Raw genomic sequence first — 57,417 nt, forward strand, 5'->3', positions numbered from 1 at the left:
GCAGGAACGGGCCGACCGATCGGCGCGGCTCGAGGCGGCCAACGAGGCCGCAGAGGCTACCAAGGCGGCTGCCGAGGAGAAGGCGGCTGAGATCTTGGCGCAGGCACGCGCCGAGGCCGAGCAGCTCGAGCAACATGCCGACGACACCAATAGTCAATTGCACCAGAAGCGGCTCGACTTGGAGCAGCGTGAGGTCCGGCTGGGACAGCGCGAAGCGCGCCTGCACGTGGAAGCTCGCTCTCTGGAAAGCCGCGAACAGGAACTGACCAAGCAAGAGACCGCCATGGCGCAGCGGCTGGTCGAGATCGACGAGCTGGAGAGCGCGCGCAAAGCCGAACTGGCGCGGGTGGCCGGCCTGACACCCGAACAGGCGAAGAACGAACTGATCGAGGCGATCGAGAACCAGGCGAAGCGGGATGCGGCGATCAAGGCTCGCGACATCGAACGCGATGCCACGGAACAGGCACAGAGCCGGGCCCGGGAGATCATCACGCTGGCGATTCAGCGGCTGGCGTCGGAGCAGACCTCCGAGGCGGTCGTCTCGGTGCTGAACCTGCCGGGTGATGAGATGAAGGGCCGCATCATCGGCCGTGAGGGCCGGAACATCCGTGCATTCGAACAGATCACCGGCGTCAACGTGATCATCGATGACACGCCCGAGGCGGTGCTGCTGTCCTGCTTCGATCCAGTGCGCCGGGAGATCGCGCGGCTGACCCTCGAAGAGCTGGTGCTGGACGGCCGGATCCATCCGCACCGGATCGAGGAGCAGTACCACAAGAGCAGGGCCGAGGTGGAGAACCTCTGCGTGCGTGCGGGCGAGGACGCGCTGGTCGAGGTCGGCATCACCGATGTCCATCCGGACCTGGTCGCGCTGATCGGCCGGTTGCGCTACCGCACCTCGTATGGCCAGAACGTGTTGCAGCATCTGCTGGAGTCGGCTCACCTGGCCGGCATGATGGCGGCTGAGCTCGGACTGGATGTCACCCTCGCCAAGCGGTGCGCGCTGATGCATGACATCGGCAAGGCGCTGACCCACGAGGTGGAGGGCAGCCACGCCCTGATCGGGGCGGAGATCGCCCGCCGGTACGGCGAGAGCGAGGACGTGGTGCACGCGGTCGAGGCGCACCACAACGAGGTCGAGCTACGCACCGTCTACGCGGTGCTGACGCAGGCGGCTGACGCCATCTCCGGCAGCCGGCCCGGCGCCCGCCGGGAGTCGTTGGAGGCTTACGTCAAGCGGCTGGAGCGGCTGGAAGAGATCGCGATGGGCCAGGACGGTGTGGAGAAGGTCTTCGCGATGCAGGCCGGCCGCGAGATCCGGGTGATGGTGCTGCCGGACGTCGTCGACGACCTCCAAGCGCAGGTGCTCGCCCGGGACATCGCCAAGCAGGTCGAAGAGGAACTGACCTACCCCGGCCAGATCCGTATCACCGTGGTTCGCGAGTCCCGCGCCACCGAATTCGCTCGATAGTCCCTGTCCTTCGCGCGGCTATGAGCGCGCAATGTGCCATCCTCTCGGGCACAGCCGTGGAGCTGAACCCGAGACGGCGCGTCCCGTAGCGGGTACCGGCTCTGCCACACCATGGCATGGTGCTGGGTGGGCGTTTGGCTACGCGCCCGTGGAACGGTCGTCTGGGCCCTGTACCTGGCCGCCGACGGCCTCCTTCGCGGCGGCTACACCGCCGGCGGTCTTGGCGGAGCCACGGCGTTCCAGGTAGACGGCGAGCCGGGAGAGCGTCAGGTTGATGATGATGTAGATCGCGGCGCCGACGGCGAACAGCGGGACCACGTACCGGATGCCGAAGAAGTCGCGGAGGTTCTGTACCGATCGAAGCAGCTCGGCGTAGCCGATGATGAAACCGAGCGAGCTGTCCTTGAGCAACACGACGAGCTGGCTGACCAGCGACGGCAGCATGCGCCGGACGGCTTGCGGCAGCAGGATGGACAGCAATGTCTGGGTGCGTGTCAAGCCGACCGCGTATGCAGCCTCGGCCTGTCCCGCCGGCAGCGAGACGATACCGGCGCGCAGGATCTCGGCGAAGATCGCCATGTTGTAGACGACCAGGCCGAATACCACGGCTTCCAGGAACGACAGGTTGAGCGCCAAGACACCGAACAGCATCATCAGCACCACGGGAAGGCCCCGGAAGATCTCGATGACGAAGATCGACGGCCAGCTGATCCAGCGCTGTGGGGTGATCCGGCCGACGGCGAGGATCAGCCCGAGCGCCAGTGCGAGCGGCGCGGCGATCGCGGCGGCGCGCAGTGTGGCGCCGAGCCCTTCGACCAGAAGGAAGTTCCAGACGTCGGCCGCTTCCTGGTTCTTCGGCGGGTCGAAGTAGATCGACCAGCGTTCGGCCTCGAAGATGCCGTTCTTCTGCAGTTGCCACGCGCCGAAGCCGAGCAACGCGAGCAGCGCCAGGCCGCCGATGACGGAGCCGATGCGCTCTCGGCGCCGGGCTCGCGGACCAGGGGTGTCGTAAAGTACCGAGCTCATCGCGCGAACACGACCTTCCGTTCAACCCAACTCGCCAGGATTCCGGACGGTATCGTCAGAATGAGGTAACACACTCCGATGCCGATCAGCACCGGTATGACGTCCGCGGGGTTGGAGTTGGCAAGCCTGCGTCCGATGGCGAACAGCTCAGTCACGGCGAAACCGCCTGCCACCGATGTGTTCTTGGTCAGCGCGATGAAGATGTTGATCAGCGGCGGCACAACCGTCCGGAACGCCTGCGGCAGCACGATGAGCTGGAGCGTCTGGGTGAACGTCAGACCGATCGCACGCGCGGCCTCGGCCTGACCGACCCCGACACTGTTGATTCCGGACCGTACCGCCTCGCACACGAAGGCCGCAGTGTAGATCGACAACGCCACCCACGCCGAGACGAAGAAGCTCGGAGTTCTTATCCCGACCTGCGGCGCCACGAAGATGAAGAAGAAGAAGACAATGGTCAGTGGGGTGTTGCGAACCAGTTCAACGTAGACGGTGCCGAACCAGCGCAGGCTCGCCACCGGTGATACCCGGAACGCGGCGAGGATCGTTCCGAGAACCAGGGCGGTCGCGGCGGAGGCAAGGGTGAGCCACAGGGTCATCCTGAATCCTTGCCAGTACAGGTCCAGGTTGCTGAAGATGGCATCCACGCACGTTCACCTCCTTCTTCAACGCGTCGATCAGTTGGGGCCGGTCCGCCGGCCGGCGGACGCAGACGGGTATCCGCCGATCATGAGCATCGACGGCGAGGCCATCGGTCTTCGGCCACACGAGTTCGTGGTCGAAGACCGATGGCCGTCTGACGAGCGATCAGTAGCGGTCGACTTCCGGTGGCTCCGGCGTTTCGAGGACCTCTCCGGCGGTGGACTCCCACGCCTCGACCCAGCTGCCGTCGTCGTAGGACTCCTCCAAGACATCGTTGATGAAGTCGCGGAACTCGTCGTCGCCCTTGGCGAGCCCGATGCCGTACGGCTCCTCCGTGAACTGTTCACCGACGAGCTTGAAGTCGTCCGGGCTCTCCGACACGTATCCGGCGAGGATCACGTTGTCCGTGGTCAGCGCGTCGACCTGACCCTGCCGCAGCGGCTCGAGACAGTCAGAGTAGGCACCGAACAGCTCCAGGTTCGCATCCGGATAGTTGTCCCGCATGTTCTGCGCCGGGGTGGAACCCTCGACGGTGCAGACGCTCTTGCCGGCGAGATCGTCCGGGCTCTCGATCTCCTCCTCATCCGCACGGACCATGATCATCTGCCCGGCCTCGTAGTACGGACCCGCGAAATCGACGACTTCCTTGCGCTCGTCGTTGATGGTGTAGGTGGCGACGACGATGTCGACCCGGCCGTCTTCGATGTACGGCTCGCGGTTGGCCGACTGGGTCTCCACCCACTCGATGCCGTCCTCGTCGATACCGAGTTTGGACGCGATGATCTTGCCGATCTCGACGTCGAAACCTTCCGGGTCACCGCTGGGCCCGCGCAGCCCGAACAGAGGCTGGTCGAACTTGGTGCCGATGGTGATGGAGCCGGCGTCGGCCAGCTCGGCCATCGTGGTGCCTTCCTCGAAGTCGCCCGCTTCGACGTCCTCGGGCTCCGTCGTGGTGTCGTCATCGTCGTCGCCGCACGCGGCGAGGGCCAGCGCGGTCGAGGCAGCGACCGCGGCAAAAATGAAGCGTTTGGTGCGCATCGGGTTGAACTCCTTAGTGCGTCAGGATCTTGCTCAGGAAGTCTTTCGCCCGATCGCTCTTCGGTCGGGTGAAGAACTCCTCGGGGGCGGCCTCCTCGACGATTCGGCCGTCGTCCATGAATATCACGCGGTGGGCCGCCCGTCGGGCGAATCCCATCTCGTGCGTGACCACCACCATCGTCATGCCTTCCTTGGCGAGCGACGTCATCACGTCCAGGACCTCGTTGATCATCTCCGGGTCCAGTGCGGACGTCGGCTCGTCGAAGAGCATGACCTTCGGTTTCATCGCTAGCGCGCGGGCGATGGCAACCCGCTGCTGCTGACCGCCGGAGAGCTGAGCCGGCAACTTGTTCGCCTGGTTCGCCACCCCGACCCGTTCCAGCAGACGCATCGCTTCTTCCTGCGCGGCCGCTCTCTTCACCCCCTTCGCCTTCATCGGCCCGAGTGTCACGTTCTGTAGCACCGTCTTGTGTGCGAACAGATTGAACGCCTGGAAGACCATGCCGACGTCGGCGCGGAGCCGGGCCAGCGCCCGCCCCTCCGCGGGGAGCGGCTGGCCGTCGAGGGTGATGGTGCCGGAATCGATCGGTTCCAGGCGGTTGATGGTGCGGCATAACGTCGACTTGCCGGAGCCGGACGGGCCGATCACCACCACCACCTCGCCGCGCGCCACGGACATGTTGATGTCCTGCAGCACATGCAGCGAGCCGAAATACTTCTGGACGTCACGCAATTCGACAAGGGGCTGGCCGACCTCCGCCGTGGGCACGGAGGCGGAGCCGGTCATGTCGTCGCTGGCGGTCATGCAGGCAACCTACCTATCTTGACCAGGGATGTGCACGGATTTCACGGTTACGGTCAGGCTACGACTCGACTTCGGATGATGCAGGGTGTTTGGCGTAGCCTAGATCCCGACATGAATGCGCGCACATACCAGGTCCGCACCTACGGGTGCCAGATGAACGTCCACGACTCCGAGCGGCTCGCCGGTCTGCTCGACGACGCCGGCTACACCAAGGCGGGCGACGACGGCTCCGGTGCGGACGTCGTCGTGCTCAACACGTGTGCCGTCCGGGAGAACGCGGACAACAAGCTGTACGGCAACCTGGGGCATCTGGCCTCGGTGAAGGCCTCCCGTCCGGGCATGCAGATCGCGGTGGGGGGATGCCTGGCGCAGAAGGACCGGGACGAGATCGTGCGCCGTGCACCCTGGGTGGACGTGGTCTTCGGCACGCACAACGTCGGGTCGCTGCCGGTGCTGCTGGAGCGGGCCCGGGTGGAGCAGGAGGCCCAGGTCGAGATCGTCGAGGCGCTGGAGGTGTTCCCCTCGTCGCTGCCGTCCCGGCGGGAGAGCCCGTACTCGGCGTGGGTGGCGATCAGCGTCGGCTGCAACAACACCTGCACCTTCTGCATCGTGCCGGCTTTGCGCGGCCGGGAGAAGGACCGGCGGCCTGGAGACATCCTGGCGGAGGTGGAGGCGCTCGTCGCCGACGGTGTCATCGAGGTGACGCTGCTCGGGCAGAACGTCAATGCCTACGGCGTGGAGTTCGGCGACCGGTACGCCTTCGGCAAGCTGTTGCGCTCGGTGGGCGCGGTGGAAGGCCTGGAGCGGGTCCGCTTCACCAGCCCGCACCCGCGGGATTTCACCGACGACGTGATCGCCGCGATGGCCGAGACACCGACGGTGATGCCGCAGCTGCACATGCCGCTGCAGTCCGGTTCGGATCGGATACTCAAGGCGATGCGCCGCTCGTATCGGCAGCGCCGGTACCTGGACCTGGTGGAGCGGGTGCGTGCGGCGATGCCGGACGCCGCGATCACCACCGACATCATCGTGGGCTTCCCGGGCGAGACGGACGAGGACTTCGAGCAGACCCTGCACGTGGTGCGTGAGGCCCGGTTCGCTTCCGCGTTCACGTTCCAGTACTCCAAACGCCCGGGGACACCCGCGGCGGAGATGGCGGATCAGGTCCCGCCGGAGGTGGTCCGCGAGCGGTATCAGCGGCTGGCGGACCTGGTCGAAGAGGTGGCCTGGGACGAGGCCCGGGCACTGGTCGGCAGCGAGGTCGACGTGCTTGTTTCCGACGGCGAGGGCCGCAAGGACGAGCGCACGCAGCGCCTGTCCGGCCGAGCACGGGACAACCGGCTGGTGCACTTCGCAGTGCCCGCCACCACGACGGAGGACGGTGCTGAGGGCCCACAGCCGCCCCGTCCAGGTGACGTGGTGACCGTCGAGGTCACCAGGGCCGCTCCGCACTACCTGGTGGCCGACTCGGCGGCGGACGGCGGTCGCTACGAGATACGTCGTACCCGGGCCGGTGATGCGTACGAGCGGGCCACCGCGGCGGATGCGGGCGGCGGCAGCAGCGGCGTGCTGCTCGGCATGCCGTCGATCGGTGTGCCGCAGGAGGAGGCGGCGAGCGTGTCAGGCTGCGCTGTCTCAGGATGATTCGCCCGCTCATTGAGTGTCAGTGACGCATACAGGCTCCCAAACCGGCGTATGACGCAACGTGCACTCATGAACAAGCGCGAGGACCCCGGTGGGCACCCGGCCGCGGCCCTACTGTGTGGGGTGAGAAGCTCCTGGTGACCTTCACGGCGGGGGAGCGGCCGTGGGCGGCGGACGGAAATGCCGGCGCAGCGCGTCCCGGTAGGTCACACGAGCACGGTCGGCGATGGCCAGGGTGCCCAGCAGGCCCGTCCCAGCCGCGAACACGCTCGCGATGAGCCGTACCTCCTCGCTCATCGCGCCGAACACCCACCATCCGCGGATCACCGCGTACGTCAACGCGCCGAAGAACAGCGACGAGACGACGAAGCCGACTCGACGCGGGCGGGGGAGCTCGGGCTCGGGTTGACCTGACCACCACACGGCCAGACCCATGGCCGCGAGCACCAAGCCGATCACGCCCAGGCCGGCCGGCTCCCAGATGATGGCCACCAGTCCGACCGAGATGAAGACCCGGGACGGGAGGCCTCCCGGATATCGGCCGCGCGCCGGTATCCAGGCGATAGTGAGGCAGACAGTCACCAGGGCGACCACCCCAGCACCTACGATCTGTGCGGCGTCGTCGGCGGAGAGCATGGTGGTATTCGACCACGTTCCGTCGTTCACTTCCGCTATGCCCCCTACCCGGCGTGCCGAGCCGGCCTGTTCGACCTGCCCCGGCGAGGGCGTCGCGCGGGGCGCTCGGGGCAGCGAGCGTCGACGCGCCAGTGGACGCTAGCCGGACGAGCGTTCTGTAGCCGAACACCGCGCTGACCACCGGAGACGGTCGAATTGAGCGACCGATATTGCACCCGCCATTGGGTGGAAATCATGATCAGATTCGCTGTGAAATCACTCGCAGTACGCCATGAAAATGTTGCGCACTTCGGAACGGTTGCGCCCATGGGAACAAATCTGTCATCGTTTATGCAATGCGCGTGGAGGGTACATGAAGACGTACGGACCAGCGTTGACGTGGGAAGATCGGAATCGCTCCCGCCCACATGGTGAGATATTGGTGAAGTTACCGAACGGCACTACTTTACGCCATTGATTCACGGCTATGGCCAGGTGCCCTCGCAGGCGTCTGGATTGCATCGGGACCACGTATGAAATGGTCCGTGACCTCCCAGGTCAGCCCGGGTTTCGGTGGGTGAGAGTTGATATGTCTGTTCGGATCCTTTAGCGTGTTCAGTAATGCGCGACGGGGCCAGCCGCGGGTTCCGCCGCGACGCTGGGACCGGTCCAGTGAAATGCCGACGGGAAGTCAGGTGACAGGCGGGCGTGAGGCTGCCCGCGCGGCAGAGAGCGTCGCCTGAACGTGTTTCCTTGCCCGACGGGAGCGGTCAGCGGCTGACGCAACGGTGCTTCGGCTGCGGTGCTCCGCATGCCGCATGAACACTGGGAGTTGTGCATGGCCAGAGAAAATAGTGCAGCAGTCCGTGGAACCGACAGCGTCAATGCCGACCCGGAGTCATCTGGGACTTCCGACGTTCATCAGGACTTCGGCGAGAATCCGCTGGAGGTCAGGACGACCGATCACTACACCGAAGAATATGTGACCGGGTTCGTCGACAAGTGGGACGACCTCATCGATTGGAAGAAGCGGGCCGAGAGCGAGGGCAACTTCTTCGTCGACCAGCTCAAGGAGCGCGGGGTCCGCAAGGTACTCGACGTGGCGACCGGTACGGGGTTCCACTCGGTGCGGCTCATCGAAGAAGGTTTCGAGACGGTCAGTGCCGACGGCAGCCCGGAGATGCTTGCCAAGGCGTTCGAGAACGGCGTCAAGCACGGCGGGCACATCCTGCGGGTGGTCAACGCCGACTGGCGCTGGCTCAACCGGGACGTCCACGGTGAATATGACGCGATCGTGTGTCTGGGTAACTCATTCACCCACCTCTTCTCAGAGCGTGACCGCCGCAAGGCGCTGGCCGAGTTCTACGCGATGCTCAAACACGATGGTGTGCTGATTCTGGATCAGCGCAATTATGACGCGATTCTGGACGAGGGTTTCTCCAGTAAGCACACCTATTATTACGCCGGCGATGACGTGTCCGCCGTTCCAGAACACGTCGATGACGGGTTGGCTCGTTTTAAGTACACATTCCCTGACGGCTCCGAGTATTACCTCAATATGTATCCGTTGCGCAAGAATTATGTGCGCCGCCTCATGCGCGAGGTGGGTTTCCAGCGGATCGAGACGTACGGCGATTTCCAGGAAACGTACAAGGAAAACGAGCCGGACTTCTTCATTCACGTCGCGGAGAAGCGCTACCGCCCCGATGAAGAGCTGACCGAGATCTATTCGACGCCGGTCAACGTGGCGCGGGACTACTACAACTCCGAAGACGCCGACAACTTCTACGCCATCATCTGGGGCGGCGAAGACATCCACGTCGGAACCTACCTGACACCGGATGAGGAGATCGCCTCCGCGAGCCGTCGCACGGTCGAGAACATGGCCGCCGAACTGAAGATCGACGCGGACACCAAGATTCTGGATGTCGGCGCCGGCTACGGTGGCTCGGCGCGTTACCTCGCCAAGACCTACGGCTGCCGGGTGACCTGTCTCAACCTCAGTGAGGTCGAGAATGAGCGCAACCGGAAGATGAATTCCGAGCAGGGCATCGACGACCTGATCGACGTGGTCGACGGATCGTTCGAGGACCTACCGTTCGAGGACAACTCCTACGACATCGTCTGGTCGCAGGACGCCTTCCTGCACAGCGGTGATCGGGTCCGGGTGCTCGAAGAGGTGGTCCGGGTACTCCGCCCGTCCGGGACGCTGATCTTCACCGACCCGATGGCGGCCGACCACTGCCCGGCCGGCGCGCTCGAGCCCATTCTGGCTCGTCTGCAGCTGGACACGATGGGTTCGCCCGGCTTCTACCGCCGCGAGTTGTACCGGCTCGGCATGGGCAACGTCGAGTTCAGGGACCAGAGCGAGCAGCTGCCGCGTCACTACGGCCGGGTCCGGGACGAGCTGGAGCAGCGCGCGTCCGAGCTGACCGGGCGGGTGAGCGTCGAATATCAAGAGCGGATGAAGGCAGGGTTGAAGAACTGGGTCGAGGGCGGCCACGCCGGAAACCTGGCCTGGGGCATCATCATCGCACGTCAGTAAGTTAGGTAACGCCTTTCCAACGGAGATTATGAGGCGCCCGCGGAAGCCAAGGCGGCTTCGTTCAGTTCGGCGCGGCCCGTTTGTGACGAGAGAAGAGAGTGGAGAAGAATGGCATATCGGCGTTTGTTTACGAGTGAGTCGGTCACCGAGGGGCATCCGGACAAGATGGCGGATGCGATCAGCGACTCGATCCTGGATGCGCTGCTGGCGCAGGACCCGAAGTCGCGGGTGGCGTGTGAGACTCTGATCACCACCGGGCAGGTGCACATCGCCGGTGAGATCACCACTGAGGCGTATGTGGACATGCCGAGCATCGTCCGGGAGCGGATCCTGGAGATCGGCTATGACTCCTCGGCCAAGGGTTTCGACGGTGCGTCGTGCGGTGTGAACATCGCGATCGACGCGCAGTCCCCGGACATCGCCCAGGGTGTGGACACCGCGTTCGAGAAGCGGGTCGAGGGCAGCGACGACGAGATCGCCTCGCAGGGCGCGGGGGATCAGGGGCTGATGTTCGGCTTCGCCTGCACCGAGACCCCGGAGCTGATGCCGCTGCCGATCGCGCTGGCGCACCGGCTGTCCAAGCAGCTGACCGACGTGCGTAAGCAGGGCGCGCTGCCGTACCTGCGCCCGGACGGCAAGACGCAGGTCACGGTGGAGTACGAGGACGGTAAGCCGGTCCGCCTCGACACGGTTGTGGTGTCGTCGCAGCACGCTGCCGACATCGACCTGGAAGCGATGCTCACCCCGGACATCCGGGACCAGGTGATGCGCCCGCAGATCGAGGCGCTGGGTCTGGACACCTCGACCACGCGGCTGCTGGTGAACCCGACGGGTCGGTTCGTCACCGGTGGCCCGGTGGGCGACGCTGGTCTGACCGGGCGGAAGATCATCGTGGACACCTATGGCGGCTACGCCCGTCACGGTGGTGGCGCGTTCTCCGGTAAGGACCCGTCGAAGGTGGACCGCTCCGCGGCGTACGCGCTGCGCTGGGTGGCGAAGAACGCCGTCGCCGCCGGGCTGGCCGACAAGATCGAGGTGCAGTCCGCGTACGCGATCGGCAAGGCCGCGCCGGTGGGGCTGTTCATCGAGACCTTCGGCACCGAGAAGGTGGACCCGGCCAAGATCCAGCTGGCCATCGAGGAGGTCTTCGACCTGCGTCCCGGCGCGATCGTGCGCGATCTCGAGCTGCTGCAGCCGATCTACGCGCCGACCGCCGCGTACGGCCACTTCGGCCGGGACGACCTGGACGTGCCGTGGGAGCGGACCAACCGGGTCGAGGAGCTCAAGGCTGCGGCCCGCGTCTGAGGGGCCGGACAGGCGCCCCGAGAGTAGGTCACCCTCGCGCGCGTGGGCGTTCCGCGGCGACAATGAATATCGCCGCGCATGCTCGCCCACGCGCGCCGGGTGACAGACCGACGCCGTTGACGATGCACGCCGACGAGGGCACGGGCCGAAACCGACACGCGCCCGCCGCCGCCCAGCTCGATTGAACGAGGAGACCCCTTTGCGTATCGCAGTGACCGGATCGATCGCGACCGACCAGCTGATGGTCTTCCCGGGCAGGTTCACCGACCAGCTCGTGGCCGACCAGCTGGAACAGGTGTCGCTGTCGTTCCTGATCGACCATCTGGACATCCGCCGTGGCGGGACAGCCGGCAATATCGCTTTCGGCTTCGCGAAGGTGGGGTTGTCTCCCGTTCTGGTCGGCGCGGTCGGACAGGACTTCGCCGAGTACCGTGCCATTCTGGACAGCCACGGTGTGGACACCTCGTCGATCCACGTATCCGACGAGAAGCACACGGCCCGATTCATCTGCACCACCGACGAGATGCAGAACCAGATCGCCTCGTTCTACACGGGCGCGATGGAAGAGGCACGGGAGATCGAATTGAGCCCGATCGCCGACCGCGTCGGCGGGTTCGACCTGGTGCTGATCTGCCCGAACGACCCGGTGGCGATGATCAAACACACGAACGAATGCCGCGAGCGCGGCTACCGGTTCGTGGCCGATGTGGGGCAGCAGGTGGCCCGGATGACCGGCGACGAGCTGCGTCAGCTGGTGGATGGGGCGCACTACCTGTTCACCAACGAGTACGAGCGCAGCCTGCTGCTGGAGAAGACCGGCTTGAGCGAAGACGAGGTCCTCGGCCAGGTCGACTTCTGGATGACGACGCTCGGCGCGGCCGGCGCACGGCTCGAGTCGAGCGGCGGCGACGTCGTGACCGTGCCCAGCGTGCCGGCCAAGCAAGAGGTCGACCCGACAGGCATCGGCGACGCGTTCCGGGTGGGCTACTTCGCGGGTGTATCCTGGCAAGTCTCGGCTGAGCGCGCCATGCAGGTCGGCGGTGTGCTCGCCACGACCGTCCTGGAGACGCTCGGGGGACAGGACTATGAGGTCGAACCGGACTCGTTCGTCCGCCGGTTCGCGGACGCCTACGGTGAAGACGCTGCCGCCGAGATCAAGCCCTTCATCGGGCAGGCTGCCTAGAGGAGGTGGCAGACGTGGCTGAGAGTGCATTTCTGGACGCGGTGCGCCGGCGGGTGCTGGTCGCGGACGGGGCGATGGGCACTCAGCTGCAGGCACATGACCTCACGCTGGACGACTTCGCGGGCCTGGAAGGCTGCAACGAGATCCTCAACGTCACTCGGCCCGACGTGGTGCGTAGTGTGCATCGCGGGTTTCTCGAGGTCGGCTCCGACCTGATCGAGACCAACACGTTCGGGAGTAACTGGGCCAACCTCGCCGAGTACGACATCGCGGGCCGGATCCACGAGTTGGCCGAGGCCGGTGCCCGGCTGGCTCGGGAGACGGCCGATGAGTTCTCGACCCCGGACAAGCCGAGGTTCGTGCTCGGGTCCATCGGCCCGGGAACGAAGCTCCCCACGCTGGGACATGTCACCTACGCCAAGATCCGCGACGCGTATGTCGAGCAGGTCCGCGGCATGCTGGCCGGTGGCATCGACGTGGTGTTGGTGGAGACGAGCCAGGATCTGCTGCAGACGAAGGCGGCGATCCTGGCGGCGAAGCGGGCCATGGCCGCCGAGGGCCGGACCGTGCCGATCGTGGCTCAGGTGACCGTGGAGACGACGGGCACCATGCTGGTCGGCTCCGAGATCGGCGCCGCCGTGACGGCGCTGGAGCCGCTGGGCATCGACATGATCGGCATGAACTGCGCGACCGGTCCGGCGGAGATGGGAGAGCATCTGCGGTACCTGTCGCAGCATGCGCGGGTGCCGCTGTCGGTGATGCCGAACGCGGGGCTGCCGGAGATCGGTCCGAACGGCGCCGTCTACCCGCTGAGCCCGGACGAACTGGCCGAGGCGCTGGCCGGATTCGTCACCGAATATGGCACCCGGATGGTCGGCGGGTGCTGTGGAACCACCCCTGAGCACCTGGACCGCGTGGTCGAGGCGGTGGCGGATCTGCAGCCGCTCGAGCGGAGCCCGCAGTTCGAGCCGTCGGTGGCCTCGATCTATCAGCCGGTACCGTTCCGGCAGGACGCCAGCGTGCTGATGATCGGAGAACGCACCAACGCCAACGGCTCCAAGGCGTTCCGGGAGGCGATGGCTTCCGAACGGTGGGAGGACTGCGTCGAGATCGCTCGTGCGCAAACACGCGAGGGCGCGCACATGATCGACCTGTGCGTCGACTATGTCGGGCGGGACGGCGTCGCGGACATGGACGAGCTGGCCGCACGCCTGGCGACCGCGTCGACCCTGCCGATCATGGTCGACTCGACCGAACCGGAGGTGATCCGGGCCGGCCTGGAGCGGATCGGCGGCCGGTGCGTCATCAACTCGGTGAACTACGAGGACGGCGACGGCCCGGATTCGCGGTTCCAGCGGGCTATGCGGATCGCGTCCGAGCACGGGGCCGCCGTCGTCGCACTCTGTATCGACGAGGAGGGCCAGGCACGCACCGCGGAGTGGAAACTGCGGGTGGCCCGGCGGCTCATCGACGATCTGACGACCAACTGGGGGATGGCGGTCGAGGACATCATCGTCGACTGCCTGACCTTCCCGATCTCCACCGGTCAGGAGGAGGTCCGCCGGGACGCGATCGAGACCATCGAGGCCATCCGCCGATTGACCGCCGAGTTCCCGGGCGTGCAGACCACGCTGGGTGTCTCCAACGTGTCGTTCGGCTTGAACTCGGCGGCCCGGCAGGTGCTGAACTCGGTCTTTCTGCATGAGTGCGTCGAGGCCGGACTGAGCACGGCGATCGTGCACGCGTCGAAGATCCTGCCGATGGCTCGGATCCCGGACGAGCAGCGCGAGGTCGCCCTCGACCTGGTGTATGACAGGCGCCGCGAAGGCTACGACCCGCTGCAGAAGCTGATGCAGCTGTTCGAGGGGGCGACCGCGTCGTCCAGCCGGGAGTCGCGCGCGGAGGAGCTGGCCGCGCTGCCGCTGAACGAGCGGTTGGAGCGGCGGATCGTCGACGGCGAGCGGAACGGCCTGGAAGTCGACCTCGACGAGGCGATGAAGGAGCGCAAGCCGCTCGAGATCATCAATGACACGCTGCTGGCCGGGATGAAGACCGTCGGGGACCTGTTCGGGTCCGGGCAGATGCAGCTGCCGTTCGTGCTGCAGTCCGCCGAGGTGATGAAGGCGGCCGTCGCTCATCTCGAGCCGCACATGGAGAAGGACGACCCAGAGAGTAGTGGCGGCAAAGGCCGGATCGTGCTCGCGACGGTCAAGGGCGACGTGCACGACATCGGCAAGAACCTGGTCGACATCATCCTGTCGAACAACGGCTACGACGTGGTGAACATCGGCATCAAGCAGCCGATCAACGCCATCCTCGACGCGGCGAGCGAGCACCGGGCGGACGCGATCGGCATGTCCGGCCTGCTGGTCAAGTCCACCGTGATCATGAAGGAGAACCTCGAGGAGATGAACTCCCGAGGCGTCGCGGAGAACTGGCCGGTGGTGCTGGGCGGCGCCGCGCTGAACCGCTCGTACGTCGAGGACGATCTGGCCGAGATCTTCCACGGCGAGGTCTCCTACGCACGCGACGCGTTCGAGGGTCTGCGGCTGATGGACTCGATCATGGCCCGGAAGAAGGGTGACGTGACCGAGGCGGATGAGGAGGCCGAGCGGAAGCGTGCGGAGCGCAAGGCGCGCCGGGAACGGTCCAAGCGGATCGCCGCGGCCCGCGAGGCGCAGGCGGCCGCGTCCGGCGACGGAGCCGCCGAGGAGGTGCCGGCACGTTCCGACGTGGCGGCGGACGTCGCCGTACCGGAGCCTCCGTTCTGGGGCCACAAGGTCGTCAAGGGCGTGGCACTGGCGGACTACGCGGCGATGCTGGATGAGCGGGCCACGTTCTTCGGCCAGTGGGGGCTGCGCGGCGCGAAGGGCGGTGCCGGGCCGTCGTACGAGGAGTTGGTCGAGACCGAGGGCAGACCGCGGTTGCGGTACTGGCTGGACCGGTTGACGACGGAGAACATCCTCGCGCACGCGGCCGTGGTGTACGGGTACTTCCCGTGCGTCTCGGACGGTGACGACGTCGTCGTGCTGTCCACGCCGGAGCCGGACGCCCCCGAACGGACCCGGTTCACCTTCCCGCGGCAGCGGCGAGATCGTCGGCTCTGCCTAGCCGACTTCTTCCGTTCCCGGGAGCTGGCCGCAGCCCGCGGCCAGGTGGATGTGCTGCCATTGCAGCTGGTCACGATGGGACAGCCGATCGCGGACTTCGCCAACGAGCTGTTCGCCGCCAACTCCTACCGGGACTACCTGGAGGTGCACGGCCTCGGTGTGCAGCTCACCGAGGCGCTGGCGGAGTACTGGCACCGCCGGGTGCGGGAGGAGCTGTTGTTCGGTGACGGCACGCAGGTGGCCGCGGAGGACGCCGACGACATCACCGAGTTCTTCCGGCTCGGCTACCGCGGCGCGCGGTTCTCCCTCGGCTACGGCGCGTGTCCGGACCTGGAGGACCGGGACAAGATCGTCGAGTTGCTGGAGCCGGAACGGATCGGCGTGAAGCTCTCCGACGAGCACCAGCTGCATCCGGAGCAGTCCACCGATGCATTCGTCGTCCACCACCCGGAGGCCAAGTACTTCAACACCTAGAACACACCGCCGGGACATTGAAACGAACACGAAGAAGAGGAGTCATCTGATATGACCGCAGGGTTCACCACCCCGTCCGTGCCGAAGCAGACGATCAACGGCATCGATTTCGCCGTTGCCGACCTGTCGCTGGCCGAGTGGGGCCGTAACGAGATCCGGCTGGCAGAGCACGAGATGCCCGGGCTGATGGCGCTGCGTGAGGAGTACGGGGAGACCAAGCCGCTGAAGGGCGCGCGGATCTCCGGCTCGTTGCACATGACGATCCAGACGGCGGTGCTGATCGAGACGCTGGTCGCGCTGGGGGCCGAGGTCCGCTGGGCCAGCTGCAACATCTTCTCCACGCAGGACCACGCGGCGGCGGCCGTCGTCGTCGGGCCGAACGGCACCAAGGACGCCCCGGCCGGCACCCCGGTGTACGCCTGGAAGGGCGAGTCGCTGCAGGAGTACTGGTGGTGCACGGAGCAGATGCTGACCTGGCCGGGCGAGGGTCCGAACATGATCCTCGACGACGGCGGGGACGCGACGCTCCTGGTGCACAAGGGCGTCGAGTTCGAGAAGGCCGGTGCGGTGCCGGCGGCGGACGAGAACGACCCGGACGAGTGGAAGGTCTTCCTCGAGCTGCTGCGCGTGTCGCTGGCGGAGGAGCCGAAGAAGTGGACGAACCTGGCCTCGGACATCAAGGGTGTCACCGAGGAGACCACCACCGGCGTGCACCGGCTGTACCAGCTGGCCGAAGCCGGTGAGCTGCTCTTCCCGGCGATCAACGTCAACGACGCCGTCACCAAGTCGAAGTTCGACAACAAATATGGCTGCCGCCACTCCCTGATCGACGGCATCAACCGCGCCACGGACACGCTCATCGGTGGCAAGACCGCCGTCATCTGCGGCTACGGCGACGTCGGCAAGGGCAGCGCGGAGTCGCTTCGCGGCCAGGGCGCCCGGGTCATCGTCACCGAGATCGACCCGATCTGCGCGCTGCAGGCGGCGATGGACGGCTACCAGGTGGCCACGCTGGACGACGTCATCGACCAGGCCGACATCATCATCACCACGACCGGGAACAAGGATGTCATCACGATCGACCACATGGTGAAGATGAAGCACCAGGCGATCGTCGGGAACATCGGCCACTTCGACAACGAGATCCAGATCGCCGAGCTGGAACGGTACCCGGGCGTCAAGCGGGTCAACATCAAGCCGCAGGTCGACGAGTGGACGTTCCCGGACGGGCATTCGATCATCGTGCTCTCCGAGGGCCGTCTGCTGAACCTGGGCAACGCGACCGGCCACCCGTCGTTCGTGATGTCCAACTCGTTCTCCGACCAGACGATCGCCCAGATCGAGCTGTTCACCAAGCAGGGCCAGTACGGCACGGACACGGTCCACCTGCTGCCGAAGCACCTGGACGAGAAGGTCGCCCGGATCCACCTGGAGGCGCTGGGCGGCAAGCTGACGAAGCTGTCGAAGGACCAGGCGGAATACATCGGCGTCGACGTCGAGGGCCCGTACAAGCCCGAGCACTACCGCTACTAAAGAGCGCGTCGCCTCCGTCGTAGCGTCCCTGGCCGCGTGGCGGTCGGTGCACGCGCTGCGGGACGCGAGGGGTTGACCACCCCCACGATCACGGCCCGGCCGGGACTGCACAAGTCCCAGCCGGGCCGTCCTCATTTCATGCCGCGGAGCGGTAATGCTCGGGCGCGGCGGCGGAGCCGGGCGAATCGGTGGAACCGGGCGCCCCGCTCGTGCCGTCCGTGCCGTCCGTGCCGTCCGCGCCGTCCGGCCCGGCCGCTCGGTCGGGCCTGTCGGCTCCGTCGGCCTTCCGCGCGGTCACCGACATCGCGTGCCAGGTGAGGGCCAGTTCGTGCACGGTGGCGGCGTCGGCGATGCCGTCGCTGCGCAACTCCCGTTCGCGCTGGAACTCCGCCAGCGCGCGCAGCGTGTGCGGGTTGGTGGTGCCCGTGGCGTGCCGGGGCTCAAGCCGGCCGATCTCGACCAGGATGCGCTGGACGGACAGCGGATCCGCGGCCGGCGGACTGCTCAGCTGTCGCCATGCGTCGCCGACGGTGCGGTGGTAGCGGGACAGGACTCGCGCCGCGCGCCGTAGCCAGGTCGTGGCCGGCTGCTGCGTGGTGGGAGAGGCGGCCGTCGCGTAGGTGGCCATGGTGTCCTCCTGCTGGATTGTGCGGACACTATCCAGACTGCCCGGGATCGGCCCGTCCATGCGTCTGCCCGGGGGATGTTTCGGTGCCTGGGCAGATCCACCTGCGCGCTGACGTCATCCCGTGGTGCGTCATCCCGTGGGTGGACCTCAGACGGGTCAGCCGAGCCACTCCCATGATCATGAACAGTAACCGTGCTATGTGAACGGCTACTGTTCATGATCATGGGAGGCGGTCAGCCGAGAACCGGACACGACCTTTCCTCCGGGCCGGTGTCGGTGAGACTCACCACCACCTCGACTCGGTCGAGGTCCCGCCCCGAGGCCGCGATGACGCCCATGGCCGTGCACACGATCTGATCGATGCCCTCGGGACTGATATCGCCGCTCATGAACGGCAACCGAATGGTCACGTGTTCGCCTGCGTCGACGATGCTCGGGCTGACGGTGGTGTCGGGGATCTCGGTGTGCAGGCCGTCGCCGACCTCTGGCGGGGAGGTGCCGTACATCAGCAGCTGAACCGCTCCCAGGACGGTACCCAGGCGGCCGGTGTCGCGCTGGCTCGGCGTCGGCGTCCCGTCGTCGTCGAGGAAGAACACCGTGGTCCCTTCGGCGAGCCCGGTCGGCGCTTCACCGGCGTACTGGACCTCGCTCGGGCTCACCCCGCACCCGCCGAACAGGAGCGCGGCCGCCGTCAGGAGCAGCGCCGCCCGCCCTCGGATCGTTGGATGCCGTGCCTGCGACGGGCCGCTACCGTCTGCCATCGTCCCCTCCTGGATGTCCATCCGCCGCCGGATCCGGTGGGGGAGGTGCGGGCGGCGGATCGTCGTCGTCGAGCCGGCGCGGCAGACGCAGCGTGAACTGTGCGCCGGCTCCCTCGGTGTTACACGCCGTCAGGTCACCGCCGTGCAGCCGTGCGTTGGCCAGGGCGATCGACAGACCGAGGCCGCTGCCGTCGGATGTGGACCGGGATGCGTCCGACTTGTAGAACCGGGCGAACAGCGCGTCGGGACCCACGTCGTCGGGAATGCCGGGGCCGTGGTCGGTCACGATGACGACGATGTCGTCGCCATCCACCTGGACGTCGACGATCACCGGTGGACGGCCGTGCCGGAGCGCGTTCCCGACGATGTTGCCGACGGCGACGTCCAACCTGCGCACGTCCACCCGGGCGAGGACTGGGGCGTGCGTCCTCAGCTCGACGCCGTCGTCGAACGCGCGCAGCTGGAGGGAATCGGCGACGACGCGAGCGACGTCGACCATCTCCGGCCGGAGCTGGGCGGCCCCGGCGTCCAAACGGGAGATCTCCAGCAGGTCTTCGGCCAGGCGCGCCAGCTTCTGGGTCTGGCCGACGGCCATGGCCGCCATCTGTGCATCGTCCGGCGATCGGCTGCGCGCGTCCGCCTCCAGCATCTCCATCAGCGACGTCAACGCCATGATGGGCGTACGCAGCTCGTGGGACACGTCTCCGGCGAAGCGGCGTGCGTCGGCCTCGCGGCGCTGCAGTTCGCCGACCGAGCGTTCCAGCTCCGCCGCGGTGTGGTTGAACGTGGTCGCCAGATCTGCCAGCTCGTCCCGCCCGGTCGGCGACAGACGGGTGCTCAGGTCCCCGTGCGCGAGCTGGTTCGCGCTGTCCCGGAGCCCCCGTATCGGACGCAGAACGCTTCGGGAGATCAGCAGGGCCAGAGCGATGGCGAGGGGGAGCGCGCCGGCGATGGTCAATCCGACCACTCGCGTCCACTGGTCCAGCTGATCTTGCAGGCGCTGCAGGTCCTGGATGACGTAGACGTCGACGCCCGACTCGCTCCGCGTGCCGTCGAGCCCGGTCAGCGTCATGGACGTGCCCATCACCAGCTTGGGGCCGGAATCGTCGACGACGCGCTGGACGGCGAAACCGTCCCCGGTTGCGACCGCGGCACGCAGCTCGTCGCTCACGAGTCCGAGTGCGCTGCCGGCGGATGCGCTCATCCCGTCGAACGTGACCAGCGCGTCGTCGCCGATCGACCTGCGCAACCGGTCGAGAGCCTGCTGGTCCGGCGGGTACGTCACATCCGGGGCCAGTTGGGTGAGCTGGTCGCGGAGCGAGTCGGTCGCGCGCTGCTGCGACTCCTCGATCAGCGAGCCCCGTGCGACGACGTAGCCGGCGCCTGACGCGGCCGTGGCGGCCGCCATCGCGACCACGACGAACGCCACGATCACCCGGGTACGCAGGCCACCTGGCCAGCGCATGACATCTCCGAGGCGCATCTGCCGTTGGATGGCTAAACCGGCCCGAAGCGGTAGCCGAAGCCGCGGACCGTCTGGATGAAGACCGGCGCCGTGGTGTCGGTCTCGATCTTGGCGCGCAACCGTTGGACCCCGTTGTCCACCAGACGCGAGTCCCCGAGGTAGCTGTGATCCCAGACGGATTCCAGCAGCTGCTGCCGGGTCAGCACCCGGCCGGGGGATTCCGACAGCTCCAACAGCAGACGCAGCTCGGTAGGGGTCAGCGCGACCTCCCGGCCCGCCTTGGTGACCGTCATGGACGCGCGGTCGATGATCAGGTCGCGGAAGGAGGCGGTACTGGGCTGCTCGGTCGGGGCGGGGGTGCCACGCCGGAGCACCGCCTTGATGCGGGCATCCATGACGCGCGGCTCGACCGGCTTGACCACGTAGTCGTCGGCGCCTGCTTCCAGCCCGCCGACGATGTCGGTGTCGTCGCCCCGTGCCGTGAGCATGATGACCGGCACGTTTCCGGCCGCCCGAACCCGGCGGCATACCTCGAACCCGTCGATCTCGGGCAACATGAGGTCGAGCACGACGAGCTCGGGAGCACGTTCCCGGTACATCCGTAGGCCCTGCTCACCGGTCGGCGCCGCGTCGACCTCGTGGCCGTAGCGCCCCAGCGCCTTGGCCAGGCTGATCCGGACCGAGTCGTCGTCCTCGACAAGCAGGATGCGGGGCATGGCTCGAGTATCGGACATGAGGTGAGGGCCCGGCACGCGGTTCTCCGGCTCTGCGACACGGTTGCGACATTCCTGCGATAGGGCGGCCAAACCGCGGCAGGAATGTCGACGTCCGTGAGACGAACACGACGACTGCTGATCGCGGCTATCGCTGCGGTGACGCTCGGTATGGCCGCCTGCTCGACCGGCCTCCTCCCCGGGGGGCCTGCCGGTGACGGCGTGGTAGACGGAGACGGCGGGACGGGCGGTGGCGGCAGGGCTGGCGTGGGCAAGGTGATCTATCTGACCTTCGACGACGGGCCCTCCAGGGAGACCGTTCAGATCCTGGAGGTACTGAGCACATACGATGCCAAGGCCGTGTTCTTCGCGGTCGGGCAGAACCTCGCGCAGCAGGGGGATGTGGCCCGACGGATCGTCGCCGAGGGCCACGTGCTCGCCAACCACACCTGGAACCATGCGGATCTCACCGGTCTTGACGATGCTGGATTCGACCGCGAGCTCGACGAGACGGCCGCGCTGCTCGCCCGGCTCGGGTCCCACAGCACGTGTGTGCGACCTCCGTACGGTTCCACCGACGACGGTGTGGAACGCGAGCTGGTCGAGCGCGGGATGCACCAGGTGATGTGGAACGTCGACACCGAGGATTGGACGAAGCCCGGCGTCGACCACATCGTCGACCGGCTGCTCGGCGTGGACAGCGGGGACGTGATCCTGATGCACGACGGCGGGACAGGGCGCAAGCAGACCGCGGAGGCGCTACGAGAGGCCCTGCCCGAGCTCGCCGAACGCGGGTACGCATTCGAGGTCGTCCCGGGATGTTGAAATGTGCGCCGCCGCCACGTGCTCCAGGTGCGACGGATGTTGACCGACGACGAGCATCGTGAAGATATGGCTCGTCTACTGGTCGCCTGAGTGAACCGCTCGATGCCCACACGTCCCGCCGACATGATCAGGCCAGGACCGCACGCAGCGATCCTGGCCTGATCATCTCGAGCGTTCGAGAAGCCTTACAGGTCGTAGTAGAGCTCGAACTCGTGCGGGTGCGGACGCAGCCGGATCGGGTCGACCTCGTTGGTGCGCTTCCAGTCGACCCAGGTCTCGATGAGGTCCGGGGTGAACACGTCGCCCTCGGTGAGGTAGTCGTGGTCCTCTTCGAGCGCCTTCAGCGCGTCCGGCAGCGACGCCGGAACGGTGCCGATGTCGCCGAACTCCTCCGGCGGAAGTTCGTAGAGGTCCTTGTCCACCGGCTCCGGCGGCTCGATCTTGTTGCGGATGCCGTCGACGCCGGCCATCAGCATCGCGGAGAACGCGAGGTACGGGTTGCTGGACGGGTCCGGCACCCGGAACTCGATCCGCTTGGCCTTCGGCGAGGTCCCGGTGATCGGGATGCGCACGGCGGCGGAGCGGTTGCGCTGCGAGTACACCAGGTTGACCGGCGCCTCGAAGCCCGGCACCAGGCGGTGGTACGAGTTCACCGTCGGGTTGGTCAGCGCCAGCAGCGACGGGGCGTGCTTGAGCAGACCACCGATGTACCAGCGGGCGGTGTCGGAGAGGCCGGCGTAGCCGAGCTCGTCGTAGAAGAGCGGCGAGCCGTCCTTCCACAGCGACTGGTGGCAGTGCATGCCGGAGCCGTTGTCGTTGAAGACCGGCTTCGGCATGAACGTGGCGGTCTTGCCGGCGGCCCAGGCGACGTTCTTGATGATGTACTTGTACAGCATCAGCTGGTCACCGGCGTGCAGCAGGCTGTTGAACTTGTAGTTGATCTCGGCCTGGCCGGCGGCGCCGACCTCGTGGTGGGCGCGCTCGACCGGGATGTTGGACGCGATCAACGTCTTGACCATCGTGTCGCGCAGATCCGCGTAGTGGTCCGTCGGCGGGACGGGGAAGTAGCCGCCCTTGTACCGGGTCTTGTAGCCGCGGTTGCCGCCCTCTTCCTGACGACCGGTGTTCCAGGCCGCCTCGATCGAGTCGATGAAGTAGTAGCCGGACTTCTCGTTGGTCTCGAAGCGGACGTCGTCGAAGACGTAGAACTCGGCCTCCGGGCCGAAGAAGGCCGTGTCCGCCAGGCCGGTGCTCGCCAGGTAGGCCTCGGCCTTGGACGCGATGTTGCGCGGGTCGCGGCTGTACGGCTCGTCGGTGAAGGGGTCGACGATGGAGAAGTTCAGGGCAAGCGTCTTGGCCTGACGGAACGGGTCGACGAAAGACGTCGCCGGGTCGGCCATGAGCTTCATGTCGGACTCGTGGATGGCCTGGAAGCCGCGGATCGAGGAGCCGTCGAACATGACCCCGTTGGCGATCGCGTCCGCGTCGAAGACGTCAGCCGGGATGGTGAGGTGCTGCATGACCCCGGGGAGGTCGCAGAAACGGACGTCGATGAACTCGACGCCCTCGTCTCTGACGAACTTCAGGAGCTCGTCGGCGTTGGTGAACATGTTCTCTCCTTCGCACCTGGCGGGGTTGGCCGGGGGTGTCGACGGTCAGCATTGACCGACTCGCTCGATAGCCTGCGACGTTATGGGGGGAGGATTTCCCGCTTGTGTCTCTAGTGTTTCACGAGTGTTACGCCGCCGTCAGTAGGCGTCAGAGCGCACGCGGCTGAGCGCCGACATATGTCTGATGATCGCCGGTTCACGTTACAGACCCGATACGGCCATGCTTCGCGGTGATGTCCGCGGTGCGGTGGCGGCCGGGCGCCGAACCCGGCTCCGGCGTCGGTAGAGTCGTATGGTGAGCACCGATCAACCGTCTCCATCGCGTTCCGGGCTTCCGGCGACCGGGCCGGGCTCGCCGGCGACGTGGGGCCGCCGCTTCGCGGCCCTGATGATCGACTGGGTGTTGGCGAACATCGCGGCGCTGATCCTGGTCGGGGGAGAGGCGTGGGAGGTCGGCTCCAGCATGACCTGGGTCCCTCTCGTGTGCTGGTTCGGCATGGTGTGGCTGAGCACGGCCTTCACCGGGGCCAGCATGGGCCAGTGGATGCTGGGTGTTCGTATCGTCCGAGTCGCCGGTGGTCGGGTGGGCGTCTTGAACGCCGCGTTGCGCACCGCGCTGATCCTGCTGGTGATCCCGCCGATCGTCGCCGACAAGGACCGCCGCGGTCTGCACGATCTGGCCGCCAACACGGCCGCCGTCAACGGCCCACACCGAACGCCTAAATGATCATGTGAAGTAGGCTTTCTCGTGCCCTACCATGCCTGCAGACCTGTCAGGGCACGAGAAAACCTACTTCACATGATCATTTAGGGCGCGCGCGATTAACGGCGGGTGGTGGGGGGCGGGCCGCCGGTGGGCAGCTTCATGCCCTTGGGCAGCGGGCCCTTGGGCATCCCCACTGGCTGTGTGCCGAGGGCACGCAACCGCTGCCGGAGTTCGGTGACCTCGGCGGGGCGCAGATTCTTCGGAAGCTTCTGCAGGTGTTTGGTGAGCTTCGGCAGGGGCACCTCGTCCTGACCGCGGCCGACGACGATGTCGTAGACCGGCGTCTCCGGGGCCACTCGGGCGTGTCGCTTCTTCTCCTGCTGAAGGAGGTTGGCTACCCGCCCGTGCACCTCTCCCTCGCCGATCAGGACGATGCCGGGCCGTCCGACGGCGCGGTGCACCACATCCTGGTGACGGTTGGCGCCGATGCCGGGAGCGGAATCCCAACCCCGCCGGAGCGTACCGAGCGCGGCCGCGGCGGCGCCGGGCTGGCCTTCGATCTGCGAGTACGCCGCCCGCTCGGCCCGGCGGCCGAACACGATGGCACCGGCCAGCAGCGCCGACGGAAGGCCGAGGATCAGCCAGATCCAGATCGGACCGATCAACCAGCCGATCAGGATCGTCAGGCCCAGGACGCCGAGCATCCAGGCCAGCGTGACCCATCCGACCCACCGGTCCGACCGCCTGGCCATCCGGTAGGTCTGCTTGATCTGAGCGATCCGGCCCTTCTTCTCGCCGGTGTCTTCCTGATCCTTACGCGCCATATGACAAATCCTAGCTAAGGTGCGCCATCTTCAGCGCGACGGTGCGTGGCGTACTCAGTTGGTCTGACCCTGACGGGCCGCGACGGCCTGCCGGTACAGCCGGCCGGCCCGATACGACGAACGCACCAGCGGCCCGGACATGACGCCGGCGTAGCCGATCTCGGTCGCCTCGGCACCCAGCTCGTCGAACTCCTCCGGGGTGACCCAGCGTTCGACGGGATGATGCCGCGGAGTGGGGCGGAGGTACTGGGTGATGGTGATCAGGTCGCAGCCGGCGTCGTGCAGGTCGACCAGCGCCTGCGAGATCTCCTCACGGGTCTCACCCATGCCGAGGATCAGGTTGGACTTGGTGACCATCCCGGCCGCGCGCGACATGGACAGGACCTCGAGGGAGCGCTCGTAGGAGAATGCGGGGCGGATCCGCCGGAAGATACGCGGCACGGTCTCGACGTTGTGCGCGAAGACCTCGGGGTTCGAGTCGAACACCTGCTGGAGCAGATCCGGCTTGGCGGAGAAGTCGGGGGTGAGGATCTCGACGCCGGTGTTCGGGTTGAGCTGATGGATCTGCCGGACCGTCTCGGCGTACAGCCAGGCGCCCTCGTCCTCGAGGTCGTCCCGGGTGACACCGGTGACCGTGGCGTATCGCAGCCCCATCGCCTGCACCGACTCGGCCACCCGGCGCGGCTCGTCGACGTCGAGGGGGTCCGGCTTGCCGGTGTCGATCAGGCAGAAGTCACAGCGACGCGTGCAGTGGTCGCCGCCGATGAGGAACGTCGCCTCACGATCCTCCCAGCATTCGAAGATGTTCGGACAGCCCGCCTCCTGACAGACCGTGTGCAGGCCTTCGCGCTTCACCAGCGCCTGCAACTCCCGGTACTCCGGGCCCATGGTGGCCTTGGTCTTGATCCAGGACGGCTTCTTCTCGATGGGCGTCTCGCTGTTGCGGACCTCGAGGCGCAGCAGCCGACGTCCCTCCGGTGCGACAGTCACACCCTCACCCTACGAGGTCTAGACGGCAGCGGACCACGCGGTGTGCCCAGCGCCACAGGCCGGCGCCACGCTCAGCCCACCGGGTGCCTCAGGCGGGAGCCGCGCTCAGACGACCGCTTGCTGCGGCGGCGCCGGCGCCACCGCCGGCTGGCCGGTCTGCGCCGGTGCCGGCGTGGCCGTCTGCACCACGTGCAGGTGTGCCTCGACGCGGGGGAGGACCTCGGCGACCGTGACCGCGCGGCCGAGCTCCTGCGAGATCGAGGTGACGGCGGCGTCCGAGATCCCGCACGGCACAATCCGGTCGTACCAGCTCAGATCGCAGTCGCAGTTGAGCGCGAAGCCATGCATGGTGACCTTCTGCGCGACCCGGATCCCGACCGCGCCGACCTTGCGGGCCGGACCCCGCTCGTCGGCCGGCACCCATACGCCGCTGCGGCCCTTGATCCGTTCCGCGCTGAGCCCGAACTCCGCGCAGACGTCGATCATCAGCTGCTCGACGCGGCGCACATAGGCGACGACGTCGAGCCGCCCGGGCAGCTCGATGATCGGGTAGCCGACGATCTGGCCGGGACCGTGCCAGGTGATCTTCCCGCCGCGGTCGACGTCGATCACCGGGGCGCCGGCATCGATGAGCGGCCGCTCGTGCGGTTTGGTCAGCTTTCCCGCCGTGTAGACGGGCGGATGTTCCAGTAGGACGACGGTGTCTGAGATGTCGCCGGCCACCCGGGCCGCATGCAGCCGGCGCTGCTCCTCCCACGCGTCTACGTACGGCACGTGCGCGTCATGACGGATCACCCGCAACTCGCTCATGGGTGACGAGCTTATGACGCCGGGGTGGCCGTACTCTAGGGCGCATGTCACGTGCATCACTCCGACAGCCACAAAGTGGTTAAAACGGACAAAATGCGTCACAGTTGGCGGTTGGGTCCAGCGCAGAAGTCGTCCGAGGTCGCCAGGGACGCGGCTGAGTGAGATTATTCGATGGAAAATTGATCTCGGGCGGCGACGAACACCAAGATTTGGAAACATAGACGCTTATGGAGGGGTCGTTGCACGTCCCTGGTTACACCGTCATCCGGCGGTTGGGGTCAGCCGATTCGCCGATGTGGCTTGGCGCTGACAATGCCACCGGACAGGCTGTCACCCTGCGGCAGGTGCGCGGTGATGCCCAAGCTCTCCGCGATGGGCTCAGGTCGGCGACGCTGGTGCTGGGTGCGCTGAACCACCCGCACGTCATCCCCTTTCACGAGCTGGTCGAGACGCCGACCGGGCCGGTGCTGATCCTCGGCGCGGCCGACGGCGGTAGCTTGACCGACGTTCTGATCAACCGCCGTATCCTCCCGCCCGGCGAGATGGTCACCGCATGTGCGCCGGTGGCCGAGGCGTTGGCGGAGATCCACCAGCATGGCATCGTCCACGGGGCGATCACGCCGGACGAGATCGTCTTCGCCCGGGACGGCCGGCCGATGCTGGCCGGGATCGGTTTGGCCAACGTCGGCGCCCGGGTCAACCTGCACGGCGTGACGATCGCACCGGAGGCCGCGTCCGGCTCCGGGTCCGGATTCGCCCCGCCCGCCGACGTGTACAGCATCGCCGCGATCGGCGTCCTGTGCCTGACCGGGCCCGTCTCGGCGCAGCAGCTGTACGCGGCATCGGCGGAGCACTTGCTGGCCACCGGCATGCCGCCGGCCGCGCAGGCGGTGGTCACGCGCGCCATCGGCCGGAACATCAGCCGCCGGCCGGACGCGGAGACGCTGGTCAACGCGCTGTACGCGATCGCCGATCCGGAACCGGTCGAGCTTGTGGTGCCGGATCTCGACGTGCCGCCGGGCCCATCCGCACCAGCGGGCCCGTCGGCGCCAGCGGGCCTAGCGGCGCCGTCGGCACCGGTGACGCAGACGTACGGTCCCGGACCGCTGCCCCCGCTGTCCGCGTCCGCGCCACCCACCGGTGCGCCGGAACCCACCGCCTTCGACGACGGTGCGCACGACCCGGGTCAGGAGGACGTCACCGCGTTCATGCGTCAGGTGAGCAGCCCGGGACGGCGAGCTCGCCGCCGTGGTTCTGCGGAGGACGACGAGACGGGCGAGAGCCGCGCGGTGCCCTCCCGCAGAGCCGCGACGGAGGAACCCGCCGGCCGCGAGTCCCGTGCATCCGGGCGCGGCTCAGGTGGCGTGTCGACGGAGCCTTCGGGCGGGGGCCGGCGCGGACGGGATCGTACCGAGCGGCGCGGCGCGGCTGCCGGGGAATCGGCGCCTCCGCGCGGACGCTCGACGTCCAGACGGGGCCAGAAGACGCGCGACGACGACGCCCCCGCCACGAAGGACTCCTCCCGCGGCCCGCGTGGGCGCCCGAGCCGCGGTGACCTCACCAAGGTGGCTAGTGTGCTGGTGGTGCTGCTGCTCGCGGCCGGCGCGGTCCTCATCGTGATGAACCTGATGAACGACGAATCCGATCTGCCGAGCGCCGACCTCGGTACGCCCGATGCAGCCGACACCGCCGAGGTGAATCTGTGCGGTGGGCCTCGTCCGGCGCCGGAAGAGGAACCGCCGGAGGTGTCCGACTGGACGCAGGAGGTCCAGCGCCTGTATACGCTGCGCGCCCAGGCGTTCGAGGAACTCAACGCGGAACTGCTCTGCCAGGTCTATGCGCCCACGAGCGAGGGCCTGGTCAGAGACGTCGAGCTCATGCAGGAGTACGCGGATGCCGGCGTGCGTACGCAGAACCTCTCCTTCGAGGTGATCGACGCCGAACTGGTCGAGCAGGAGGGCGGCACCGTCGTCGTCGAGATCTCCGACCGCCTTCCTGCCTACCAGCTCATCGACGACGACGGCGAGGTCGTCCAGGAGAAGCCGGGCCAGGAGAACGACCCATGGATGGCGGAACTGGTGCCGATCGCGGACGAAGGCTCCACGACGCCGTCGTGGCGGTTCGGCTGACCGGCGTCGGCCGGGTGCGTCAGCGCGTCGCGGACGGTCGCCCGTGCAGCGCGGCGGTGACGACGTCGCGCGCCGTGTGATGCTCGAAGACGAAGCCGCTGTCGACCAGGCGGCGGGGGAGAACCCGTAGGCTACCCGCCAGATACTCAGCCGACTCGCCGAGCGCGATGCGCAGCGCGAAGCGCGGCACCGGCATGATCGCCGGCCGGTTCAGCGCATGCGCGAGCACGCGGGTGAACTCGGCGTTCGTCGCGGGCTCCGGTGCGGTGATGTTGAACGCCCCCACGCAACCCGGCTGTTCGATCAGAAACCGCAGCGCACGCACCGTGTCCGGAAGCGAGACGTGGCTCCAGTACTGTCCGCCGCCGGCCAGCGGACCGCCGAGCCCCGACCTGAACAGCGGGAGCATCCGGGCGAGCATGCCGCCGGACGAGTCCGCGACCAGCCCGAAGCGTGGATAGCACACCGCGACCCCCGCGCTCTTGGCCGGCTCGGCGGCGGCCTCCCACGCCTGGCATAGGTCGGCCAGGAAGCCGGCACCAGGGCCGGAGTCTTCATCGAGGACGTCGGCGCCGCGGTTCCTGCCGTAGGCCGAGGTTCCGGTGGCGGAGACGAATACACGCGGCGGTCGGTCCAGGTGTGTCAGGGCATTGGCGAGAATGGACGTGCTCCGGATCCGGCTACGGTACAGCTCTTCCTTGAAGCGCTTCGTCCATCGCCGCTCGCCCACATGTGCGCCGCAGAGATTCACCACGGCGTCGAGCCCTTCCAGCGGGGCCGGGTCGATGTCGCCGACCGCTGGATCCCAGGGCACCTCGCCGGCGTCGGCGACGGCCGGCCGGCGCACCAGCCGCAGTACGTTATGGCCGTCGGCGGTGAGCGACCTGACCAGCGCAGTGCCGATGAAGCCGCTGGATCCGGAGATCGCAACCCGCATGCACCCAACCTACCCAGCGCCGGATGATGCAGACGGTCGTGCGGGCGGGCGCGATCTCCTCACGAAACGACATGGCGGTCGTGATGAACGACATTACGGTCGTCCCCGCGACCGCAATGTCGTTCGTTGCTGCGTGGCGAGACCTACAGTCCGAGCTCTCCCTCGAACTGGCCCTCCTCCAAGCGCTGCTTCACCGCGCTGAGGTAACGGGCAGCATCCGCACCGTCGATGATCCGGTGGTCGTAGGAGAGCGCCAGGTAGACCATCGACCGGATCGCGATGTTGTCCGCGCCGGTGTCATCGGTGACGACGACGGGCCGCTTGACCACGGCACCGGTGCCGAGCATGCCGACCTGGGGCTGGTTCAGGATCGGCGTGTCGAACAGCGCACCGCGGCTGCCGGTGTTGGTGAGCGTGAAGGTGCCCCCGGCGATGTCGTCCGGCTTCAGTTTGTTGGTGCGCGTCCGCTCCGCCAGGTCGGCGATCTGCCGCGCCAGGCCACCGATGTTGAGATCGCCGGCGTTCTTCACCACCGGCACCATCAGCCCGCGCTCGGTGTCGACGGCGATGCCCAGGTTCTCCGTGTCGTGGTAGACGATCTCGTCGCCGTCGACGCTGGCGTTGACGATCGGGTACACCTTGAGCGCCTCGACGGCGGCCTTCGCGAAGAACGGCAGGAAGGAGAGCTTCACGCCCTCGCGCGCCTGGAAGTCCTTCTTCGCCCGGTCACGCAGCCGCGCGATGCGGGTGATGTCCACCTCGATGACCGTGGTCAGCTGCGCGGACGTGGCCAGGGAGTTGACCATGTGCTCGGCGATCGCCTTGCGGATCCGGCTCATCTTCTGCCGGGTGCCACGCAGCGGCGACGGCTCGACGGGCGAGGGTGCACCGGCCGATGGGGCCTCGGCGGCGGGCGCGGCCGGAGCCTGCTCAGCGGCCTTGGCAGCCTCGGCGGCGGCCAGCACGTCCTGCTTACGGATGCGGCCGCCAACGCCGGAGCCCGTGACGGTCGAGAGATCGACGCCGTGTTCGGCGGCGAGCTTGCGCACCAGCGGCGTGACGTACGGTGCTCCGTCTCCGGACGGTGCGGCTGCCGACGGCTGCTGGGCTGCCTGCGGCGGTTGCTGCTCCGACGCTGCGGGGGCGCGTTCAGGCTGGGGGGTCGGTGTCTGCTCCGCGGCGGGGGCCTGCGGCTGCGGGGCCTGCTGCTGGGGCTCCTGAGCCTGCTGCGGAGCTTCTTGCTGGGGCTCCTGGGCCTGTTGCGGGGCCTGCTGCTGGGGTTCGGGTTCGGCGGCGGGTGCGGCGCCTTCTTCGCCGATGATGGCCAGCTCTGCGCCGACCTCGACGGTCTCGTCCTCGCCGACCTTGATCTCTTGCAGGACGCCGGCGACGGGGGAGGGGATCTCGGTGTCGACCTTGTCGGTGGAGATCTCCAGCAGTGGCTCGTCGACGGCCACCTGGTCGCCGGGCTGCTTGAGCCAGCGGGTCACTGTGCCCTCGGTGACGCTTTCCCCGAGTGCGGGCAACGTGACCGGCGTGCCACCGCCCGCGGGCGCCTGCTGCGAGGCTTGTTCCTGCGGCTGCGACTCTTCGGCCGGCGGCGGCGCGGACTCCGGCTGCGGCGGCGCTTCCGGTTCCGGAGCTTCTTGCTGGGGCTCCTGGGCCTGTTGCGGGGCCTGCTGCTGGGGTTCGGGTTCGGCGGCGGGTGCGGCGCCTTCTTCGCCGATGATGGCCAGCTCTGCGCCGACCTCGACGGTCTCGTCCTCGCCGACCTTGATCTCTTGCAGGACGCCGGCGACGGGGGAGGGGATCTCGGTGTCGACCTTGTCGGTGGAGATCTCCAGCAGTGGCTCGTCGACGGCCACCTGGTCGCCGGGCTGCTTGAGCCAGCGGGTCACTGTGCCCTCGGTGACGCTTTCCCCGAGTGCGGGCAAGGTGACAGAGGTTGCCATCGTCAGTCCTCTCGAACGTCTCTTACGCCATTTGAGCCTATGCGAGGCGTGCCAGCAACATGAGCGTATATGGCGTCTGCTTGTGGTCTGTCACAGGCCTCCTGTGACCGCCGACACAGGCGATTCTGTGCGTCCATGATCTCGGATGTCAGCCGTGTACGTGCAGCGGCTTGCCGGCCAGGGCGAGATGCGCCTCGCCCAGTGCCTCGCTCTGGGTCGGATGCGGGTGGATGAGTGGGGCGACGTCGTCCGGCAGCGCTTCCCAGTTGTAGATGAGCTGGGCCTCGCCGATAAGCTCACCGACCCGGGCGCCCACCAGGTGGATGCCCAGCACCGGGCCGTCTTTCTCCCGCACGAGCTTGGCGAAGCCTTGGGTGCCCAAGATCTGGCTCTTGCCGTTGCCGGCCAGGTTGTAGTCGAGCGTCTCGACGGCGTCATCGCCAAGCCGTTCGCGTGCCTGGGCCTCGGTGAGCCCGACGGAGGCGACCTCGGGGTCGGAGTAGGTGACGCGCGGGATGCCCGCGTCGTCGACCGGCGCCGGGGTGAGCCCGGCGATCTCCTCGGCGACGAAGATTCCATGTGCGAATCCGCGATGCGCGAGTTGCAGGCCGCGCACCACATCGCCGACGGCGAACACGCCTGGTACGCCGGTGCGCAGGCGCTCGTCGGCGCCGACGAAGCCGTCGTCCAGGGTGATTCCCGCCTGTTCATAGCCGAGGTCTTCGGTGACGGGGCCACGACCGACGGCCACCAGAACCGTCTCCGCGTCGATCGTCTCGCCGCCCTCCAAGGTGACGGCGACGCCATCGTCTCGCCGCTGCACGTCGGCGACGCGAGCGCCGGTCTTGATGGTCATGCCACGCTTGCGGAAGGCCCGCTCGACAGCCTTCGAACAGGCCTCGTCCTCGCCGGGGAGCAGCCGCGGCAACATCTCGACGATCGTGACCTCCGCGCCGAACGACCGCCAGACGCTGGCGAACTCGGCACCGATGACGCCCCCGCCCAGCACCACCACCGACGTCGGCACCCGCTCCAGGGCCAGCGCCTCCGTGCTGCTCAGCACCCGAGTGCCGTCGATGTCCAGGCCAGGCAGGCTGCGGGCACGCGAGCCGGTGGCCAGCACCACATGGGCGCCGGTATACCGAGTGCCGCCGACGTCGACCGTATGCGCGTCGGCCAGCCGTCCGGCGCCTTCGAGCACGGTGACGCCGTTGGCCGCCACCAGACCCTGCAGACCCTTGTACAACCGGCCCACGATCTTGTCCTTGTAGGCGTTGACCGCGGTCATGTCCACCGACTCGAACGCGGCCTTGATCCCGAACGTCTCGCTGCCGCGGGTGACGTCGGCGACCTCGGCGGCGTGCAGCAGGGCCTTGGTCGGGATGCACCCGTAGTGCAGGCAGGTGCCGCCGACCTTGTCCTTCTCCACCAGAGCGACACGCTGTCCGAGCTCGGCGGCGCGGAACGCGGCCGCATAGCCGCCGCTACCGCCGCCAAGGACGATCACGTCGTAGTCGCGATCCTCAGCATTCATGCTCACTCCCATTCCCCGCGATCGCCAACCCATTGATCCGGCATGACGCGGCCGACCGTTGGTGACATCGGATAGACCTGTCAGGACGATCCTGTCACCCCGGACCGAGCGGTGCGACGGTCGCCCTGCCGCGCGCCGACACCGCCGCTCCAGCGGGCGACACGGCCGCTCCGAGGGACGACACAGCCGGTCGGGGGACCATGCGGATGATCCGGATGGAACACACGCGGTACTGTCAGGAGTTCAACAGACAGCTCAACGGAAGGTGTGATGATGCGGTGGTTCGGCCGGCGACGCAAGAGCGCTGAAGGCAGCTTGGACAGGGCCGCCGACGACGCCGACATCAAGCATCTCAAGGAATTCGCCAGCTCTCGGCACGGTGTCGAGGCGTTCGTCGAGCCGCCGACCACCATGACCGCCACCACCGTGGTGTTCGTCGCCCATGACGGCGAGTGGACCCGCCGACGGGTGAAGGACGCGGCCGCTGCCCACGATCTGGCCCGCAAGCTCGGCATACCGGCATACGACGCCCAGGTGGTCGGCTACCCGCAACGGATGCGGGAGTGGAACCGCAAGACCGGGGGGCGCGGGGTGTGACCACCAGCTCGCCCGCGCGGGCGAGCTGGCTGCGCTAGCGATCCGTCACAGGCGGCCTTCCGCGACGTCGTCGACGACCTGCACCAACGTGCGAACGGCGGCGCCGGTCCCGCCCTTCGGGGTGTAGCCGTACGGCTCCGCGTCGTTGAACGCCGGCCCGGCGATGTCCAGGTGCGCCCACGCGACGCCGTCCGGGACGAACTCCTGCAGGAACAGTCCTGCCTGCAACGCGCCACCGTTGCGGTCGCCCACGTTGGCGATGTCCGCGACCGCGGAGTCGAGCTTGCTCCGCAGCTCGGCGGGGAGCGGCAACGGCCACATCGCCTCACCCGCGCGCTCGGCGGCGTCGTGCACCTGGCCGGAGAGCTCGTCGTCGTTGGACATGATCCCGGAGACGCGAGGGCCGAGGGCGACGACGGCGGCGCCGGTCAGGGTGGCGACGTCGACGATCAGATCCGGCTCGTCGTCGGCCGACCGTACCAGCGCGTCGGCCAGCACGAGACGGCCTTCGGCATCGGTGTTGAGCACCTCGACCGTTTTGCCGCCGTAGATGGTGATGACATCGGAGGGGCGCTGCGCGTCACCGGACGGCATGTTCTCGGCCATGGCGGCGTACGCCGTGACCGCCACCCGCGGCGCGAGCTCCGCCACCGCCAGCACCGCGGCGACCACGGCGGCCGCACCGCCCATGTCGCACTTCATGGTCGCCATGCTGTCCGACGGCTTGAGCGAGAGCCCGCCGCTGTCGAAGGTGATGCCCTTGCCGACCAGGACGACGTGCTTCTTCGCCCGGGTGGGCCGGTAGCTCAACCGGACCAGCCGCGGTGGGTTGGCCGAGCCCTGCCCGACCCCGATCAGACCGCCGTAGCCGCCCTTGGCCAGCGCCTTCTCATCGAGCACCTCGACGTTGAGCTTCGCGGCCTTGCCGAGCTTGGAGCTGATCTCGGCGAACACCTTCGGGGACAGGTCGCGTGGCGGCATGTTCACCCAGTCGCGGGCGCGGTTGACGGCGGTGGCCACCGCCTCGGCGCGAGTCACCGCATCCTTGGCGGCCTTGGCCTTGACGCCGGGGCCGACCAGCGTCGCGGATTCGAGCGGTTCCTTGGCGGTGTCGGACTTGTACTCGTCGAAGGAGTACGCGCCGAGCAGAACACCCTCGGCGACCGCCGCCGCCTCGTCCTCACCGTCCACCGGTAGCGCGAACGCCGCGCTCTTGATTCCGCCGAGGGCCCGCGCCGCGGCTCCGGCCGCACGTCGGATCTCCTCCCGGCGAGCCGGCGTACCGGCCGCACCCGGCGAGCCGACGCCGACGGCGACCACGACCGGGGCCTTCACCTTGCCCATGGTCGGGAGCTTGATCACCTCGTCGGCCTTGCCGGTGGCGCCCAGTTGTCTCAGTGTCTCCGCCAGCGTGCCCTTGAAAGCCTTGTCGACAGACTCTGCGCCGGCCAGCAGGCCCGGCCCGTCATCGCCACTGGTGGTGCCGATGACGACGGCGTCGACCTTGAGCCCGGTGGGATTGGCTGAGGACAAGGTGATGGCAGTCACGGTTCTCCTGACGTCGTACTCCACAAGTCAAACGTCGATGCTACTCGCCGGTCGGTGCGATGGATCCGGAAGGCCGTACGCACGCCGGACCGCTGTCGCGTTTGTACAAGACCGGCCGATGCTCACCTGAGCACAATCGGACGCATGAACACGAAGGTCAATCCGATTCCCGAGGGCTACCACAGCCTCACGCCGTTCATCGTCTGTGCGGACGCCGCCGGCGCGATCGACTTCTACCAGCGGGTGTTCGGGGCGCAGGTGCTCGGTCGTCATGACGGGCCGGACGGGACCGTCATGCATGCCGAGCTCCGGATCGGCGATTCGATCCTCCAGCTCAGCGACCCGAACCCGGCTTTCGGGCTGGCCGCGCCGGACCCGGAGGCCTCGTCCGCGTCGCTGGTGCTGTACTGCGACGACGTCGACGACGTCTTCGCGAAGGCCGTGGAGTCCGGCGCCAGCGTGCGCGAGCAGGTGCAAGACTTCGTCACCGGCGATCGGTACGGCAGCATCGTCGACCCGTACGGCCGCCGATGGGCGATCATGACTCGTGTGCAGGATGTGTCGCGCGAGGAGGCCGAGCGACGGGTGAACGAGTGGATCGCGGCGTCCTCGTGAAATAGGCCGCTGGTCGCGGTCGATAGGCTGCGACCGTGCTGGATGACGTGCGCCCCTTCGCCGGAGCCGAGACGGTCCGTGTCGTCTTGCCGGCCGGCGACGACGCGGACGTGAGCGGGCTTCGTGAACTGATCGTCCGGGAGAGCGCCGAGTTCGAGGCCGAGCTCGGCGCTCCGGTGACGTTTCGTGTGTCCGAGCACATCGGCCGGAGCCGCCCTGTCGAGTACCCGACCGTGTATGTAGGGCCGTCGTCACATAACCCCGAACTTCGTTCCTGGCGGGCGGCACGCGACCGCGTCGGTGGTGACGATGGCGGCTCCGACGGCGACGGGCACCACGGTCATGGCGGGTGCGACGGTGACCTGCCCTACGTCGAGATCGACCGGGATGTCGTCGTCATCGACGCTCCGGGCGGACCCGCCGACGTGCCGGAGGCGATCAGCCTGCTGCGAACCGCAGTGCGCTCACGGCGGATGATCGCCGGTGATTCCCCTCGAGCCCGGGTCGACGGACGACCGGCCGCCGACGCCGCCGAGGCGGTGCAGCGTGTAGTCGACGAGGTGGCCTGGACGTACCCGTCGTTCGCGCTGCGTGGCATCGACTGGCCCGAACTGACGAGCCGGTGGCGCGCCCGCGCGGAACAGAGTGATGCAGATCTGGGTGTGCTTCAACAATGGATCGCCGAACTCCGGGACCCGCACACCTCGGTGCAGCGCAGCCGGCCGCGAGGGCTGCTGCCGTACACCGCGTACGTCGCGGTCGCGGACCGCCCGGATGTGCCGGGCCCGGATGCCGAGCCGGTGGTCCGGCTCGGCCACGTGCCGCGGTGGAGCGCCGGGTGGGCCGCCGGCGCGCGCGGCGGTGACACGGTGCGGGTCGTCGGCGATGTGCTGGACGCCGCCGGGCTGTTGCGGACCTCCGCAGGTGAGACCCGGACACGCGGGTGGTACGCCGGTCGCCGGGCGATGACGGTCACCCCGCCCGGGCCGGTCGGCGTCGAGGTGCGCACCCGCGGGGGAAGGACGGTGCGCTGGGAGGAAGAGGCGATGCCGGTGCCCCAACATGTGCCGATCTCCTGGACCCGTCTGTCCTCCGGCACCGGCTACCTGCGGATTCGCGGCTGGCAGGATGCGCCGTCTTGGTCTGACGCGGTGGACGCGGCGTTCGCCGAGCTGGACCGGTGCGGCCGGATGATCGTCGACGTCCGCGGCAACTTCGGCGGAAACCTGGTGGCCGCGCTCGGTTTTCGAGATCGATTCCTGGACGCCCGGACGAGACTGGGATCGATCCGGTTCAGCGACGGCAGCGGCGGCCTGGCCGCGCCGGCACCGATCGACGGGGAACCGTCCGACGCGCGTCGTTGGCGCCGGCCGGTCCGGTTTCTGCTGGATCGGTTGTCCTACTCCGCGACGGAGGACGCGCTGCTCGGCCTGCGGGACCTGGATCACGTTCAGTTCTTCGGCGAACCCAGCGGGGGCGGGAGCGGCCGCCCACGGTCGGTGCGGCTCATGGCCGGCGTCCGGCTTTCCGTCAGCACCGCGCTGACCTTCGAGAACTCGGGCCGTTGTGTGGAGGGCGCCGGTCTGGCCGTGGACGTGGAGCTGCCTCGCGCGGTGCTGGGCTCAGGTCGCGCCGTGGAGGCGACAGACGCATCGTGGGGATAGACGATATGGTGCGGAGGTGTGACTGAGACTGAGACACCCGCGAGAACTGCCCTGTACGACCGGCACGTCGAACTCCGTGCGAAATTCGCGGAGTTCGGTGGCTTCGAGATGCCGCTTCAGTACCAAGGGGTGGTGGCCGAGCACGAAGCGGTGCGCGAGCAGGTGGGTCTGTTCGACGTCAGCCACCTGGGGAAGGTTCGGGTCACCGGTCCAGGTGCGCGCGCCTTCGTGGATTCCTGCCTGACCAACGCCCTGGAGAAGATCGGCCCTGGGGAGGCGCAGTACACGCTGTGCTGCGACGAGTCCGGCGGCGTCGTGGACGACCTCATCGTGTATCTGCGTTCCGATGAGGAACTGCTGCTGGTTCCGAACGCCGCGAACACCACCGAGGTGATCCGCCGGCTGGAGGCCGCCGCGCCGGACGAGGTCGAGATCCGCGACGAGCGTGCGAGGCTGTCCATCCTCGCGCTGCAGGGGCCGAACAGCGACGCCGTCCTGTCCGCCTTGTGGATCCCGGTCGGCCACAGCTACATGTCGTTCGTCGATGCCGAGTTCAACGACGTCCCGATCACCGTCTGCCGCACTGGATACACCGGCGAGCGTGGCTACGAGATCATCGCCGCCTCGGACAGTGTCCACGTCATCTGGGACGCGTTGCTCGCCTCCGGGGAGCCGCAGGGCATCACGCCGTGCGGGCTGGGGGCCCGGGACACGCTGCGCACCGAGATGGGTTATCCGCTGCACGGACAGGACCTCTCCCGGGAGATCAGCCCGCTGCAGGGCCGCAGCGGCTGGGCGGTCGGCTGGTCGAAGCCGGCGTTCTGGGGACGCGACGCGTTGCTGGAGGAGAAGGAGGCCGGGCCAAAGCGCCGGTTGCGCGGCATCCGGGCGACCGGGCGCGGTATTCCGCGACCAGGAATGGTGGTCACGGTGGGCGGCGCGGAAGTCGGTGTGGTGACCTCGGGGACGTTCTCGCCGACCCTCAAGCAGGGAATCGGCCTGGCGCTGCTGCCGAGGGACGTCAGCGACGGCGACGAGGTCGGCGTGGACATCCGCGGCCGCTCGGAGACGTTCGAGGTGGTGCGGCCGCCGTTCGTGAAGACGTCGCCGGCGTAGGTAGCTTAGGCGGCCGCGTCCTCCGGGGTGGCGAGCTGCCGGGGCGCGTGCCGCAGCGGCGACCACCAGGCGACGGCGGTGGCGGCCACGATCGCGCCCTGACACAGCAGCAGAGCGTACGACACGTCGATGTGGTCGGCCAGCAGGCCGGCCACCATGGCGCCCGCCGGGAACCCCGAGCCGAACGACGTCATGCGACCTACCGTCATGACCCGGCTCATCAAGGGCTCGGGGGTCACCTGCTGGCGTAGCGTGACCGAGTTCGCCGCGACGATGATGTAGGCCGCGCCCCAGGCCGCCACCGCGAACACACCGACGATCCAGTTCGTGGCGAGCGCGGTGGCCACGCCGCCGATTCCGGACAACGGCAGACAGACCAGCGCGGTACGGACCCCGCCGAGCCTGTAGATGATCCTGGGCATGAGGATGCTGCCGGCGACCGCGCCGACGCCCCATGCGGCGAAGACGAAGCCGAATCGCCAGTCGCCCTCCCGTACCCCCAGGCTGCGGTCGGCCCATACCACCAGGACGCCCACCAGCGAGCCGCCGCTGAATGCCACGAACGTGCCGATCACCGTCATATACCGCAAGACGGGGTGGTCCACGATGAACCGCACGCCCTGCGCGATGGCGGCGAACCCACCGGTGCCGCGGCGGCCGGACTGTTCGCTGAGGACGCGCGGCCGGCTCAGCGGCCGCACGATGCTGCGGACGAGCAGTGCCGAGGCGACGAACGTCACGGCGTCGATGACGAGCAGCGATGAAGGGCTGAGGACCACCAGCAACAGTCCGGCGATCGCCGGGACGGTGGCCTCGACGATCGTCCCCCCGCCGGCCACCAGCGAGTTGGCCGCGGGAAGCCGGCGCCGTGGCACCAGGCTGGGCAGCGCGCCGAGGTTGGCGGCGTCGAAGAAGACGAAGATCGTCTGGGCGAGTAGTGCCACCACGAGCACGTGGGCGGCGGTGAGCCGGTCCGCCCACGCGGCCAGCGGGATCGTGATCAGCACCAGCGCCGCCGCGGCGTCCGAGCTGATCATCACCGTCTTGCGCTCGAACCGGTCGGCGAGCAAGCCGGCCCAGAGCCCGGCGAAAAGGTACGGCACCCCTTCGGAGACGGCCACCAGTGCGGTCCATGTGGCAGAGCCGGTGAGCGAATAGACCAGGGCGGGCATGACGACATATGTCACTGCCGATCCGCTCAGCGAGACCAATCGCGCGATGAGATATCTGCGCAGGTCAGCGTCGTCAAGGAGACGCCGCTCCGGCTCGCTGGAAGAAGAATGCACCCGAGACCCCGCTCGCCCGGAGACGTCGAAACTTTACCAGGGAGAAAACAGGATGATGGGTGATCTGTCAAGGCGACCTTCCGGGCGCAGCTATCCGGCTGTCGGAGGGTCCTGCCGGCCGGTCCTGTGTCGGCGAGGCCGGCCGTCGGCGACGTCCCCTGTCCGCCGCCGGCGAACCGGCCCCGTCACCAGATCACGACGGGTGGGCGCGGCGGTCATGACGCGTGATCTGCGACACTTATGCACGCAAGGCGCGAGAGGAGCGAACGGATGGCATGGAGCTGGCGATTCATCGATGATCACGGTGCCGTGATCAAGGACGAGGACGGCTCGGAGGCGGGCAGCGGCGTCGAGTTCCCGACTCAGTCCGACGCGGAGAGCTGGATCGGTGAGCATTGGCGGCAGCTGTCGGAATCGGGTGTCCACTCCGTCACGCTCTACGAGGACGGCCGTGAGGTGTACGGCCCGATGAGCCTGGAACCGCCCGAGTAGGCGGCGAGTTGAAGAGAACGACATTCGGGTCGCGATCACGACCTGAACGCATGCTTCTGATCCCGCTGTGTGCGGCCGGAGCCGTTTCCGCTCCGGCCGCACACAGCGGCGTGAATGGTGTGCTGCCGTCGTTCAGTCGAAGACGGGGGAGCGGGTGGCGGTGATGGCCGGATCCCGTTCCACCTTGTCGCCGAGCGTCTCGTCGATCGCCTTCATCAACTCCGGCTCGAGCGTGACCCCGGCCGCCTGCACGTTCTCCGCGACCTGCTCGGGCCGGGATGCGCCGATGATCGCCGCGGCGACGTTGCTGTTCTGCAGCACCCACGCCACGGCGAGCTGTGCCATGGTCAGCCCGGCCTGATCGGCTAAGGCCCTGAGCTGCTGGATCCGTCCCAGCAGGTCGTCGTCTTCCAGCCAGCGGCGGATGGCGCCGGCACCACCGGCCTCGTCTGTGGCCCGGGAACCGGCCGGCGGAGCCTGTCCGGGACGGTATTTCCCGGTCAGGACGCCCTGCGCGATCGGGGACCAGACGATCTGCGACACACCGAGCTCCTCGCAGGTGGGCACCACCTGAGATTCGATGACGCGCCAGAGCATCGAGTACTCCGGCTGGCTGGAGATCAGCGAGATGCGCAGATCGCGCGCGAGCTCGTGCGCCTGCCTGATCTGCTCCGCCGTCCATTCCGAGACGCCGATGTAGAGGGCCTTGCCGGAACGGACGACGTCCGCGAACGCCTCCATCGTCTCCTCCAGCGGCGTTCCGTGATCGAAACGGTGCGCCTGGTAGAGATCGACGTAATCGGTCCCGAGCCGCCGCAGCGACGCGTCGATCGATTCGAGGATGTGCTTGCGGCCCAGGCCGCGGTCGTTCGGGCCGGTACCGCTCGCCGGCCAGAACACCTTGGTGAAGATCTCGAGGGATTCCCGGCGCTGGCCTGCGAGCGCCCGGCCCAGAACCTCTTCGGCTCGGCCGGCCGCGTAGACGTCAGCCGTGTCGAACGTCGTGATGCCGGCGTCCAGCGCGCCGCGGACGCAGGCCTGAGCCGCGTCCTCCTCCACCTGCGAGCCGTGCGTGATCCAGTTGCCGTACGTGATCTCACTGATCTTCAGGCCGGATCGGCCAAGTCTGCGAAACTCCATGAGCTTGACGCTACAACAGCTCTCGTTCGTCGCTTTCGCTGTCGGCACCGTCGCCGCCCGCATGATCGCCGTCGGCCGGGTCGGGATCGGGCTGATGGCCGTCGACGCTTTCATCCACGGCCAGCGTCTTGGTGAAATACCGGCTGTACGGATTGTGCGCGTGATGACCGAACGGCGCCGTGGGCGAGTAGCCGCTCGACGTGTAGAGCGCGATCGCCTCGGGCTGCTTCAGACCCGTTTCCAGCACGATCCGCTCGTATCCGACTGCGGCCGCGCGATTCTCCAGCTCGATCAGCATCCGGCGGGCGTGCCCTCCGCCGCGGTGGTCGTGCGGAACGTACATCCGCTTGATCTCCGCGACGCGTTCGCCGTGCCGTCGGAAGCCGCCCGTCGCCACCGGCTCGTTTCCCAGGAACCCCACCAGGAACTGGCCTTCCGGCGGTGCGAACTCGTCGGGCTCCACGGGAGCGTCGTCGGGATCCCCGTAACGCTCGATGTACTCCTGCTGCAGTTCGTCTTCGAGTGCGCGGACGACCGGGTCGGAGTAGCGCAGCGAACGGAACAGGATCTCGGTCGCGTCCTTCTTCCCGCCAGTGAACGTGTCCGTCACACCAGTTCTCCAGGCTTCACAGCGGGCTTGGGCAGCCGCAACCGGCGCAGTTGCATGGCGCGCATGATGGCGTAGAAGGCATGGCCCCGCCCTTGGTCGTCTTCGAACCTCTGCCGCACCGCGCGTTTGACGCGGATGCCGAGGATGGTCATGTCGATGATCAACAAGAGCATGACGACCAGCCAGACGGCCATCATGATCAGTTGGATCTGGGCGACCGGAATGAAGTTACCGAACAGCACGATCACGATGATCGGCAGGAAGTACTCGCCGACGGTGCGCCGCGAATCCACGAAGTCGCGGATGAACTTGCGCACCGGGCCCTGGTCTCGTTTGAGGAAGTAGCGCTCGTCGCCGGAAGCCATGGCTTCGCGCGCCTTCGCCCGCTGCGCCTTCACGCGTTCGCGATCCTTGCGCATGGCCTCGCGCTTGTTCAGCGGCGGTTTCCGGCGCTCCTTGCGAGCCTGCTCGGCCTCGCTGCGCTTGGGCGTCGGTCTGCCCTTGGGACCAGGGGCGGAACCGTCCCGCCCGGTGCCGGACGAGGACGACTCGGCTCCCGGATCGGCGTGCGCCACGGTCTGGGCATTGCTGGATTCAGTGTCGGATCGGCGACGGAACACACCTACAGGGTAAGTTAGACAGAGTCCCTAGACCATCGGCTGGGCTTACCGGTCGCCGGCGGAGGCGGACAGGTGCGTAGCCTCCTCTGCCATCGCGGGCCCGGAGGTCGTAGGGTAGGACTGCGAACATTCATACAGACTGACCACCGCTCAAGGAAGGGCTACCTGGCCACATGGGGATCTTTCAGCGAATGTCCATGATCTTCCGGGCCAAGGCCGACAAGGCGCTTGATCGTGCTGAGGACCCCCGGGAGACCCTTGACTACTCCTACAAGAAGCAGCTCGAGATGCTGCAGAAGGTGCGGCGCGGTGTAGCCGATGTGGCTACCAGCCGCAAACGCATCGAAGTGCAGATGACCCAGCTGCAACAGCAGTCCGGCAAGCTGCAGGAGCAGGCCAAGAAGGCACTGTCTCTCGGGCGTGAGGACCTGGCACGTGAAGCTCTGAGCCGGCGCTCCGGTTTGGAGGGGCAGATCGGTGACCTGCGCACCCAGCATGAAGCGCTGCAGGGTGAGGAAGAGAAGCTCACCCTCGCCGCGCAGCGGCTGCAGGCGAAGGTGGAGTCCTTCCGCACGCGGAAGGAGACCATCAAGGCCACCTACACCGCGGCCGAGGCTCAGACCCGCATCGGCGAGGCCTTCAGCGGCATCTCCGAGGAGATGAGCGATGTCGGCATGGCGGTGCAGCGGGCCGAGGACAAGACGGCCGAGCTGCAGGCGCGTTCCGGTGCGATCGACGAGCTACTGGCCTCGGGCGCGCTCGACGACGTCACCGGCACGTCCTCGGACAACATCAGCGCCGAGCTGGACCGGCTCTCGTCGACGAACGACGTCGAACTCGAGCTGGCCAAGATGAAGGGCGAGCTGACCGGCGGCTCCAGCGAGGCGCCGAAGGCGATCGAAGGAGAGTCGAATTCGGCCGAGTCCGTCCTTGAGGCGGAGATCAAGCGCGAGGAGGAGCAGCGGTGATCGTCCGCATCATGGGTGAGGGACAGCTGAGGATCGCGGACGAGTTCTTCACCGAGCTGAACCGGCTCGACGACGAGCTCAGCGAGGCGATCGATTCGGGCGACGACGAGAAGTTCCGCGCCGCGCTGGTGACGTTGCTGGACGAGGTCCGGAAGGTGGGCACACCGGTGCCGGACGACGAGCTGGTCGACAGCGACCTCGTTCTTCCGTACGCGGAGGCGCACATCGACGAGGTCCGTGAGCTGCTCACCGAGGAAGGTCTGATTCCGGCAGACCCGCCGACGTCGGCGCGCTGAAGCCGCCCCTGCGGAGCGGGTGGAATCGGGAACGTTGTAGCTCGCTACGGCGTTGATCAGAGCGAAGGCTCGTATGCAAGGCTCCGCAGGAGTGCGATAACAGGAGGAATAGTCGGGTGGCTCGTACCAGGTTCGCTCCGGACCGCGGGCTGACCGCTCGCATGCTGGTGACGATGGGCCTGTTGGCCGTGTTGTACGTCGTGCTGGTCGGCGCGATCTCACTGCTGTCCGGCGCGTGGCTGCTCGGTGTGATCATCGGGCTCGCCGTGTTGTGGGGGCAGTGGTACTTCTCGGACAAGCTGGCCCTCTCCGCAATGGGCGCGCGTGAGGTCTCGCCGGCCGAGGATCCGCAGCTGCACGCGATCATCGACCGGTTGTGCGCGATGGCCGACATGCCCAAGCCGAAGGTGGCGGTGGCGCACACAGACCTGCCCAACGCGTTCGCCGCGGGTCGCAGCCCGGACCGGGCGGTGGTCTGCGTCACCGACGGTTTGCGCAGACGCGTGGATGAGCGGGAGCTCGAGGCGGTCGTGTCGCATGAGCTCTCGCACGTCGCGCACCGGGACGTCCTGGTGATGACCATCGCATCGGTGGTGGGTGTGCTCGCCGGCTTCATGACCCGCGCTGTGCTGTGGAGCGGCATGATGGGCGGTCGGAACAATAACAACAACGCGGCCATCGTGGCGCTCGGCGTGATGCTGGTCGCGGCCGTCGTGTACTTCGTCAGCTTCCTGCTCACGCGATTGCTGTCCCGGTACCGGGAGCTGGCCGCGGACCGGGGCGGTGCCATCCTGACCGGTCAGCCCTCGGCGTTGGCCAGCGCTCTGACGAAGATCTCCGGCGATATGGCGAAGATTCCCAACAAGGATCTGCGGGCGGCGGAGCCGTACAACGCGTTCTTCTTTTACCCGGCTATGACCGGGAAGCTGGACATCGCGTCGTTGTTCGCCAGCCACCCGCCGCTGGAGAAGCGGCTCGCGCAGCTCGACAAGATCTCCGTTGAACTGGGCCGGGAGTGAGCGGTCGGGCGACACACCGGCGAAACGGTCGGCCACACGGATGAGGAGTCAGTAGGGGCACATGGGATTCTTGGACTCGATTCTCGGCCGGTCCAAGCGCGTGGAGCCGAACCTCGATGCGCTGTTCGCTCTGCCGACGGCCGCGTTGACGCTGGAGGCGTCGGCGCAGATGCACCCGACGGGCGTGGGCGCCGTCTGTTTCCGCCAGGCCGAGGGTGGGCCGTTCGCGCGGCTGAAGCAGGAGATCACCCAGCTTCTGGGCGGCTCGGAACCGGAAGAGTTCCAGGACGACTACGGCTACACCTGGTTGATCGTGCGGCGCGCCCCGGACGACATGACCTCGCTCTGCACCGACCTGCACTCGGTGAACTCTTCCTTAGAAGCGGCCGGTTTCGGACCGTCGCTGTTGTGCACGACCATCGGGCTGCGCTCCGACGACGGCCGCGGACTGGCGCTGGTGTACCTGTACAAGCGCGGCACCTTCTATCCGTTCGCGCCGGCCGACAGTAAGGCGCAGCGCCGGGATAACGCGCTTGAACTGCAGGTGCGGGCTCTGGTCAGCGGTGACCTGGCAATCGAGGAAGACGTCAGCCGCTGGTTCCCCGTCTGGGGCGCACCCGGCGTCTGAGCACCGCACCGGCCGAGCTTTCGTCCGTCGTCGTTCGGCGGCTCCGTCGTGCGGCTTCGGTCTCCCGCGCCGGACGCATCGACGACGTGACGCCGTCCGCGCGGCCACGCCCCACGTCGGCTGCCTTTCGATGCCGTCCGCGCCGCGCTGCCGTGAGGGCGACGTGCGGCGCGGACGACTGGCGTCTAACTCTTCGACCCGGCGGAGATGGCGGGCAGCGCGAGCATCCGGTCAAGCGCCACGCGCGCCCAGTGCGCCGTGTCGTCGTCGACCTCGATCCGGTTGACCACACGACCCTCAGCCAAGCTTTCCATCGCCCACACCAGGTGCGGGAGATCGATGCGGTTCATGGTCGAGCAGAAGCAGACGTTGCGGTCCAGGAAGACCACGTTCTTGTCCGGGTGCCGCTCGGCCAGCCTCTTCACCAGGTTCAGCTCGGTGCCGACCGCCCAGGCGGTGCCGGACGGTGCGTCGGCGATGGTCTTGATGATGTACTCGGTGGAACCGATGTAGTCGGCCCGGGTCACCACCTCGTGCTTGCATTCCGGGTGGACCAGTACGTTGACGCCGGGCACCCGGTCGCGCACGTCGGCGACCGAGTCGGCCGTGAACCGGCCGTGCACCGAGCAGTGACCGCGCCAGAGCAGCATCCGAGCCGCGCGCAGCTGCTCGTCGGTGACGCCGAAGTCCGGCTTGTGCGGGTCGATGAGCACGCAGTCGTCCAGCGACATCCCCATCTGCAGTACCGCGGTGTTCCGGCCGAGGTGCTGATCGGGCAGGAAGAGCACCTTCTCGCCCTGCTCGAAGGCCCATTCCAGGGCACGCTGCGCATTGCTGGAGGTGCACACCGCGCCGCCGTTGCGACCGACGAACGATTTGATGTCGGCCGAAGAGTTCATGTACGTGATCGGCACCGTGGTGGACGTCACACCGGCTTCGGCCAGCCGCGCCCACGCGTCTTCCACCTGGACGAGCTTGGCCATGTCGGCCATGGAGCAGCCGGCGGCGAGGTCCGGTAACACCACCTGCTGATGATCGCCGGTGAGGATGTCGGCGGACTCGGCCATGAAGTGCACGCCGCAGAAGATGATGTACTCGGCGTCCGGCCGGGCCGCGGCGTCTCGGGCAAGCTTGAACGAGTCACCCGTGACGTCGGCGAACTGGATCACCTCGTCACGCTGGTAGTGGTGGCCGAGGAGGAATGCCCGGTCGCCGAGCGCGTCTCGGGCGCGCCGGGCACGGTCGACGAGGTCTGGGTCGCTGGCTGCGGGGAGATCGCCGGGACACTCGACGCCACGTTCGGAGGCGGGGTCGGCACCCTTTCCCAGGAGCAACAACGGCAGAGGGTTCTGAGGCGATGTCTGCGTGACGGTCACAGCTCTTTCGTCCTTCTTCCGGCGGTCGTGGACCTCGACGTCGTCATCTCGTGCCCGCGTCCCGCGTTCCTTCGACGTTGGCGTCAACACACGTAGGACGGCTGGTATGCCCGTCCCGGGTCGAGACTCGCTCTGGCCCTCGGTGCTGCCGCGTGGCGTGCTGGTTACCGTGCCACACCTCTATCGTTGCACGTTGTTAACCGAACGGCACGGACGGCACATATGGAACCGGCGGCCGCATGTGTCGTAATGCGAGACAGCCGTCCATCTCGACTCGCAGACCTGCGGCAAGGCCGACGTCGAGCGCCCACTCCTGGTCAGATGTGAGATAGCGCACGGTGACCTCTTCTCCGGGTGGTGTCTGGGCGAGCGCCGCCCACAGCAGCCGCTGCGCGATCGAGCGGTTGGTCGCGGCCAGCAGCGCGATCGCGGAACCGTCGAGATAGGCGTAGCCCGAGCCGGTGAACAGGTCGCACACCAGCAGCTGCCCGTATCGTGTCATGAAGGCGTGGTCCGGGCGATGAGTGGCGCCGCGCACCTGCCGGTCCACGGAGTCGACAAGGTCGAGATCTCTGTCCGTGGCCGCCCGGACGCCGTCGATCTCCGGGATGACATGGTGATCGACAGTGCCGACGAGCTTGAACGCCGGATACAAGGAGAAGCCGGCGCCGCGGTAACGGCGCAGCGCCGCCGGGTTGGGCAGCGCGCACAGCATGCCGCGCAGGCAGCCGTGGCCGTAGTCGATCGCCGCCTCCAGCAGAGCCGTGCCGGCGCCTTCGCGCTGGCGGTCCGGATCGACCGCATAGGTGGACAGCACCCAGAGCAGATCGCGGCGCAGCGCCGCGGCGACACCGAACACGCCGTCGTCGTCGGCCGCCACCCAGCACCCCGCCGGATCCACCGCGAGCATATGCCGGAGCCGGTCCATCCAACGTTCCCGAGCCAGCGGCGCGCGTCCGGCAGGCGACGAGTTGGGCGCACCGGACGAGCCGGACGCGGACGGCGTGGGGAGCGCGAAGGCGCGCGCGGTGATGCGTTCCGCGGCGGCGACGTCGTCGGCTCGCATCGGCCGAATCCGCATTCGAACCTCCTCCCCGCCTGGCCAACTATAGCTTCATGATCATGAACGATAACCGTTCACATGGCACGGTTACCGTTCATGATCATGGGGAGGTATCTGACAGACTCTCCGCATGCGCATCCTTGTTGCTCCAGACAAGTTCGCTGGGACGTTGACGGCGGTTGAAGCGGCCGAGGCGATCGCCGACGGTTGGCGACGCACGTCGCCGGAGGCAGAGGTGGTGCCGATACCGATGGCGGACGGCGGTCCCGGGTTTGTGGACGTCCTGCATGCCAGTCTGGGCGGTGAGCTGCTCGCCGGCTCGGTGTCCGGCCCGCTTGCCGAGCCCGTTCCGGCGACCTTCCTCCTGGTCGAGGATGTCGCCTATATCGAGTCGGCGCAGGCCTGCGGGCTGGCCCTGATGCCGCTGGGACCGGATGGGCGTACGCCGGAGCCGGGGGCGGTGAACCGTGCGTCCACCTATGGAGTCGGTCAGCTCATCGGCTCGGCGGTGCAGTCCGGCGCGCGGCGAGTGGTCATCGGCCTCGGTGGCTCGGGTACGAACGACGGCGGGGCGGGGCTGCTTGCGGCCCTGGGTGCGACGTCGGAACCAGCCGGGGCATTGACCCGAGGACCGGACGGGCTGGCGGAGCTCACCTCCGTGGACCTCGGACCAGCGCTCGAGCGACTGGCCGGGGTCGAGCTGGTCGCCGCATCCGACGTCGACAACCCGTTGCTCGGGCTACGTGGCGCGTCGAATGTGTTCGGTGCGCAGAAAGGGCTGGTCGACGAGGACGCCAGACTGGCCGCGGACGCCGCGCTCAGCAGACTCGCCGAGGCGGTCGAGCGGAAGACGGCTGAGGCGGCCGGCGCGGGTGCGGCGGGTGGCCTCGGATACGCCCTGCTCGTCCTCGGCGGACGCCGGGAGCCGGGATTCGCCACCGTGGCGAGCGCGGTCGGCCTGTCCGACCTGGTAACGGCGTCCGACCTGGTCATCACCGGCGAGGGCAAACTCGACTGGCAGTCGATGAACGGCAAGGTTCCGGTGGGCGTGGCTGGGGTGGCGAACGCCGCTCTGCGGCCGTGCATCGCCCTCGCCGGTGCGGTACAGGTGGGCAACCGTGAACTCCGCGCCAACGGCATCGAGGCCGCGTACTCGCTGGTGGACATCGTGGGGGAGGAACAGGCATTCGCCCAGCCCGCGCAGAGCCTGGCCGCGGTCGCCGCGCGCGTGGCCAAGACGTGGGGAAGGGCACGGTGACACCGAACATGCCCGATACGCGCCCGGCAAGGACCATCGTCCCTGGCGGGCGCCGGGTGCTATGGGAACAGTGAGTTCGGGTCCTACACTGGCAATGGCGGTACGGAATGACGCCGCCGCCGCAGGTGTTGGAAGCCTTGAACACGCAGTCCGCTATTCGTCAGGAGAACAACGATGACGGTTCAGGAACAGGCCGCTACCGGCGTGGTGCTCACCGAGGAGGCATCCGGCAAGGTCAAGGCCCTGCTCGACCAGGAAGGCCGGGACGACCTCCAGTTGCGCATCGCTGTCCAGCCGGGTGGCTGCTCCGGCCTGCGCTACCAGCTCTTCTTCGACGAGCGGTCGCTGGACGGTGACATCGTCCAGGACTTCCACGGTGTGAACGTCGTTGTCGACCGGATGAGCGCTCCGTACCTCACCGGCGCCACCATCGACTTCGTCGACACGATCGAGAAGCAGGGGTTCACCATCGACAACCCCAACGCCGGCGGTTCCTGCGCCTGCGGCGACTCGTTCCACTGATCGTCTCAGCGCGCCAGTTCTTCACCGGATACGCCGGACCAGGTATGAAGGGGCCGTAGCCTCGGGTTCGCCTGGGCCGGCGTATTCGTGTTCTCGCATCCGGCACCACGCCGGAATGTCGGTCGCCGCCGCGGGGTCGTCGGCGATGACGCGGATGATCCCGCCCACCGGGACATCACCGATCCGTTTCGCCAGCTCGATGACGGGCAGCGGGCACCGCTTGCCGCGGCAGTCGAGATCCAGGTCCGTCATCGCCGACACCTCCACGCTCTCGTCGCGTCGCCGCTCGTGTTGTCTGGTCGCGCTCCGCTCGTGTTGATTGGTCGCGCTCCGCTCACATGCCCGCCTCGGAGCGGAGCCGGGCGACCACCTCGGGAAGTACGTCGAGAAAGCGATCGACGTCGTCGCCGCTGACGTCCCGGGACAGGGAGACGCGCACGTTGCCGTGCGTGAGCACACCCATCGCCTCCAGCACGTGGCTGGGTCGCAGCGTGCTGGCGGTGCAGGACGAGCCGCTGTTGACGGCGAACCCGGCCCGGTCCAGTTCGGTGACGAGCGCTTCGCCGTTGACGTACAGGCAGGAGAAGGTCACCAGGTGCGCAAGCCGGTCGACGGGAGCACCGACCACCTCCACGTCCGGTATGCGCCGCGGGACCTCCTGACGGATCCGGTCGATCAGTTCCCGGTGACGGCGGGCGAGCTCATCCGCCTCTTCGACGCGGGCCCGCAGTGCGGCCGCCGCGGCCAGCACACCCGGCACGTTCTCGAAGCCCGGCACACGGCCGCCCTCCCGCTCGTCCTCGGGCAAGGCCGATCGCCATCGAGTCTTCCGGCCGACTGCGAGGACCCCGACGCCGGGTGGGCCGCCCCACTTGTGTGCGCTTGCCGTCAGCACCGACCATCCACCGGGCACAGGTTGCCGCCCGACCGTCTGCGCGGCGTCGACCAGTAACGGAACCGTCCGGGCCTGACATGCGTCGGCGACGGCCTCGACCGGCTGGACGGTTCCGACCTCGTGGTTCGCCGTCTGCAGGCAGGCCAGCGCGGTGTCCGGGGTGAGCGCGGCGGCGAATGCGGCCGTGTCCACCCGTCCGAGCCGGTCTACCTCGACGATCCGCACGTCCGGCCCGGTCTGTCCGGTGCGCTCCATGGCCAGGTGACGTGCGGTGTGCAGCACGGAGGAGTGCTCGACGGCGGAGGCCACGATGCCGGCGGCGGAGCGGTCGCGAGCCCGGGCCGTGCCGAGCATGCCCAACTGGACGGCCTGGGTACCGGAGGAGGTGAACGACACCTCGTCCGGCTTCGAACCGATCACGGCGGCCACCAGTTCCCGGGCGTTGTCGAGCAGCACCCGCGCGCGCCGTGCCGAACCGTACAGCCTGGCCGGATCGGCCCAGCCGTCGTCGATCGCCGCCAGCCACACATCGCGGGCCGCCGGATGCAGCGGTTCTGTCGAGGCCGCGTCGAAGTATCCCTGCCGGCTCTGGGCAGCGCCGTCGGTACGTGTGGGGTCCACGACACGTACGGTAATAGGCAGACCTGCTGGCTCGGCGTCGAGTGCCAACCGCTAGGGTGGGCTGCGACAAGAGAAGCTTGCCTAGGGCGCAGTGCGTCGTTCGACCGCTCCGGTCCCGTTTCGCGCTGCCGCACGGGTGGGTGCAATGCATGGAAGGGCGCCTCGTGGGTCAGGATAGGTGGGCTCGCCCGGTGCGTCGCAGAGTCATGGCTGCGTCCGCCGCGGTGGGCACGGTATTGGCACTGAGCGGCTGCGCTGCGGACGCTGACAACCAAGGGCAGCGGTTTGGCCTGCCCGAGGGGGTGACGGAAGAGGCGCCGCTGATCGGTGACCTCTGGGTCGGCTCCTGGGTGGCCGCTTTCGCCGTCGGTGTCCTGGTCTGGGGGCTGATCCTCTGGGCCGTGGTGGCGTACCGGAAGCGGAACGATGAGCTGCCCAAGCAGACTCGGTTCAACATACCGATCGAGTTCTTGTACACGGTGACGCCGCTGATCGTCATCGGCGTGCTGTTCTACTTCACTGTGCAGCACCAAGACGACATCCTCGACGAGTCGGAGGACCCCGATCTGACGGTCCACGTCATCGGCCAGCAGTGGTCGTGGGCGTTCAACTACACCGACGAGGACGTGTATGACATCGGGACGACCACCGACATCCCCACGCTTTACCTGCCAGTGAACCAGACCGTGCGGTTCGAGCTCGACTCGCCGGACGTGATCCACTCGTTCTGGGTTCCGCAGTTCTACATGAAGATGGACGTGATCCCCGGGCGCACCAACAGCTTCCAGGTGACCCCGAACGAGGAGGGCACCTACGCCGGCAAGTGTGCCGAGCTGTGCGGGGCATATCACGCGCGGATGCTGTTCAACGTCGAGGTGGTCTCCGAGCAGGAGTACGCCGCTCACATGCAGGAACTGCGCCAGGAGGGCCAGACGGGACAGATCGATGTCCCGCTCCGCGGTTCGTATGCGAACGTGCCGGAAGGCGAAGGCGGGAGCCAAGAGTGACGACATACCTCGAACGTACGGCCGCCACGCGGGAGGCCGCCCCACGTCCGGCGGCGATGCCGCGGCTGAAGGGCAACGTCGCCGTCCGGTGGATGACGTCCACCGACCACAAGATCATCGGGTACATGTACCTGATCGCCTCGTTCGGCTTCTTCCTCATCGGCGGCGTGATGGCGCTGCTGATCCGGGCGGAGCTGTTCGCGCCGGGGCGCCAGGTGGTCAGCGACGGTGTCTACAACCAGCTGTTCACCATGCACGGCACCATCATGCTGCTGCTGTTCGCGACACCGCTGTTCATCGGGTTCGGCAATATCATCGTGCCGCTGCAGATCGGTGCGCCGGACGTGGCCTTCCCCCGGCTGAACATGTTCAGCTTCTACCTGTTCCTATTCGGTGGGCTGATCGTCATCTCCGGCTTCCTCACCCCGGGCGGTGCCGCCGACTTCGGCTGGTTCGCGTACACGCCGCTCTCCAATGACGTGTACACCCCGCACGTCGGCGGCGATCTGTGGGTCGCAGGCCTCGCGATGAGCGGCTTCGGGACGATCTTCGGCGCGGTGAACTTCGTGACGACGATCGTCTGTATGCGGGCGCCGGGTATGACCATGTTCCGGATGCCGATCTTCACCTGGAACATCCTGGTCACCAGCATTCTGGTGCTGATCGCCTTCCCGTTGCTCGCGGCCGCGCTGTTCGCGCTGTTCGCGGACCGGAACCTGGGCACGCACATCTTCGATCCCGCCGCCGGCGGCGCGGTCCTGTGGCAGCACCTGTTCTGGTTCTTCGGCCATCCCGAGGTGTACATCATCGCGCTGCCGTTCTTCGGCATCATCACCGAGATCATCCCGGTCTTCAGCCGCAAGCCGATCTTCGGCTACAAGGGCCTGGTACTGGCGACGCTGTCGATCGCCATGCTCTCGGTGGCGGTGTGGGCGCACCACATGTACGTCACCGGCGCCGTCAGCCTGCCGTTCTTCGCGGCGATGACGATGTTGATCGCGGTTCCGACCGGCCTGAAGTTCTTCGCCTGGATCGGGACGATGTGGCGTGGCTCGATCACGTTCGAGGCGCCGATGCTGTTCGCGCTCGGTTTCATGGTGACGTTCCTGTTCGGCGGGTTGACCGGTGTCATCCTGTCGTCGCCACCACTGGACTTCCACGTCTCGGACTCGTACTTCGTGGTGGGGCACTTCCACTACGTGGTGTTCGGCACCGTGGTGTTCGCGATGTTCGCCGGCTTCTATTTCTGGTGGCCCAAGTTCACCGGTCGCATGCTGGACGAGCGGCTGGCCAAGATCCACTTCTGGTCCCTGTTCATCGGGTTCCATGGCACGTTCCTGGTGCAGCATTGGCTGGGTGTCGAGGGCATGCCTCGGCGCTACTCGGACTACACCGTCGACGACGGCTTCGAGTTCCTGAACCAGATATCGACGATCGGCTCGTTCATCCTCGCCGTGTCCACGCTGCCGTTCATCTGGAACGTGTGGAAGTCGCGACAGCTGCCGCGAGTCGCGGTGGACGACCCGTGGGGCTGGGGTCAGTCCATGGAATGGGCGACGTCCTGCCCGCCGCCACGGCACAACTTCACGTCGTTGCCCCGGATCCGCAGCGAGCGCCCAGCGTTCGACTTGAAGTTCCCCGAGGCCGCGGCCGGCTCGCAGCTGAAACCGGCCGGCAGCGGGACGATCGTCGAGGTGCTCGGCCCGGCGGATGTGGACGCGACAGGCTACGAGAAGCCTGCGGACGGCCGCAAGAGGGAGGATGAAGAGTAGTGAAGGTTGAAGCACTCGTCTTCGGCGTCGTCGCGGTCTTCTTGGCGGTCGTGACACCGATCTACTGGTTCGCCTCCAACGATCCGACCGGTACCACCGCGCTGGCCGTGACGTTCGGTTTGGGCGCGATGATCGCGTTCTACTTCATGCTGCTGGTGCGGCGGCTCGGCCCACGCCCGGAGGACCGACACGACGGTGAGATCGAGGAGCTGGCCGGGGAGTACGGCTTCTTCAGCCCGCACTCGTGGTGGCCGCTGATGGGCGGCCTCGCCGCATCCGTGGTGTTCCTCGGCTTGGTGTTCGCCTGGTTCATCCTGATCATCGGCGTCGCGTTGGCGGCGATCGCCGTGATCGGGTGGGTCTTCGAGTACTATCGCGGCGAGTACAGCCACTAGATCCTGCGCCGCGCCCCCTGCATACGGCCTCCTTCCGCCGACCAGGTCCCGCGGGGTCGCGCACACGACGTCCTGCACCCCCGAGTGCCCCAGGCCTCGGGGGTGCAGGACGTCGTGCGTAAGGTCGGTGGGGTGAGATCCCGTGCGTTCCGGCTCCGGACGAGGTGGCTGATCGACGACGAGCGGCAGCGGTGCTGGGAGTTTCTCACCGCGCCGGGGCAACGTTGGCGGGACTGGTGGCCGCGGCTGCAGGAGATTCATGTCGACCGGGCCGACGACTTGGTCGGCAGCGAGGCTCGCTGCGTATGGCGCAGTCCGATCGGTTACCGTGTCCGCACCGACCTGAAGCTCGTCGATGTGGTGGCCGAGAAACGTGTCGAGCTGTCGGTGCGTGGCGACGTGACGGGCGGGGCCGTGGTGGAGTTCGCCGCCGGGTCATCGGGTGGCACGCTGATCGATGTCGCGCTGGAGCTGACGCCGGCAGCGCGCTGGATGCGGCTGACGACGCCGGTGCTGCGGCCGCTGTTCATGTTCGGCCATCGAGTGGTCATGCGCGGAGGGGAGCGTGGTATGAACGCGGTCCTGGTTGGGCGTCGCGCCGTGGATTGAGAAATCCGCAGCCCCCGCGCGCCTGAAGGAACGTGTGGCCGCGCCTGGACGAAGCTGTGGGCGCCGCCCGAGGCGAACGCAAAACGGCCGTGAGTCCGAAGGGGATCGGTCCCCTTGGTCCTCACGGCCGTTTCCGCGGCTCATTCTCCTACGGGACGGGTGTGCCGTGTCAGGGCAGCACCTGTCACGACTGGCCGGTCAGCGCGTCGTCACCTGGTCTCCCGGGTGCTCCTCATGTGCGCCGCTCTCCAGCTCGCCGTGTCCGTTGTGGTGCGCCTGCTCCATTTCCTCCCGGGTCGGCTTCTGGATGACGTCGCCGAAGTAGAAGCGGGACAGCCGGGCACGCCGCCGTTCCTTCTTGTATGCAGGATTGGGCACACCGCTCGCGTCCGTCGCCGGGCCGGGCTCGATCGGCTCGATCCGGTCGTGCGCGGTGAGAGCGTACGCATCGCCGTGTTCCAGCGGCTGGTGCCGCTCGGAGAACTCGCCGTCCGGGCTGACCACGATGATGCCGCTCTCCCGGCCGTGCAACACCTTCTCCCGGTCACGCCGCTGCAGCCCGAGACAGATCCGCTTGGTGACCCAGAACGCGAGCGGTGGCCCGAGGATGATGCTGAACTGAAGGAAGCGAGAGATCCAGTTGACCGGAATCTCCAGGATGGTAGCGAAGAAGTCGTTCCCGCCGGCGATCCAGAGCAGGATGTAGAACACGATGAACCCGACGCCCAGGCCGGTCCGGACGGGCATGTTCCGGGGGCGGTCCAGGACGTGGTGCTCCCGTGTGTCTCCGGTGACCTTCTGTTCGATCCACGGGTACAGCGCCAGCGGCGTGAGGATCAGGCCGGGCAGGATGACCGCCGGGATCAACACGCTCAGCGCGAGCTCATGCCCGAGGATGTCGATGCCCCACGCAGGCATCACTCGCAGCGCACCGTCCAGGAAGCCGACATACCAGTCTGGTTGTGTTCCGGCCGTGACCTGCGATGGATCGTACGGTCCCCAGAACCAGACCGGGTTGATCTGGATGGTGGCGGCCATCAGGAAGATGAAGCCCCAGACGATGAACTGGAATCCGCCGGCCTTGGCCACATAAACCGGGAAGAACGGGTAACCCACCACATTCCGGTCGCTCTTGCCGGCACCCGGGTACTGGGTGTGCTTCTGGTACCACAGCAGCATCAGATGCAGCGCCACCAGTGCGAGGATGAGGCCGGGGACCAGCAGAATGTGAATCGGGTAGAGCCGGGAGATGATGTCGTCGCCCGGATACTCGCCGCCGAAGATGAAGAACGACAGGTACGTGCCGACCACCGGGATGGCGAGCATGCCGCCTTCGATGATTCGCAGCCCGGTGCCGGAGAGCAGATCGTCCGGGAGCGAGTAGCCGGTGAAGCCGTTGGTGATGCCGAGCACCAGCAAGGACAGACCGACCAGCCAGTTCAGCTCCCGCGGCTTGCGGAACGCGCCGGTGAAGAAGATCCGCAGCATGTGTGCCGACATCGCCGCGATGAACACCAGCGTGGCCCAGTGGTGCACCTGGCGCATCAGCAGTCCGCCGCGGACCTCGAAGGAGAGCTCCAGCGTCGAGGCGTACGCCTCGGAGAGACCGACCCCGCGCAGCGGTATGTACGCGCCCTCATAGGTGATGTGCGCCATCGAGGGCTTGAACCACAGCGTCAGGAACACACCCGACAAGATGATCAAGATCAAGCTGAATAACGCGATCTCACCGAGCAAGAACGACCAGTGGTCGGGGAAGACCTTCCGGATGTTCCGCTTGAGCCAGTTGCTGGCCGTGATGCGCTGGTCGACGAAGTCGACCACGCGGCCAGCGCCCTTGACGACGGCGTTGTCGCTCGCCCTGGTCTCCGGAGGCGCTTCGCGGGCGGTCTCCGGCGGGGTAGTCGTGGTGGTCATGCTTCACGCTCCCAGTAGCTCGGCCCGACCGGCTCGGTGAAGTCGCTCTGCGCGACGAGAAAACCTTCGCTGTCGACGGCGATCGGCAACTGTGGCAATGCCCGCGTG

52 protein-coding genes (2 of these 52 running past the window's edge) are annotated in these 57,417 nt (G+C 67.6%); 25 read left to right on the forward strand and 27 right to left on the reverse strand.

Going from position 1 to position 57,417, the window contains the following annotated elements; genetic code table 11:
• On the forward strand, positions 1-1,471 hold the 3' portion of the coding sequence (rny, locus tag G1H10_RS16295; protein WP_163739666.1) for a ribonuclease Y. The gene continues 122 nt to the left of window position 1, outside the view; 1,471 of the gene's 1,593 nt are visible here — the last part of the coding sequence; its start codon lies beyond the left edge, outside the window; the stop codon is at positions 1,469-1,471.
• Positions 1,472-1,609: 138 nt separating this feature from the next.
• Here the strand turns inward: rny and G1H10_RS16300 are convergent, their stop codons facing one another.
• From G1H10_RS16300 to G1H10_RS16315, 4 genes are all read right to left on the reverse strand, one after another.
• On the reverse strand, positions 1,610-2,497 hold the full coding sequence (locus G1H10_RS16300) for an amino acid ABC transporter permease (protein ID WP_163739668.1): 888 nt from the start codon (positions 2,495-2,497) through the stop codon (positions 1,610-1,612).
• Positions 2,494-3,144: an amino acid ABC transporter permease gene (locus tag G1H10_RS16305; protein WP_163739670.1), complete on the reverse strand. Its 651-nt coding sequence runs from the start codon at positions 3,142-3,144 to the stop codon at positions 2,494-2,496. The genes G1H10_RS16300 and G1H10_RS16305 overlap by 4 nt, the downstream gene beginning before the upstream one ends.
• Positions 3,145-3,304: 160 nt before the next feature.
• Positions 3,305-4,177 (reverse strand): glutamate ABC transporter substrate-binding protein, encoded by an 873-nt coding sequence (locus G1H10_RS16310; protein ID WP_163739673.1) that lies wholly within the window; start codon positions 4,175-4,177, stop codon positions 3,305-3,307.
• A 13-nt stretch (positions 4,178-4,190) separates the two neighbouring features.
• A complete protein-coding gene (locus tag G1H10_RS16315; protein ID WP_163739909.1) occupies positions 4,191-4,964 on the reverse strand; it encodes an amino acid ABC transporter ATP-binding protein in 774 nt (257 codons plus the stop codon).
• Positions 4,965-5,093: 129 nt separating this feature from the next.
• Between G1H10_RS16315 and miaB the strand changes: the two genes are divergently transcribed.
• Positions 5,094-6,626: a tRNA (N6-isopentenyl adenosine(37)-C2)-methylthiotransferase MiaB gene (miaB, locus tag G1H10_RS16320; RefSeq protein ID WP_163739675.1), complete on the forward strand. Its 1,533-nt coding sequence runs from the start codon at positions 5,094-5,096 to the stop codon at positions 6,624-6,626.
• 144 nt (positions 6,627-6,770) lie between these two features.
• Here miaB and G1H10_RS16325 read toward each other — a convergent pair whose 3' ends face one another.
• Complete coding sequence (locus tag G1H10_RS16325) at positions 6,771-7,262, reverse strand: hypothetical protein (RefSeq protein WP_163739677.1); 492 nt, start codon at positions 7,260-7,262, stop codon at positions 6,771-6,773.
• A gap of 790 nt (positions 7,263-8,052) precedes the next feature.
• Here G1H10_RS16325 and G1H10_RS16330 point away from each other — a divergent pair.
• From G1H10_RS16330 to ahcY, 5 genes are all read left to right on the forward strand, one after another.
• Positions 8,053-9,786 carry a glycine/sarcosine N-methyltransferase gene (locus G1H10_RS16330; RefSeq protein WP_216853336.1) on the forward strand — a complete coding sequence of 578 codons (1,734 nt, stop codon included), beginning with the start codon at positions 8,053-8,055 and terminating at the stop codon, positions 9,784-9,786.
• A gap of 108 nt (positions 9,787-9,894) precedes the next feature.
• A complete protein-coding gene (metK, locus tag G1H10_RS16335; protein ID WP_163739679.1) occupies positions 9,895-11,091 on the forward strand; it encodes a methionine adenosyltransferase in 1,197 nt (398 codons plus the stop codon).
• A 199-nt stretch (positions 11,092-11,290) separates the two neighbouring features.
• Entirely contained in the window at positions 11,291-12,274 is a 984-nt protein-coding gene (locus G1H10_RS16340; protein WP_163739680.1) for a carbohydrate kinase family protein, read from the forward strand.
• A gap of 5 nt (positions 12,275-12,279) precedes the next feature.
• A complete protein-coding gene (gene metH / locus G1H10_RS16345) occupies positions 12,280-15,858 on the forward strand; it encodes a methionine synthase (protein ID WP_163739682.1) in 3,579 nt (1,192 codons plus the stop codon).
• Positions 15,859-15,909: 51 nt separating this feature from the next.
• The gene (gene ahcY, locus G1H10_RS16350) at positions 15,910-17,391 is read left to right on the forward strand and encodes an adenosylhomocysteinase (protein ID WP_163739684.1); all 1,482 of its coding nucleotides are present in this window, start codon (positions 15,910-15,912) and stop codon (positions 17,389-17,391) included.
• 136 nt (positions 17,392-17,527) lie between these two features.
• Here the strand turns inward: ahcY and G1H10_RS16355 are convergent, their stop codons facing one another.
• From G1H10_RS16355 to G1H10_RS16370, 4 genes are all read right to left on the reverse strand, one after another.
• Complete coding sequence (locus tag G1H10_RS16355; protein ID WP_163739687.1) at positions 17,528-18,019, reverse strand: peptidoglycan-binding domain-containing protein; 492 nt, start codon at positions 18,017-18,019, stop codon at positions 17,528-17,530.
• A 233-nt stretch (positions 18,020-18,252) separates the two neighbouring features.
• Positions 18,253-18,780 carry a hypothetical protein gene (locus G1H10_RS16360; protein ID WP_163739689.1) on the reverse strand — a complete coding sequence of 176 codons (528 nt, stop codon included), beginning with the start codon at positions 18,778-18,780 and terminating at the stop codon, positions 18,253-18,255.
• On the reverse strand, positions 18,767-20,245 hold the full coding sequence (locus tag G1H10_RS16365; protein WP_163739690.1) for an ATP-binding protein: 1,479 nt from the start codon (positions 20,243-20,245) through the stop codon (positions 18,767-18,769). The genes G1H10_RS16360 and G1H10_RS16365 overlap by 14 nt, the downstream gene beginning before the upstream one ends.
• Before the next feature lie 32 nt (positions 20,246-20,277).
• Positions 20,278-20,961, reverse strand: coding sequence for a response regulator (locus G1H10_RS16370; protein WP_163739692.1), 684 nt, complete (start codon positions 20,959-20,961; stop codon positions 20,278-20,280).
• 114 nt (positions 20,962-21,075) lie between these two features.
• Here G1H10_RS16370 and G1H10_RS16375 point away from each other — a divergent pair, with 114 nt between their 5' ends.
• Positions 21,076-21,783 (forward strand): polysaccharide deacetylase family protein, encoded by a 708-nt coding sequence (locus G1H10_RS16375; RefSeq protein WP_163739694.1) that lies wholly within the window; start codon positions 21,076-21,078, stop codon positions 21,781-21,783.
• A 185-nt stretch (positions 21,784-21,968) separates the two neighbouring features.
• Here G1H10_RS16375 and glnA read toward each other — a convergent pair whose 3' ends face one another.
• On the reverse strand, positions 21,969-23,393 hold the full coding sequence (gene glnA, locus G1H10_RS16380) for a type I glutamate--ammonia ligase (RefSeq protein WP_163739696.1): 1,425 nt from the start codon (positions 23,391-23,393) through the stop codon (positions 21,969-21,971).
• A 295-nt stretch (positions 23,394-23,688) separates the two neighbouring features.
• On the opposite strand from glnA, the gene G1H10_RS16385 reads away from it, so the two are divergent.
• On the forward strand, positions 23,689-24,120 hold the full coding sequence (locus G1H10_RS16385) for an RDD family protein (protein ID WP_163739698.1): 432 nt from the start codon (positions 23,689-23,691) through the stop codon (positions 24,118-24,120).
• A gap of 95 nt (positions 24,121-24,215) precedes the next feature.
• Here the strand turns inward: G1H10_RS16385 and G1H10_RS16390 are convergent, their stop codons facing one another.
• From G1H10_RS16390 to lipB, 3 genes are all read right to left on the reverse strand, one after another.
• Positions 24,216-24,923, reverse strand: coding sequence for a DUF4191 domain-containing protein (locus tag G1H10_RS16390; RefSeq protein ID WP_163739699.1), 708 nt, complete (start codon positions 24,921-24,923; stop codon positions 24,216-24,218).
• Positions 24,924-24,977: 54 nt separating this feature from the next.
• Positions 24,978-25,913: a lipoyl synthase gene (lipA, locus tag G1H10_RS16395; RefSeq protein ID WP_163739701.1), complete on the reverse strand. Its 936-nt coding sequence runs from the start codon at positions 25,911-25,913 to the stop codon at positions 24,978-24,980.
• A 105-nt stretch (positions 25,914-26,018) separates the two neighbouring features.
• Positions 26,019-26,723 carry a lipoyl(octanoyl) transferase LipB gene (lipB, locus tag G1H10_RS16400; protein WP_163739703.1) on the reverse strand — a complete coding sequence of 235 codons (705 nt, stop codon included), beginning with the start codon at positions 26,721-26,723 and terminating at the stop codon, positions 26,019-26,021.
• A gap of 293 nt (positions 26,724-27,016) precedes the next feature.
• Between lipB and G1H10_RS16405 the strand changes: the two genes are divergently transcribed.
• Entirely contained in the window at positions 27,017-28,852 is a 1,836-nt protein-coding gene (locus tag G1H10_RS16405; protein ID WP_163739705.1) for a protein kinase domain-containing protein, read from the forward strand.
• 19 nt (positions 28,853-28,871) lie between these two features.
• On the opposite strand, the gene G1H10_RS16410 is transcribed toward G1H10_RS16405, so the two are convergent.
• The 3 genes from G1H10_RS16410 to lpdA form a co-directional block, all read right to left on the reverse strand.
• Entirely contained in the window at positions 28,872-29,789 is a 918-nt protein-coding gene (locus tag G1H10_RS16410) for a TIGR01777 family oxidoreductase (protein WP_163739707.1), read from the reverse strand.
• Positions 29,790-29,932: 143 nt separating this feature from the next.
• Entirely contained in the window at positions 29,933-31,741 is a 1,809-nt protein-coding gene (gene sucB, locus G1H10_RS16415; protein ID WP_163739709.1) for a 2-oxoglutarate dehydrogenase, E2 component, dihydrolipoamide succinyltransferase, read from the reverse strand.
• A gap of 148 nt (positions 31,742-31,889) precedes the next feature.
• The gene (gene lpdA, locus G1H10_RS16420) at positions 31,890-33,275 is read right to left on the reverse strand and encodes a dihydrolipoyl dehydrogenase (protein WP_163739711.1); all 1,386 of its coding nucleotides are present in this window, start codon (positions 33,273-33,275) and stop codon (positions 31,890-31,892) included.
• A gap of 273 nt (positions 33,276-33,548) precedes the next feature.
• On the opposite strand from lpdA, the gene G1H10_RS16425 reads away from it, so the two are divergent.
• A complete protein-coding gene (locus G1H10_RS16425; RefSeq protein WP_163739913.1) occupies positions 33,549-33,872 on the forward strand; it encodes a hypothetical protein in 324 nt (107 codons plus the stop codon).
• 45 nt (positions 33,873-33,917) lie between these two features.
• Here G1H10_RS16425 and G1H10_RS16430 read toward each other — a convergent pair whose 3' ends face one another.
• Entirely contained in the window at positions 33,918-35,420 is a 1,503-nt protein-coding gene (locus tag G1H10_RS16430) for a leucyl aminopeptidase (protein ID WP_163739713.1), read from the reverse strand.
• Between the two features lie 144 nt (positions 35,421-35,564).
• Here G1H10_RS16430 and G1H10_RS16435 point away from each other — a divergent pair, with 144 nt between their 5' ends.
• The 3 genes from G1H10_RS16435 to gcvT are packed head-to-tail and all read left to right on the forward strand — an operon-like array spanning position 35,565 to position 38,815.
• Positions 35,565-36,035, forward strand: coding sequence for a VOC family protein (locus G1H10_RS16435; RefSeq protein WP_163739715.1), 471 nt, complete (start codon positions 35,565-35,567; stop codon positions 36,033-36,035).
• Between the two features lie 35 nt (positions 36,036-36,070).
• Positions 36,071-37,699 carry a S41 family peptidase gene (locus G1H10_RS16440; RefSeq protein ID WP_163739717.1) on the forward strand — a complete coding sequence of 543 codons (1,629 nt, stop codon included), beginning with the start codon at positions 36,071-36,073 and terminating at the stop codon, positions 37,697-37,699.
• Positions 37,700-37,717: 18 nt separating this feature from the next.
• A complete protein-coding gene (gene gcvT / locus G1H10_RS16445) occupies positions 37,718-38,815 on the forward strand; it encodes a glycine cleavage system aminomethyltransferase GcvT (protein ID WP_163739719.1) in 1,098 nt (365 codons plus the stop codon).
• Between the two features lie 5 nt (positions 38,816-38,820).
• Here gcvT and G1H10_RS16450 read toward each other — a convergent pair whose 3' ends face one another.
• Positions 38,821-40,101 (reverse strand): MFS transporter, encoded by a 1,281-nt coding sequence (locus G1H10_RS16450; protein WP_312856591.1) that lies wholly within the window; start codon positions 40,099-40,101, stop codon positions 38,821-38,823.
• A 270-nt stretch (positions 40,102-40,371) separates the two neighbouring features.
• Here G1H10_RS16450 and G1H10_RS16455 point away from each other — a divergent pair, with 270 nt between their 5' ends.
• Positions 40,372-40,593, forward strand: coding sequence for a hypothetical protein (locus tag G1H10_RS16455; protein ID WP_163739723.1), 222 nt, complete (start codon positions 40,372-40,374; stop codon positions 40,591-40,593).
• A gap of 132 nt (positions 40,594-40,725) precedes the next feature.
• Here the strand turns inward: G1H10_RS16455 and G1H10_RS16460 are convergent, their stop codons facing one another.
• Genes G1H10_RS16460 through G1H10_RS16470 form a run of 3 tightly spaced genes read right to left on the reverse strand, consistent with a single transcriptional unit; the run spans position 40,726 to position 42,963 of the window.
• Positions 40,726-41,733 carry an aldo/keto reductase family protein gene (locus tag G1H10_RS16460; protein WP_163739725.1) on the reverse strand — a complete coding sequence of 336 codons (1,008 nt, stop codon included), beginning with the start codon at positions 41,731-41,733 and terminating at the stop codon, positions 40,726-40,728.
• Positions 41,734-41,743: 10 nt separating this feature from the next.
• The gene (locus G1H10_RS16465) at positions 41,744-42,343 is read right to left on the reverse strand and encodes a GNAT family N-acetyltransferase (RefSeq protein ID WP_216853339.1); all 600 of its coding nucleotides are present in this window, start codon (positions 42,341-42,343) and stop codon (positions 41,744-41,746) included.
• Positions 42,340-42,963: a DUF3043 domain-containing protein gene (locus G1H10_RS16470; RefSeq protein WP_216853340.1), complete on the reverse strand. Its 624-nt coding sequence runs from the start codon at positions 42,961-42,963 to the stop codon at positions 42,340-42,342. Before G1H10_RS16470 ends, G1H10_RS16465 begins: the two co-directional genes overlap by 4 nt.
• Positions 42,964-43,154: 191 nt before the next feature.
• On the opposite strand from G1H10_RS16470, the gene G1H10_RS16475 reads away from it, so the two are divergent.
• The 4 genes from G1H10_RS16475 to pspAB all read left to right on the forward strand — a co-directional run bounded on the left by G1H10_RS16475 (position 43,155) and on the right by pspAB (position 45,874).
• A complete protein-coding gene (locus tag G1H10_RS16475) occupies positions 43,155-43,931 on the forward strand; it encodes a PspA/IM30 family protein (RefSeq protein WP_163739726.1) in 777 nt (258 codons plus the stop codon).
• Complete coding sequence (gene pspAA, locus G1H10_RS16480) at positions 43,928-44,227, forward strand: PspA-associated protein PspAA (RefSeq protein WP_163739728.1); 300 nt, start codon at positions 43,928-43,930, stop codon at positions 44,225-44,227. Before G1H10_RS16475 ends, pspAA begins: the two co-directional genes overlap by 4 nt.
• Positions 44,228-44,343: 116 nt before the next feature.
• A complete protein-coding gene (htpX, locus tag G1H10_RS16485; protein ID WP_163739731.1) occupies positions 44,344-45,246 on the forward strand; it encodes a zinc metalloprotease HtpX in 903 nt (300 codons plus the stop codon).
• Between the two features lie 61 nt (positions 45,247-45,307).
• Positions 45,308-45,874: a PspA-associated protein PspAB gene (pspAB, locus tag G1H10_RS16490; RefSeq protein WP_163739733.1), complete on the forward strand. Its 567-nt coding sequence runs from the start codon at positions 45,308-45,310 to the stop codon at positions 45,872-45,874.
• A 185-nt stretch (positions 45,875-46,059) separates the two neighbouring features.
• Here pspAB and nadA read toward each other — a convergent pair whose 3' ends face one another.
• Both nadA and G1H10_RS16500 read right to left on the reverse strand, forming a co-directional pair.
• Complete coding sequence (gene nadA, locus G1H10_RS16495) at positions 46,060-47,250, reverse strand: quinolinate synthase NadA (RefSeq protein ID WP_163739735.1); 1,191 nt, start codon at positions 47,248-47,250, stop codon at positions 46,060-46,062.
• 196 nt (positions 47,251-47,446) lie between these two features.
• Positions 47,447-48,331 carry a GNAT family N-acetyltransferase gene (locus G1H10_RS16500; protein WP_163739737.1) on the reverse strand — a complete coding sequence of 295 codons (885 nt, stop codon included), beginning with the start codon at positions 48,329-48,331 and terminating at the stop codon, positions 47,447-47,449.
• A 112-nt stretch (positions 48,332-48,443) separates the two neighbouring features.
• Here G1H10_RS16500 and G1H10_RS16505 point away from each other — a divergent pair, with 112 nt between their 5' ends.
• Together G1H10_RS16505 and G1H10_RS16510 are read left to right on the forward strand one after the other, a co-directional pair.
• A complete protein-coding gene (locus tag G1H10_RS16505; protein WP_163739739.1) occupies positions 48,444-49,571 on the forward strand; it encodes a glycerate kinase family protein in 1,128 nt (375 codons plus the stop codon).
• A 174-nt stretch (positions 49,572-49,745) separates the two neighbouring features.
• Positions 49,746-50,093: a HesB/IscA family protein gene (locus G1H10_RS16510; protein ID WP_163739741.1), complete on the forward strand. Its 348-nt coding sequence runs from the start codon at positions 49,746-49,748 to the stop codon at positions 50,091-50,093.
• A gap of 21 nt (positions 50,094-50,114) precedes the next feature.
• Here G1H10_RS16510 and G1H10_RS16515 read toward each other — a convergent pair whose 3' ends face one another.
• Entirely contained in the window at positions 50,115-50,345 is a 231-nt protein-coding gene (locus G1H10_RS16515; protein ID WP_163739742.1) for a sulfurtransferase TusA family protein, read from the reverse strand.
• An 82-nt stretch (positions 50,346-50,427) separates the two neighbouring features.
• Complete coding sequence (locus G1H10_RS16520) at positions 50,428-51,609, reverse strand: cysteine desulfurase family protein (protein WP_163739744.1); 1,182 nt, start codon at positions 51,607-51,609, stop codon at positions 50,428-50,430.
• 206 nt (positions 51,610-51,815) lie between these two features.
• On the opposite strand from G1H10_RS16520, the gene ctaC reads away from it, so the two are divergent.
• The 4 genes from ctaC to G1H10_RS16540 all read left to right on the forward strand — a co-directional run bounded on the left by ctaC (position 51,816) and on the right by G1H10_RS16540 (position 55,392).
• Positions 51,816-52,616, forward strand: a complete 801-nt coding sequence (ctaC, locus tag G1H10_RS16525; protein WP_163739746.1) for an aa3-type cytochrome oxidase subunit II — start codon at positions 51,816-51,818, stop codon at positions 52,614-52,616.
• A gap of 56 nt (positions 52,617-52,672) precedes the next feature.
• Complete coding sequence (gene ctaD / locus G1H10_RS16530; RefSeq protein WP_163739920.1) at positions 52,673-54,388, forward strand: aa3-type cytochrome oxidase subunit I; 1,716 nt, start codon at positions 52,673-52,675, stop codon at positions 54,386-54,388.
• On the forward strand, positions 54,388-54,783 hold the full coding sequence (locus tag G1H10_RS16535; protein WP_163739748.1) for a cytochrome c oxidase subunit 4: 396 nt from the start codon (positions 54,388-54,390) through the stop codon (positions 54,781-54,783). The genes ctaD and G1H10_RS16535 overlap by 1 nt, the downstream gene beginning before the upstream one ends.
• Positions 54,784-54,915: 132 nt before the next feature.
• Positions 54,916-55,392 carry an SRPBCC family protein gene (locus G1H10_RS16540; protein ID WP_163739750.1) on the forward strand — a complete coding sequence of 159 codons (477 nt, stop codon included), beginning with the start codon at positions 54,916-54,918 and terminating at the stop codon, positions 55,390-55,392.
• Between the two features lie 198 nt (positions 55,393-55,590).
• Here G1H10_RS16540 and qcrB read toward each other — a convergent pair whose 3' ends face one another.
• A complete protein-coding gene (gene qcrB / locus G1H10_RS16545; protein WP_163739752.1) occupies positions 55,591-57,309 on the reverse strand; it encodes a cytochrome bc1 complex cytochrome b subunit in 1,719 nt (572 codons plus the stop codon).
• Positions 57,306-57,417: the end of a cytochrome bc1 complex Rieske iron-sulfur subunit gene (gene qcrA / locus G1H10_RS16550; RefSeq protein WP_216853341.1), read on the reverse strand. Its footprint extends 986 nt past the window's final position; 112 of the gene's 1,098 nt are visible here — the last part of the coding sequence; its start codon lies beyond the right edge, outside the window — the gene reads right to left on this strand; its stop codon occupies positions 57,306-57,308. Before qcrA ends, qcrB begins: the two co-directional genes overlap by 4 nt.

The organism is Phytoactinopolyspora halotolerans (assembly GCF_010550675.1).
GTDB lineage: Bacteria > Actinomycetota > Actinomycetes > Jiangellales > Jiangellaceae > Phytoactinopolyspora > Phytoactinopolyspora halotolerans.

What these genes read in the sequence shown, in the direction of transcription:
- ctaD (WP_163739920.1), top strand. Translation starts at nt 52,673, where the DNA reads ATGCCGCGGCTGAAGGGCAACGTCGCCGTCCGGTGGATGACGTCCACC.
- G1H10_RS16425 (WP_163739913.1), top strand. Translation starts at nt 33,549, where the DNA reads ATGCGGTGGTTCGGCCGGCGACGCAAGAGCGCTGAAGGCAGCTTGGAC.
- G1H10_RS16370 (WP_163739692.1), bottom strand. Translation starts at nt 20,961, where the DNA reads ATGCCCCGCATCCTGCTTGTCGAGGACGACGACTCGGTCCGGATCAGC.
- G1H10_RS16360 (WP_163739689.1), bottom strand. Translation starts at nt 18,780, where the DNA reads ATGGCAGACGGTAGCGGCCCGTCGCAGGCACGGCATCCAACGATCCGA.
- miaB (WP_163739675.1), top strand. Translation starts at nt 5,094, where the DNA reads ATGAATGCGCGCACATACCAGGTCCGCACCTACGGGTGCCAGATGAAC.
- G1H10_RS16455 (WP_163739723.1), top strand. Translation starts at nt 40,372, where the DNA reads ATGGCATGGAGCTGGCGATTCATCGATGATCACGGTGCCGTGATCAAG.
- G1H10_RS16325 (WP_163739677.1), bottom strand. Translation starts at nt 7,262, where the DNA reads ATGCTCTCCGCCGACGACGCCGCACAGATCGTAGGTGCTGGGGTGGTC.
- G1H10_RS16390 (WP_163739699.1), bottom strand. Translation starts at nt 24,923, where the DNA reads ATGGCGCGTAAGGATCAGGAAGACACCGGCGAGAAGAAGGGCCGGATC.
- G1H10_RS16500 (WP_163739737.1), bottom strand. Translation starts at nt 48,331, where the DNA reads ATGCGGATTCGGCCGATGCGAGCCGACGACGTCGCCGCCGCGGAACGC.
- G1H10_RS16315 (WP_163739909.1), bottom strand. Translation starts at nt 4,964, where the DNA reads ATGACCGGCTCCGCCTCCGTGCCCACGGCGGAGGTCGGCCAGCCCCTT.
- ahcY (WP_163739684.1), top strand. Translation starts at nt 15,910, where the DNA reads ATGACCGCAGGGTTCACCACCCCGTCCGTGCCGAAGCAGACGATCAAC.
- G1H10_RS16365 (WP_163739690.1), bottom strand. Translation starts at nt 20,245, where the DNA reads ATGCGCTGGCCAGGTGGCCTGCGTACCCGGGTGATCGTGGCGTTCGTC.
- G1H10_RS16355 (WP_163739687.1), bottom strand. Translation starts at nt 18,019, where the DNA reads ATGGCCACCTACGCGACGGCCGCCTCTCCCACCACGCAGCAGCCGGCC.
- lpdA (WP_163739711.1), bottom strand. Translation starts at nt 33,275, where the DNA reads ATGAATGCTGAGGATCGCGACTACGACGTGATCGTCCTTGGCGGCGGT.
- qcrB (WP_163739752.1), bottom strand. Translation starts at nt 57,309, where the DNA reads ATGACCACCACGACTACCCCGCCGGAGACCGCCCGCGAAGCGCCTCCG.
- sucB (WP_163739709.1), bottom strand. Translation starts at nt 31,741, where the DNA reads ATGGCAACCTCTGTCACCTTGCCCGCACTCGGGGAAAGCGTCACCGAG.
- glnA (WP_163739696.1), bottom strand. Translation starts at nt 23,393, where the DNA reads ATGTTCACCAACGCCGACGAGCTCCTGAAGTTCGTCAGAGACGAGGGC.
- ctaC (WP_163739746.1), top strand. Translation starts at nt 51,816, where the DNA reads ATGGCTGCGTCCGCCGCGGTGGGCACGGTATTGGCACTGAGCGGCTGC.
- metK (WP_163739679.1), top strand. Translation starts at nt 9,895, where the DNA reads ATGGCATATCGGCGTTTGTTTACGAGTGAGTCGGTCACCGAGGGGCAT.
- G1H10_RS16505 (WP_163739739.1), top strand. Translation starts at nt 48,444, where the DNA reads ATGCGCATCCTTGTTGCTCCAGACAAGTTCGCTGGGACGTTGACGGCG.
- G1H10_RS16300 (WP_163739668.1), bottom strand. Translation starts at nt 2,497, where the DNA reads ATGAGCTCGGTACTTTACGACACCCCTGGTCCGCGAGCCCGGCGCCGA.
- G1H10_RS16310 (WP_163739673.1), bottom strand. Translation starts at nt 4,177, where the DNA reads ATGCGCACCAAACGCTTCATTTTTGCCGCGGTCGCTGCCTCGACCGCG.
- G1H10_RS16510 (WP_163739741.1), top strand. Translation starts at nt 49,746, where the DNA reads ATGACGGTTCAGGAACAGGCCGCTACCGGCGTGGTGCTCACCGAGGAG.
- pspAB (WP_163739733.1), top strand. Translation starts at nt 45,308, where the DNA reads ATGGGATTCTTGGACTCGATTCTCGGCCGGTCCAAGCGCGTGGAGCCG.
- G1H10_RS16410 (WP_163739707.1), bottom strand. Translation starts at nt 29,789, where the DNA reads ATGCGGGTTGCGATCTCCGGATCCAGCGGCTTCATCGGCACTGCGCTG.
- lipB (WP_163739703.1), bottom strand. Translation starts at nt 26,723, where the DNA reads ATGAGCGAGTTGCGGGTGATCCGTCATGACGCGCACGTGCCGTACGTA.
- G1H10_RS16435 (WP_163739715.1), top strand. Translation starts at nt 35,565, where the DNA reads ATGAACACGAAGGTCAATCCGATTCCCGAGGGCTACCACAGCCTCACG.
- G1H10_RS16515 (WP_163739742.1), bottom strand. Translation starts at nt 50,345, where the DNA reads ATGACGGACCTGGATCTCGACTGCCGCGGCAAGCGGTGCCCGCTGCCC.
- G1H10_RS16405 (WP_163739705.1), top strand. Translation starts at nt 27,017, where the DNA reads ATGTGGCTTGGCGCTGACAATGCCACCGGACAGGCTGTCACCCTGCGG.
- G1H10_RS16330 (WP_216853336.1), top strand. Translation starts at nt 8,053, where the DNA reads ATGCCGCATGAACACTGGGAGTTGTGCATGGCCAGAGAAAATAGTGCA.
- G1H10_RS16460 (WP_163739725.1), bottom strand. Translation starts at nt 41,733, where the DNA reads ATGGAGTTTCGCAGACTTGGCCGATCCGGCCTGAAGATCAGTGAGATC.
- G1H10_RS16475 (WP_163739726.1), top strand. Translation starts at nt 43,155, where the DNA reads ATGTCCATGATCTTCCGGGCCAAGGCCGACAAGGCGCTTGATCGTGCT.